The organism is Promicromonospora sp. NPDC057138 (assembly GCF_042670845.1).
Classification (GTDB): domain Bacteria; phylum Actinomycetota; class Actinomycetes; order Actinomycetales; family Cellulomonadaceae; genus Promicromonospora.
In genome coordinates this window covers 1-43,593 of record NZ_JBHUUX010000046.1, presented here as the reverse complement: position 1 = coordinate 43,593, position 43,593 = coordinate 1, and the positions used below count along the sequence as shown (strand labels likewise).

Below are 43,593 nucleotides of genomic sequence, written 5' to 3'. Positions count from 1 at the left end.
GGCCAGAATCCATGCCAGATCGCGTGCTGGAAGCGGACCGCCGTCGCGGACCCGCGACGCGGGCTCGGCGAGCGTGGCTGCCTACCTGATTCCCGTCGTGCTCACCCGGATCGACAGCAGCATGTTCGTTGCCGTCACGAACAGCACGTTGCGCTTGGCCCCACCGAACGTCAGGTTCGAGCACACCTCCGGCAGCAGCAGCTTGCCGAGCAGCGTGCCGTCCGGGTCGAAGCAGTGCAGGCCGTCGTGGGCGGCGGCCCAGAGCCGGCCGGCGTCGTCGACCCGCACGCCGTCGAAACTGCCGCCGTGGCAGGTGGCGAACACCTCGCCGCCCGAGAGGGTCCGGTCGGGCCCGACGTCGAAGCGGCGCAGGTGCCGGAGCTCGCTGTCGACGATGTAGAGCGTGCGCTCGTCCGCGGAGAAGGCCAGGCCGTTGGGGCGGTCGAAGTCGTAGGCGACCCGGGTGACCGACCCGTCCGGGTCCCGCCGGTAGACGTGGCAGCCGTCGATCTCCGGGGTGGCGTGGTGGCCCTCGTAGTCGCTGTCGATGCCGTACGCCGGATCGGTGAACCACACGCTGCCGTCGCTGTGTTCGACCAGGTCGTTGGGGCTGTTGAACCGCTTGCCCTGCCAGCGGTCGGCCAGGACCGTCACGGTGCCGTCGGGCTCGGTGCGCGTCACCGACCGGGTGCCGTGCTCGCACTGCAGCATGCGGCCCGCGCGGTCGATGGTGCGGCCGTTCGCATAGCCGCCCGAGCTGCGCCAGACGCCGACGGCGCCGGTCGCCTCGTCCCACGCGAGGACGCGGTCGTTCGGGATGTCGCTGAACAGCACGGTGCGCCAGGCCGGCGAATAGGCCGGGCCTTCGAGCCAGCTGCCCTCGTCGTAGAGCACCTCGGCGAACCTGTCCCCGCGGACGGGGGAGAACCGCTCGTCGCGGCGCTCCCACTGGGCGCGGATCCTGGTCGCTGTCACGTCTGACTCCTTTGTCCGGCTTCTGGCCCACTGCGGTGGCCAGTACATCATCGCCGGTGCGGTCAGCCGGTCATCCCGACGTTTCGAGCACCTCGGCGGCCGTCGTGACCTCGATCAGCGGCGCGTACAGCCGCATGATGTCCAGGGCGCGCTCGTGGTTCTCCGCCGTCGAGCCCGCGCAGGCGTCTGCGACGACGAGCACCCGGCGGCCGGCGTCGGCGGCGGCGAGCGCCGTCGAGATCACGCAGCAGTCGGTGGCGACGCCCGCGAGCACGAGCTCGCCGGCGCCGCGGGTGGCGGCCTCCAGCTCGGGGCCCCACTTCCCGAAGGTGGTGCGGGTGACGACGGGCGCCCCGGCGTCGACGACGTCGGCCAGGTCGGCGATCTCATACAGCGGGTCGTCCTCGGGCACGAGCGCGAACGGCCACTGGTCGAAGTAGGCGCGCCAGGCGCCGTCGGGCACGGTGGGGGCGACGTACCTGGTGAGGACCGTGCGTCCTGCGAAGGCGGGGAGCAAGCGGCGCGTGCCGGCGAGTGCGCTCGGGTAGTCGGGCGCGGCCCAGGGGCTCGGCGGGCGGGCGAAGACGTCCTGCATGTCGATCACGACCAGGGCGGCGTCCGCCATCCTCAACGCTCCTCCTGGCGGCGGACCGCTCCGGCCGTCAGCAGGAGCGTCCCCGCGAAGCAGATGGCCAAGGCGACGAGCACGCCCAGGTTGGCGCCACCCCAGGTGCCGTCGGCGCCGCCGAGCGGCCCCAGCAGGTAGCCCTGCCACGCCAGCCACGGGGCGTAGGTGTTGGTCACCAGCCCCCAGCCGACGGCGGTGCCGCCCAGCACCAGGATCACCGCCGACCAGTTCACGGCCCCGTACCGGCCGGCGGGGTCGTAGAGGTCGGCGTCGGTGTAGTCGCGGCGGCGCAGCAGGATGTCGGCGAGCAGCACGCCGCACCAGGCGGCGACCGGCACGCCGAGCGTGATGAGGAAGCCCTGGAACGGCCCGATGAACGAGTCGGCCACGAACACGACGTAGATCGCGCCGATGATCATGAGCCCGCCGTCGATGGCGGCCGCCACCCAGCGCGGCGCGGGCAGGCCGAGCGAGAGCAGGGCCAGGCCGGACGAGTAGATGTCGAGCGCTGCGCCGCCGATCAGCCCGGCCAGGGCCACCACGGCGAACGGGATGAGAAACCAGGTGGGCAGGATCGTGGACAGGGCGCCGATCGGGTCGGCGCCGATGGCCGCGTTCAGGGCGGGGTCCGAGCCGGCGAGCAGCAGACCGAACACGAGCAGGACCACGGGGGCCAGCGAGGCGCCCAGGGTGGTCCAGCCGACGATCCGCGGCCCGGAGGCGGAGCGCGGCAGGTAGCGCGAGTAGTCGGCGGCCATGTTGACCCAGCCCAGGCCGAACCCCGTCATCATGAACACGAGCCCGCCGATCACCTGCGGCGAGCCGCCCGCGGGGATCGCGGCGACGGTGGCCCAGTCGATGTGGTCGGCCACCAGGATGATGTAGACGACGGTGAGGACCGCCGTCAGCACCGTGATGATCACCTGCAGCCGCATCACCAGGTCGAACCCGAAGATGCCCGCGGTGACCACGACGGCCGCCACGACCACGAGGGCCACGACCTTGGTGACCGTGCCGCCGCCCCAGCCCAGGGCGCCGAGCACCGTCGACGTCGCGAGCGTGGCCAGGGCCACCAGCACCGTCTCCCAGCCCACGGTGAGGACCCACGACAGCAGCGACGGGAGCTTGTTGCCCTGCACGCCGAACGCCGCCCGGGACAGCACCATGGTGGGCGCCGAACCGCGCTTGCCGGCAAGCGAGATGAACCCGCAGAACAAGAACGACACGATGATGCCGATCGCGCCGACCACCACCGCCTGCCAGAACGAGACGCCGAACCCGAGCAGGTAGGAGCCGTAGCCGAGCCCGAGCACGGACACGTTGGCCGCGAACCACGGCCAGAACAGGTCGCGCGGCGAGCCGCGCCGCTCGGTCTCGTCGATGGTGTTGAGGGCGTTGGTCTCGACCGCCGTGGGGACGCTCATGGCCGCGATCATGCCACCAGCCGCTGACACGCACGAGGGCCCGCACCGTGCTGGTGCGGGCCCTCGTAGTGCGGCGTGGCCGAGCGGGGTCGGCCGTGGCCGGCCGGTGAGCGTCAGCCGACGAGCGTCAGCCGACGAGTGTCAGCCGACGAGTGTCAGCCGACGCGGATGAAGGTCGGGCTGGACTGCCAGATCTCGTCGTAGCGCACGGTCTCGCCGGGGACCGGGGCCTCGACCTGCATGCCGTCGCCCGCGTAGATGGCGACGTGGCCGGGGCTCCAGATGAGGTCGCCGGGCTGTGCCTCGGCCGCCGAGACGACGGTGCCGGAGTAGCGCTGCTCCGCCGAGGAGTGCGGCAGGGTGATGCCGACCTGCGCGTACACGTAGGACGTGAACCCGGAGCAGTCGAACCCGGCGGGCGTCGCGCCGGCCCAGACGTAGGGCACGCCCAGGTACTGCATGGCGATGGAGACGATGTCGGAACCCGCGGCAGCGGCCGGGGCGGCCTCTTCGACTGCCTCCTCAGCGGGCTCCTCGGCGACGGCCTGCTCCACGACCGGCTCGGGCTCGACGACGGGCTCCGGCTCGGGCGCCGGAGTCACCTTGATCGTCCCCGTCTCCAGCCTGAACTTGCTGTCGGCGGCGACCTTCACCGGGGGTGCGGTCGTCACCTCTTGCGTAGCCGCGACCCGCTCGACGGAGGCCTGCGACGTCTTTGTGATGATCTCGAGCTCGGCCGTTGCCGTGCCCTGGTCGCTCACGGGTGCGGCGTCCGCGGGGACGCTGAGCAGGGTGACGACCAGGCCCGAACCGGCTGCCACGATCGCGCCGCGGCGAGCGGCGCCGGAGATGCCCCGCGCCGCGGCGCGGGAGATGGGGGTCAGCGGGGTGATGGGTTTGCGGGCAGCACGATGGCGCCCAGGCGTGCGAGTAGTCACGATCGGTTCTCCGGACGCCTACGAGGTGAGCTGTCGGATTCGGATCGGAGAATGACCCGGCCGCGTCCTGCTGGTGCGGCTTCACCCCAAGGGCACCGGATGGTGCCCGACTTCGTGGTTCCCCCGTCCCTGTCATCTGGTCGGTGCAGTCCCGGAGGCGCTGACAGGGCTCGGCGTCCGCCTCGGGAGCCCACGGATTTACCGTGAGCGGGATCGACCGTAACCCCGGACCGCTGGAAAGTCACAATCGCGTTACGGTCGACGGATAGCCATATGTCCGGCTTGACCTGGTTATCCAACGTGGGCTACGTCACGGCGCGCGATGCGGGCGCCGTCCCCGGCAGGGACGGCGCCCGCGTTCGCGCCGGTCACACCGGTCGCGCCGGCCCTGCCTACTCCGGCCGGACGTTGTGGTTGTGTGCGAACAGGTTGCTCGGGTCGTACTGCCGCTTGACCGCAGCCAGCCGCTCGTACGTCCCCGCCGGGTAGACGGCGGCGATGTCCTGGTCGGTGGCCGACGTCAGGAAGTTCGCGTACGCGCCGTTGATGTGCGGGTCGAGCTTCTCCCAGATCGCGTCCAGGCGGCCGCGGGCGGCCTCGACGACGGCTGCCGGGCCGCCCGCGACGGTCGCGACCATCAGCTCCGCCCCGCGGTGCGCGTAGGCCGTGGCGTCGGCCGGCACCCGGGACACCGCGCCGCCCACGCTCCGGACGGCGATCGACGGCGACCCCGGCGACGTCCCGACCTCGGCCAGGATCTGCAGCACCTCGGGCACCGACTCTCGGTCGACGAAGCCGTCGTGGGCCAGCACCTCGATGCCGGGCGGCGGCGAGCCGCCCTCCACGAGGATGTCCGCGTAGGCGTGCGGGGCGACGTCGTCGTCGAGGACTGTCCCGAGCCCGCGGATCGGGTCGAGCGCCCGGGCGGCGAGCTGAGGGTCGTCGCCGTCGAACGCGACGTGGATCTCGACCGGCGCCGCCGGGCCGCCCGCGAGCGGGTTGGCGAGGTTCGCGATGGACGTGAGCTCCTCCGGCGCCGCACGGAGGTAGTCCGCCCAGCCCTGGAGCACCTCGACCGCCTCGGCCTGCGGGAACGTGATCTTGCCGAAGAAGACCTCGGTGGTCGGGTGCGCCACGAACTCGAAGGCCGTCACGACGCCGAGGTTGCCGCCACCACCGCGGATCGCCCAGAACAGCTCGGGGTTCTCGTCGGCGCTCGCGGCCACGATCTCGCCGTCGGCGGTGACCACGTCGGCGGCGACCACGCTGTCGAGGGCCAGGCCGTACTTCCGGGCCTTCCAGCCGATGCCGCCGCTGAGCGTCAGCCCGCCGACGCCGACGCTCTTCGTGTCGCCCGAGGAGATGGCCAGGCCGTGCGGGGTCAGTGCCGCCGCGACCTCGCCCCAGGTGGCGCCGCCGCCGATCCGCACGAGGTGACGCTCGTCGTCGACGACCTCGATGCTCGCGAGCCTGCTCAGATCGATCACGACGCCGCCGTCGTTCGTGCCGAAGCCCGCGAAGCTGTGCCCGCCGCCCCGCACCGACAGCGTGAGCCCGGAGCCCGCGGCGAAGCGGACCGCCGCCTGTACGTCGCCGGCGGTCGCGGGGCGCAGGACGTAGGCAGGGCTGCCCGCGGCCAGCTTCGAGCGACCGACCGCCTCGTACTCGGCGTCGCCCGGTTCGATGAGGTCGCCGCCGAAGTCGCGGCGAAGGGTGTCAAGGGCTGAAGTCATGGCATTCCTTCCACAGGAGCCGGGCTGCGTGTCGCACCCGGATGAAGAGGAGACTCCGCAGCCGCGACAGGTGTGACAGCGCGGCCGTGTGGCCTGGGTCACGCGGCGGTCCCTGCCGCTAGAGCTCGCCCATGAGGTCGAAGTCGAAGCCCTCGGCACGCGCGAGGTAGAGGCGCTGTTCGGCGTGGTTGCCCTGGAACCGCATCGAGCCCCGCGGGCCCTCGTACACGACGCCGTCGACCGAGCGGTCGGTGGCCGCCACCGCCGCGCTCCCGGCCCGCTCGACGATGGTGCGCAGCGCGAAGATGCCCTCGTAGCAGGCCTCCGCCGCGGCGCCGACGGCGGGGGCGTGCACGCCGTGATGGGCGGTGTAGCGGCCGATGAGGTCGAGCGCCTCGCCCGTCGCCAGGCTCCGGAACCAGCCACCGGTCGAGTAGAGGTTCGCTGTGCCGCCCACGCCGCTGCCCATGAGCATGTTCTCCTCCATGAGCGTGCTCAGGCGGACCATCCGCTCGTCCAGGCCCTGCCGGGCGAACGCCCTGTTGAACCGGACCCCGTTCTGCCCGACCATCAGCATCAGGACGCCGTCGGCCCGCGACGCCTCGATGTCGTTCACGACGCCGCCGAGCTCCGCCCGGCTCGCTCCCTGCTCGGCGAGGAACCGGGCGCCGGCGAACTCCACTCCGAGGGACGCGACCTGGGTGGACAGCACCTGGAACGTGCGCTTCGGCCAGGCGTAGTCGTCCCCGACGACGTACCAGCTCCGCACCCCGAGCTCGGCCCGCAGCCGGGCGATGGCGGGGAAGAGCTGAGCCGACGGGACCTCCCCGGTGACGTAGAGGCCGGGCCGCGTCTCGGCACCCTCGTACGCGGCCGGGTAGACGTAGGGCACGCGGCGCTGCACCAGCGGCACGACGGCGTTGCGCACCGCGGAGGTGTGCCAGCCGGTCAGCGCGTGGATGCTGCCGGCGGTGAGCGCTCGGGCCACCTGACGACGGAGGATCGGGAGGGGCTGGCCGGCGTCGAGGAACTCGGCGCGGACGGGGCGGCTGAGGATCCCGCCCGTCGCGTTCATCTCGGCCACGGCCAGCTCCGTCACGGCTTGGCACGACGGGCCGTAGATGCCCCCGGGCCCCTGGAAGTGCAGGAGCGCGCCGACGACGAAGTCCGACATGACGCCCCGTCCCGTGATGGGCCCTGAGAGGTTCCTCTTACTGGGCTCGGCCTGTGTTGGCGGGTAGTGTACGAGCACACAGGAAGGGCACGCGATCATGCGGACTGGTCATGAGACGGTCACGGCTACGCCCCACGACGACGTGGACGACACGATGGTGCGTGACGCGATGGCCGCGACCCTGCTGCGCGAGTCCGTCCTGGCTGCCCGGCGCGCGGCCCGGAACGCCGCTGAGGTGCTCGGCCCGGAGGGCTACACGCTCGACGAGTGGCTGATCCTGGAGGTCCTGGGCTCGGGCGACGGCCTGACGATGTCCCAGCTGCGCGAGGCGGTGCTCGCCGACAAGGCGACGCTCGGACGGCGGGTCGACGACCTGCTGACCAAGGCCCTCGTCTACCGGGAGGTCGACAGCTTCGACCGTCGGGTGATCCGCGTCTACCTCTCGTCCCGCGGCCGCGACGTGCTCTCCCGCCTGACGGCGAGGCTGGCGCAGGCCTAGCTGCCGACGGCGGTCGCCGTCACCGGATGTCGTGGTCGGGGTGAGTCCGGTCGTACTGGTGCCGTGCCTCGGCGATGACGGCGCGGTGGGCGAGTGACCAGCCGGCGAGGGCTTCGACGAGGTGGGTCAGGCTGGCCCCGGTCTCGGTCAGCCGGTAGTCGACCTGGGCCGGGACGGTCGCGTACACGGTGCGGATGACGAGTCCGTCGCGTTCCAGCCTGCGCACGGTGAGGGTGAGCATGCGCTGCGAGATGCCGTCGATCGCGCGTTGCAGCTCCCGGAAGCGGCGTGGCCCTCTGGCGAGCTCGACGACCACGAGTACCGACCACTTGTCGCCGATGCGGTCCAGCACCTCGCGGATCCCGCAGTCCGGGTGACCCTCGTAGCCGCAGGGGTCGAGGTCGGCGGGTGCGGCGGTTACCTCGGTGTGCGCGAGTGACATCGAACTGCCTCCTTGTGGCTGCCACGACGGCAGATAAGGATCGAGTGTAGTTACCGAAGAGAACCACGACGGGGAGACTGTGACTGACATGATCTTGGTGACCGGAGCGAACGGAAACCTCGGCTCGGCCACTCTGGCGGCGCTGCGTGCCCACGGTGCGATCGCGGCAGGGGGCAGCCGCACCCCCGGCGACGGGATGCGGCGGCTCGACTTCGACGACCCGGCCGGTCTGGACCTCGCCGGTGTCTCGACCCTGGTACTGGTCTCCGCCGGCTACGCCGAGGACGACCAGGTCGTCGAGCGGCACGCGGCAGTCCTGGAGGCTGCCGCCCGCGACGGCGTCCGGCACGTCATCTACACGAGCCTGACCGGCGCCGGCGACCACCTCGGTTTCGCGCTGGCGCACCGTGCCACCGAACGGCTCGTGCGCGCCTGCGGCTTGCCGTGGACCATCCTGCGCAACGGCTTGTATGCCGAGCTCTTCGGCGGTCTGCTGATGTGGACCGGCGACGGGATGGAGTCCGCATTCGGGGACGGGGCCGTGGCCGCGGTGGCTCGTGCGGACCTCGCCGAGGCCGCGGCGGTCGTCGCGGTGGATCCGGCACGCCACAGCGGGCACACCTACGAGCTGACCGGCACGCCGATCACGACGTCGGACGTCGCCGACCGGCTCGGAGTCCCGCACCGGACCGTCGGACTGGGCGAGTACCGGCGCAGGCTCCTCGACGACGTGCCCGGGTTGCTGCCGTTCCAGCCGCCCATGCTCGTCTCGATCGCGACCGCCGCCCGGCACGGCTTCCTGGACGGCGTCGGCCCCGACCTCGCCGCGCTCCTCGGCCGTCCTGTCTCCGACCCGCTGGCCACGGCTGTCGCGGCCGCCGCTGCGATGAGGCCTGGGCCCAGCCTTCAGCGGCGCGCCCGGACGCCCGCGATCGAGCCGGCACCCCAGATCGCCAGCAGCACCACGGTGAGCACGACGCCGTAGGGCTCGAGGCCCACGGCGGCTCCCGGCATCCAGCCGAGCCAGGGGGCGTGCTCGACGGCGACCTGCACCAGCGTCACCGAGCCGATCCCCAACGCGGCCAGCGCCGACACCCCGGTGACGACCACGTCGTAGCGCACCAACGTGCTTGCGGGGTCGGCGCCGGCCGAGCGTGTGCCGCCGGTCCCGGCCCGCGCATAGACGCGCCGGGCGACGGCGCCCTGGGCCGAGTCCAGCAGCGACATGCCCGCGGCGAACAGGACCGCGAGCGGCAGGGCCGAGTACCACGCGACCTGGCCCAGGGCGGCGGACGTCGTGATCGCCAGCAGGCCGATCTCCGTCGCGGTGTCGAACCCGAGCCCGAACAGCAGCCCGACGACGTACATCCGCGCCGGCTTGTCCGTGGACCACTCGAACCGGCGCAGCACCCAGGTGACGGGCCCGCCTGGGTGCTGGTGGGTGTGCCCGCGCACCGCGCGGCGCAGCATGACGATATTGACCACGGCGATCGCCAGCAGGAACGTCCCCGAGACGAGCGGCCCCCAGATGCCGGTGGCCGTACGGAGCGGCGACGACTCGTCGTCGAGCATCGGCGCCAGAGCGTGCACGCCCAGGGCCAGGAGCAGGGCCGCGCCGAGGACCACCGTCGAGTGCCCCAGCGAGAACCAGAGCCCGACGCCGCGCGCGTCCCGGTCCGCCCTGACGAGCCTGCGCGTCGTGTTGTCGATGGTCGCGATGTGGTCGGCGTCGAACGCGTGCCGCAGGCCAAGCGCATAGGCTGCCGGCCCCATGGCCAGGGTGATCGCCCCGGCTCCGCCGTCGACGAGCAGGGCCGCGGCCAGGCCGCCGATCCCGACGACGTGCAGTGCCACGACGACGGGCATCGTCGCACCCCGGCGCTCGCGGCGGGCCGGGCGGCCGGGTAACTGGTCGGCGGCCGTGCTGCTAGTCATGTGTCCTCCGATGCGTTCGTCGGGCCGGGGCTCCTGACCCCGGTTCAGCAGGCTCAGCAGAGCCGTAATCCCGGGTTTTCCGGTCCTCACGCGCCTGCTGAATCGGGGTCAGGAGCCAGAGCCGGGGGTTCGAGGGGACTGAGGTGGGTGGCGGCGCCGAGCCAGCGGGTGAGGGTCCCGGCACGCTCCAGCTGGAGCGTCACCGCGTCGCCGACGCCGGGTGCATCTTCCGGAACTGCTGCGGGGCCACGGTTACCGGGGCCAGGGCCGATTCGAGGGAGAGAGCCGGGGCCGGGGCGTTCGTCGGGCGGTACTTCGGTGCTTCCCCGCACGGCGGTCACGGTGTCGAGAACGGTGTGGGCACCCAGGACGCCGGGGACCGGGCGGTCGCCGGCGGCGGTGAGCTCCTCGACGAGGATCGGGCCGACGTCGTCCGTGAGGTCCGTGCGCAGCACGATGCGGCCGCCGCGCTCGCCGGACCGGCCGAGCACCACGGTCTCCCGCAGGGTGAGGCGGGCGTCGGCGGCGAGGCGCGCCGTCGTGGTCCGGCGCACGTCGGCGCCGCGGGCCACGACGAACGGGAGCCCCGCCCAGGCCAGGGCGGCACCGGGGCCGAGGCGGATGTCGGCGTCCCACCGGCACTCCCGGCCGGCGCCGTCGTACGCGACGGTGCCGCCGACGTCGGTCAGCGTGAGTGCGCACCCCTGGTCCACCTGGACGCTGACGACCACGTGGTCACCGCCGAGCAGCATCGCTCCGCGCGCGACGAGCGCGACCTCCGCGCGGGCGCCGTCGCGGGAGACGAGCCGTGCGGCCAGGAGGCCGTCCGAGGTGCGGACGCGCACCGGCGCGCCGAACCCCGTCGGGCGCTCGACCGCGACGCGGGTCACCCGCGGAACCGACGGAACGGATCCGGCTCGCCCCACCAGCACTTCCGGCCCGGCCGACCCTGGCGGCGAGATCACTGCGGGCGGATCCGCCGATTCCACGCCAGGGGTCGGCGCAGCGGACGGATCCGGCCTCCCGGCCGGTGCCGGGTCCCCGGCCGGAGCCGCCTTCTCGCCCGCAGCTGCGCGCAGCATCGGCCCGTCAGTGCGCGTGGGCGTGGTCGTGTGCCTGGCCATCGTCGTCGTGGCTGTGCACGTAGCCGCCGTCCTCGTCGGCGTGGAAGTGGGGCGCCATGGGGCCCGGGTCCTGGGCGACGTGCGCGCCCGCGCGGAAGCTGTCCAGCACGCCGAGCACCCAGGCGCGCAGCTCGGCGACCGAGGCGTCGTCGCTGCGGGAGAGCGCGACGACCGCCCGGTTCTCGCGCGCCGCCGACGCGTCGGCGACCATCCGGTCGACGTCCACGCCCACGTACGGGGCGAGGTCGGTCTTGTTCACGACGAGCAGGTCGGCGCGGCCGATCCCGGGGCCGCCCTTGCGGGCGACGTCACCGCCGCCGGCGACGTCGAGCACGAAGATCTGGGCGTCGACGAGCGCGGGGGAGAAGGTCGCCGTGAGGTTGTCGCCGCCGGACTCGATGATGACGAGGTCCAGCGGGTCGAAGTCGCGCTCCAGGTCCTCGGTGGCCAGGAGATTCGCGGTGACGTCGTCGCGGATCGCGGTGTGCGGGCACGCGCCCGTCTCGACCGCGCGGATGCGCTCCGGTTCGAGCACGCCAGCCGAGCGCAGGAACCGCGCATCCTCGTCGGTGTAGATGTCATTGGTGATGACGCCGATGCGGAGCTCGGCGCCGAGCGCGCGGCAGATGGTCGCGATCAGCGACGACTTGCCGACGCCGACCGGGCCGGCGACCCCCAGGCGGAGGGCACGGTGAGCAGCCGACGTGTCAGACGCATGGGTCACCTGAGTGACCTGTGCGTCTGACACGTCGGGGGCGGGGGCGTCAAGGGAGGCGGGGGCGGGGCCAAGGATGGAATCAGGCACGGAACAACCTTTGGCTCAGGAGGGCGTGGGCCTGCGCCCAGCCCTCGGTCTGCGGGGAACCGGAGGCTGGGATGTCCTCCGGGGTGGTACACGCCGCGACGCGCAGCACGTGCTGCTCCGCCGCGGCGCAGGCTTCGAGGACCCAGCGCGCGGGCGTGACCGGGTCGAGGGGTTCGAGCTTGAGCAGGGCCGACGCCGCCGTCTGGGCGTCGTCGTACACGGTGAGGCGCACGGTGTCCGGGGCGGGCAGGCCGGTCGCCGCGGCGACCGCGCCCAGGACGACCGCGCGGGGGAGCGGGCCGTGGGCGGCGTCGTGCGCGGCGAGGGCGCGCACGGCCGGGGCGTCCGCCCACAGGGTGCGCGCGAGCCGCAGATAGCCGCGGCCGAGCAGGCGGGCGGCATCGCGTAGGGCGGGGGCGGGCGTCCGGGCCGCCCACGCGCGGACGACGTCGGCGAGGCCGAAGCCGTCAGCCGGTCGGACGGCGTCGGGCGACCCAGCCGGCCGGACGCCCTCCGATGCGCCGGCGCCCGCGACGCCGCCGTCCGCCCCCGCGAACAGCCGCGCCGTCACCACGGCGGTGCCCGCCTCGACCAGGCTCACGGTCGTCGCCCGCCCGACCAGCCACGCGGGCACGTCGCCCGTGGGCATGCCGCCCAGCAGCGCGGGCTCGAGGCTCGCCGAGTGCGCGTGCCCGCCGCTGGGCAGGCGCGCGTCGGCTAGCAGCATCGCCACCGAGAGGGCGTGGGGTGAGGTCATGGGCGGCCGTCAGAACATCGAGTAGAGCTGGGCGAGCGGCAGGCGGACGGCGGGCGCGGGCTCGACGAGGTCGCCGTCCACCCGGATCTCGAACGTGTCGGGCCGGATGTCGATCCGGGGCAGGACGTCGTTGTTGCGCATGTCCGCCTTCCCGACGTCGCGCGTCGGGGCGACGGCGGCCAGCTTCCGGCGCAGCCCGAGCCGGTCCGCCAGCCCGTCCTCGATCGCGGCCGGGGCCACGAACGCGAGCGAGAGGTCGCCCGCTATCGCGTCGCCGAACGCCGGGCGCTGCAGCACCGGCTGCGGCGTCGGGATGGACGCGTTGGGGTCGCCGAGCGCGGCCCAGGCGATCACGCCGCCCTTGAGCACGACGTCGGGCCGGACGCCGAAGAACCGCGGGTCCCACAGCACGAGGTCCGCGAGCTTGCCGGGCTCCACCGAGCCCACGTGGGCGTCGATGCCGTGGCCGATCGCCGGGTTGATCGTGTACTTGGCGACGTACCGGCGGGCGCGCTCGTTGTCGGCGGGCTCCGAGCTGCCGAGTGGGCCGCGGCGATGCTTCATCACGTGCGCCACCTGCCACGTGCGCGTGATGACCTCGCCGATGCGGCCCATCGCCTGCGCGTCGGAGGAGGTGACCGACAGCGCGCCCATGTCGTGCAGCACGTCCTCGGCCGCGATGGTCGTGGCGCGGATGCGGGACTCGGCGAACGCCAGGTCCTCCGGGACCGCGGGGCTCAGGTGGTGGCAGACCATGAGCATGTCGAGGTGCTCCGCCACGGTGTTGACCGTGTGGGGGAGCGTCGGGTTCGTCGAGCCCGGGATGACGTGCGGCAGGCCGGCGATCGTCAGGATGTCGGGCGCGTGCCCGCCGCCCGCGCCCTCGACGTGGAAGGCGTGGATCGAGCGGCCGTCGATGGCGCTGATCGTCGACTGCACGAACCCCGCCTCGTTCAGCGAGTCCGAGTGCAGCGCGACCTGCAGCCCCCACTCCTCGGCGCCGCGCAGCGCGGCGTCCAGCGCGGCCGGGGTGGCGCCCCAGTCCTCGTGGATCTTGTAGCCGCCCGCACCGGCCAGCGCCTGCTCCGCCAGGGCGTCGGCGCTGACGGTGTTGCCCTTGCCGAGCAGCAGCACGTTGACCGGCACCGGGTCGAGGGCACGCAGGATGTGGCGCAGGTGCCCCGCGCCCGTGACCGTCGTCGCCTTCGACCCTTCGGACGGGCCGGTCCCGCCGCCCGCGACCGTCGTGATCCCCGTGGCGAGCGCCTCGTGGAGCTGCGACGGCGACAGCAGGTGCACGTGCGCGTCGAACGCGCCGGCCGTGAGGATCCGGCCCTCGCCGGAGATGACGTCGGTCGACGGCCCGATGACCAGGTCGGGGTGGACGCCGTCCGCGACGTCCGGGTTGCCGGACCGGCCTAGGGCGACGATGCGCCCGTCGCGCAGCCCGACGTCGGCCCGGACCACGCCCCACCAGTCCAGGACGATCGCGTTGGTGATCACGGTGTCCAGCGCGCCCTGCGCTCGGGTGCGGGTCGACTGCGCCATCGACTCCCGGATCGACTTGCCGCCGCCGAAGACCGCCTCCTCGCCGCCGGCCGTGCGGTCCTCGGTGATCTCGATCCACAGGTCGGTGTCGCCGAGGCGTACCTGGTCGCCGACCGTCGGGCCGTACAGCGCGGCGTAGCGCTCGCGGTCCACCCACGCCATCAGCGTTCCTCCTGCTCGGTGTCGGACGGCGGAGCGGCGACCGGACCCAGCGCGCCGCCGTCGTCCTTGCCCCGCTGGATGCCCGGGACCCGCCGCGCCCCGCGGATCGTGACGGCGTCGACCTGGCGGCTCGCGCCGGGCTCGAAGCGCTGTGACGTCCCGGAGGGCACGTCGAGTCGGAACCCGTGCGCGGCCTCACGGTCGAACTCCAGCGCGCTGTTGGCGTCGGGCAGGTGCAGGTGGGAGCCGATCTGGACGGGCCGGTCGCCGGTGTTCAGGACGACGAGGCGTAGGCGCTCGCGCGGCGCGCGGTCGGCGTTGATCTCGATGCGGCCGGGCGCGACCCGGACGGCGCCCGGCCCGGTGGACGGGTGAGCTGACATGGGGCCTCCTACTGGACCGGGTGGTGCAGGGTGACGAGCTTGCGGCCGTCGGGGAACGTGGCCTCGACCTGGACGTCGACGAGCATCTCGGGGACGCCGTCCATGACCTGCTCGCGGACGAGGACCTCGCGGCCGGTGTCCATGAGCGTGGCGACGTCGGCGCCCTCGCGCGCCCGCTCGATCACCCAGCAGGACAGCAGGGCCACGGACTCGGGGTAGTTGAGCCGCACGCCGCGCGACAGACGGTCGCGCGCGACCATCCCGGCGGTAGCCAGCAGCAACTTCTCGACATCACCGGGCGTCAACCGCACAACCCCTCCAGGCCTTGGTTGTGGGCGCGATCGTTGCGCCTATAACGGACAGGTAGGCGCAACGATCGCGCCCACAGCCAACGGGCCGTCATAGCGTGAGCGCCTTGCGGGCTTGGGCGGCGGCCGTTGCGACGCCGCCCTGGCCGCGGTGCGCGACGCGGCCCGAGGTCAGCACGGCGAACTCGGCCGCGTGCTCGACGGCGTAGCCGATGTGCTGCTCGACCAGCAGCACGGACAGGCTTCCGGCGCCGGTGAGCGTCGAGATCGCGTCGTAGATCTCGGTCACGACGTTGGGCTGGATCCCCTCGACCGGCTCGTCCAGGACGAGCAGCGTCGGCCCGGTGACCAGCGCCCGGGCGATCGCGAGCTGCTGGCGCTGCCCGCCGGACAGCAGCCCGGCCTGCCGCCCGAGCAGCTCGCGCAGCGCGGGGAAGAGGTCGAGCGCCTCGTCCGTCCGACGTCGGCCCGCCCGCCCGTGCGCGTCCGCGACCACCTGCAGGTTCTCCCGGGCGCTGAGCTGCCCGAAGGACTGCTGGCCCTGCGGTACGTACGCGATGCCGCGCCGCACGCGCTTGTGCGGCGCGAGCCCCGTGACGTCCTCGCCGGCCAGCCGCACCGACCCGGCGCGCAGGGGCAGGAGCCCCAGCACGGCCCGCAGCAGCGTCGTCTTGCCCGCGCCGTTGTGGCCCAGGACCGCGGTCAGCGCGCCGTCGGGGACCGTCAGGTCGACGCCGTGCACCACCGTCGTCCGCCCGTAGCCCGTGGTCACGCCGCTCAGCTCCAGCTTCACGGGAGGTCTCCTTTCATGGGGACGTCCGCCGGGGCGGCGTCCGACGCAACGGCCGGGGCGCCGAGGTACACCTCGACGACGGCGGGGTCGTTCTGTACCTCGTGCACGGTGCCCTCCGCCAGCACCCGGCCCTGGTGCATCACAGTCACGGAATCGGCGAAGGAGCGGAGGAACTCCATGTCATGCTCGACGACGACCACCACCCGCTGCGACCCGATGCGGCGCAGCAGCGCCCCCGTCTCCTCGCGCTCGGCCTGGGTCATGCCCGCCACCGGCTCGTCGAGCAGCAGCAGGTGGGCGTCCTGGACGAGCAGCATCCCGATCTCCAGCCACTGCTTCTGGCCGTGCGCGAGCACGCCGGCGGGCACGTCGCGCAGCGCCGTCAGGCCCACGGTCTCCAGCGCGTGCTCGACGGCCTCCGGCGGGCCCGGCCGGCGCCGCAGCAGCGTCGTCGGCCGACGCCGGGCGCCCGCCGCGATGTCGAGGTTCTGCAGCACGGTCAGCTCCTCGAACACGCTCGCGGTCTGGAACGTGCGCCCGACGCCGGCGCGGGCGATCCGGTGGGTGGCGCGCCCGAGCAGCTCCGTCCGGCCGAAGCTGACGGAGCCGGTCGCCCGGACGAGCCCGGTCACCGCGTCGATGAGCGTCGTCTTGCCCGCGCCGTTCGGCCCGATGAGGAACCGCAGGTCGCCCTGCGCGACCGTGAGGTCGACGTCGCGCACGGCGACGAACCCGTCGAACTCGACGCGCAGCCCGCGCACCTCCAGGTAGTCGTGCCGGAACCGGGCGGTGTCCGTCCCGAGCAGCGCCTCGGCCGCGGCCAGGTCGATCTCGGTCTCCGGCTCCTGCGCGATGGGTGGCAGGTCGGTCATGCGGGGCTCCTTTCAGGGACACGACGCCGCAGCTTCCCCGCGACCGACGCGAGGCCGCCGGGCAGGAACGCGATGACCAGGACGAACAGCGCCCCCTGGAAGTAGATCCAGCCCGACGGGAACTGCTCGGAGATCGACGTCTGCGCCCAGCTCACCGCTATCGACCCGAGCACCGGGCCGAGCAGGGTCGCGCGCCCGCCGATCGCCACCCCGATGAGGAAGCCGATCGAGGGCACGACGCCGACGTCGGCCGGCGAGACGATCCCGGCGATCGGCACGAACAGTGCCCCGCCGACCGCGGCCATCACCGCGGCCACGACGTAGGCGACGACCTTCACGGCGGCGGGGTCGTAGCCGAGGAACCGGACGCGGTCCTCCTGGTCGCGCACGGCCACGAGCAGCTCCCCGAACCGGGAGACCGTGAGCTGCCGCACGACGGCGACCATCGCGAGCAGCACGCCCGCGGCGATCAGGTAGAGCATCTGCTTGTTGACCGGGTCGGCCAGGTCGTAGCCGAAGAACGCGCGGAACCCGTTGAGCCCGTTCGTCCCGCCGGTGGTCTGCTGCTGGCCGATGAGCAGGATGGCGAAGGCCGCCGCCAGCGCCTGGGACAGGATCGCGAAGTACGCGCCCCGCACCCGGCGGGTGAACACCGCCCAGCCGAGGAGCGCGGCGAGGCCCGCCGGCACGATCAGGATCAGCAGGATCGCCGAGACCGGTGACCGCAGCGGCTCCCACCAGGTAGGCACCTGCCCCGTGCCGTACAGGAGCATGAAGTCGGGGACGCCGCCCGGTCCGGCGTCGGCCAGCTTGAGGTGCATGGCCATCAGGTACGCGCCGAGGCCGAAGTAGACCCCCTGGCCCAGGGTGAGCAGCCCGCCGCGGCCCCACGCCAGGCCGATCCCCACGGCGACCATCGCCAGGCAGAGGAACTTCGCGAGCAGGTCGAGACGGAACGGGCTGAGCACGACGGGCGCGAGCAGCAGGAGGGCGGCGGCGAGGCCGAACGCCGCGAGGGTCCGGGCGCGCCCGGGCCGCAGCAGGGCGGTGCGGACTGTCATGCGAGGCTCCTCGTCCGGACCGAGACCAGCCCTTGGGGTCGTAGCTGCAGGAAGGCGACGATCGCGACGAACACGAGCACCTTGGCGACCGAGGCCGTCGTCGAGTACTCGAAGAACGACTGCATCAGGCCGAGGGCGGTCGCCGCGATCACCGTGCCCTTGATCTGGCCGATGCCGCCCGCCACGACGACGAGGAACGCGTCGACGATGTAGCTGGTCCCGAGCGTCGGCCCGATCGAGCCGAGCAGCGTGAGCGCGACGCCCGCGATGCCGGCCAGCCCGGACCCGATGAAGAACGTGACCCGGTCGGTGGCCCGCGACGAGATGCCCGACGCCTCGGCCAGGTCCCGGTTCTGCACGACGGCGCGGATGCGCCGGCCGAGCGGGGTGGCGCGCAGGGCCAGCGCCAGGGCGACGACGCACACGATGGCGAGCGCCAGGATGAACAGGCGCGTCCGGGGCAGGGCGAGCCCGCCGACCTGGACCGCGCCCGACAGCCAGGCCGGCGCCGCGACGTCGACGTTGGGTGCGCCGAACACGTCGCGCGCGACCTGCTGGAGGACGAGCGCGACGCCCCACGTGACCAGCAGCGTGTCCAGCGGCCGCCGGTACATGCGGTGGATGAGCGTCGCCTCCAGCAGCAGCCCGAGCAGGCCGCCCACGAGGAACCCCAGCGGGAGCGCGAGGAGCAGGCTGACGCCGGCGTCACCGACCAGGCCCTGCACGACGAACGCGGTGTAGGCGCCCGCCATCATGAACTCGCCGTGGGCCATGTTGATGACGCCCATCTGGCCGAACGTCAGGGACAGCCCGAGGGCGGCGAGGAGGAGGACGGAGCCGAGGCTCAGTCCGGCGAAGAGCTGGGCGATGATGTCCATCGAGGTCCGTTCCGGTCTGTCTCGTGTCGGCAGGACCGGGTCAGGACAGGCCGTCGGCCCAGTCGTAGCCCTCGAGGTACGGGTCGGGCTCGATCGGCTCCTTCGAGCTCCACTCGGTGTGGATCAGGCCGTCCGCGCCGATCTTGCCGATGAGGGCGGTCTTGGCGATGTGGTGGTTGTCGCCGTTGACCACGACCTCGCCCTCGGGGGCGTCGTAGGTGACGCCGTCCGCGGCGGCGGTCACGTCGTCGGTGGCGAACGACTTGGCCTTCTCGACCATCGCCTTCCAGAGGTAGAGCGAGGTGTACGCGGCCTCCATCGGGTCGGACGTCGGGCGGTCCTCGCCGTACTCCGCCTTGAACGCCTTGACGAACGCGGTGTTCGCGGGGCTGTCCACGGTCTGGTAGTAGTTCCACGCGGTGAGCTGGCCCTCGACGTTGTCGACGCCGATGCCGCCGACCTCCTCCTCGGCGATGGACACCGAGACGACGGGCATGTCGTCGGCGGACATCCCGGCGTTGTTGTACTCCTTGAAGAACGCCACGTTGGAGTCGCCGTTGAGGGTGTTGAACACGGCGTCGGCGTCGGCGGACTTGACCTTGTTGACGATCGTGGAGAAGTCGGTGTGGCCGAGCGGCGCGTACTCCTCGCCGACGATCTCGATGTCGTGGGCCTCGGCGTAGGCGTTGATGATCTTGTTCGCGGTGCGCGGGAAGACGTAGTCCGAGCCGACCAGGAACAGCGACTTGGTGCCCTGCTCGACGAGGTAGTCGAGGGCGGGCACGATCTGCTGGTTGGTCGTGGCGCCGGTGTAGAAGATGTTCGGCGAGGACTCCAGGCCCTCGTACTGCACGGGGTAGAACAGCAGGGAGTCCTGGGACTCGAAGACCGGCAGCATCGCCTTGCGCGACGCCGACGTCCAGCCGCCGAACACCGCGGCGACGCAGTCGCTGGTGATGAGCTTGCCGGCCTTCTCGGCGAACACCGTGGGCTCGGACTGGCCGTCCTCCGAGACGACCTCGAGCTGCTTGCCGAGCACGCCGCCGTCGGCGTTGATCTCCTTCGCGGCGAGCTGGAGGGAGTCGTGGACGGTCTGCTCCGAGATCGCCATCGTGCCCGACAGCGAGTTGAGGAAGCCGATCTTGACCGTGTCGCCCGACGTGTCGACGCAGCTCTCGGCGGCGGCCGACGAGGTGCCGCCGGCGTCGACCCGCGCCCCGCAGGCGCTGAGGGCGATGACGCAGAGGGCGGCGAGCGTGACGGTGCTCAGACGCGTCGCGCGGTGGTGCGACGTGGACCGAAGACGCATGGGGGATGCTCCGTTTCATGGCCGACGGCCCCGGGGTGGGCCGACCGGTTAGGTTCAAATGAACCTAAGTGGACGCAGATGTCGGGCCCGTTCGTCCGTTGTAACTTTCGTGTTTCTCGTGCGCCGCTCCGCGGGAGGGCCGCGGACGGCTGCGCGCCGGGCCGTCCGTAGCATGGCGCCATGGCATACCTGGAGACCGTCCCGACCTGGCCGCACGAGTACTTCGAGGGCGAGGCCGCACGGTGAGCGACCCCGTCGTCGTCCAGGCGGCCCGGGCTGCCGACGCCGTCGCCCGCGCGGCCGGCGTCACGATCGGGGAGGTGTCGGACCTGGGGGAGCTGGCCGCCGTCGGCGACCTGTTCACGGCGGTCTGGGGCCAGCCGGAGGTCACCACCGAGCTGCTGCGCGCGCTCAGCAAGACGGGGAGCTACGTGGGCGGTGCCTTCCGCGGCGGCGCGCTCGTGGGCGCGTGCGTGGCGTTCCACGCCGCACCGCAGCACCGCTCGCTGCACAGCCACGTCGCGGCCGTGACGCCCGGGACCGGCGGGCGCGGGGTCGGCTTCGCGCTCAAGGTGCACCAGCGCGCGTGGGCGCTCGCGCTGGGCATCGACGAGATCGCCTGGACCTACGACCCGCTGATAGCGCGCAACGCGCACTTCAACATCACCAAGCTCGCGGCTCGGCCCGTCGAGTACCTGCCGAACTTCTACGGGCGTGTGTCCGACGCCATCAACGGCGGCGAGGACAGCGACCGGGTCCTGGTCCGCTGGGACCTGCGTGCGCCGGAGGTCGCTGCCGCGTGCGCCCCCGGTCGAGCTGGAGGTTCCGGTCGAGCCGGGGGTTCCGGCCGAGCGAGCGCAGCGGACGCCGGCGCTGCGGACGCCGTCGGCCCGACCGCCGTCGACCCGACCGCCGTCGTGCCCGTACCGCCTGACATCGAAGGGCTGCGCGCCACCGATCCCGCTGCCGCCCACGACTGGCGGCTGAGCCTGCGCGAGAGCCTGGCGCCGCACCTCGCGGCCGGCGCCCGCGTCGGCTACGACCGCGAGCGCGGCTACCTCATCCATGCCCCGATCGAAGGAGAGCGCCCGTGAAGCTGCAGGGAGTCGAGCTGCGCAGGATCACCATGCCGCTCGTCGCACCGTTCCGGACGTCGTTCGGCACGGAGCACGAGCGCGACGTCCTCCTGCTGCGCGCCGTGACCGACGGCGCAGAGGGCTGGGGCGAGTGCGTGGCCATGGCCGAGCCGCTGTACTCCTCGGAGTACGCGGACGCCGCAGCCGACGTGCTGCGCCGGTTCCTGCTGCCCGTCCTCGCGCGGTACCAGGAGTCCGCGCAGCGGCCCGGCGGCGCGAGCGGCATCGCCGCGTCCGACGTCGGCCGGGCGCTCGCACCCGTCAAGGGGCACCGCATGTCGAAGGCGGCCCTGGAGATGGCGGTGCTCGACGCCGAGCTGCGCACCCTGGGCCGGTCGTTCGCCGGCGAGCTGGGCGCCGTCGTCGACCGGGTGCCGAGCGGCGTGTCCGTGGGCATCCACGACTCGATCCCCGCGCTGCTCGACGCCGTGGACGGCTACCTCGCCGAGGGCTACGTGCGGATCAAGCTGAAGATCGAGCCCGGCTGGGACGTCGAGCCCGTGCGGGCCGTCCGGGAGCGGTTCGGCGACGACGTGCTGCTGCAGGTCGACGCCAACACCGCCTACACGCTCGGCGACGCGCGGCACCTCGCGCGGCTCGACGCGTTCGACCTGCTGCTGATCGAGCAGCCGCTCGAGGAGGAGGACGTGCTGGGCCACGCCGAGCTCGCCCGCCGCATCCAGACCCCCGTGTGCCTGGACGAGTCCATAGTCTCCGCGCAGACCGCCGCCGCCGCGATCACGCTCGGCGCCTGCTCGATCATCAACATCAAGCCCGGCCGCGTCGGCGGGTACCTGGAGGCGCGGCGCATCCACGACCTCGCCGTCGCGCACGGCGTGGCCGTGTGGTGCGGCGGCATGCTGGAGACCGGGCTCGGGCGGGCGGCCAACGCGGCGCTCGCGGCCCTGCCGGGATTCACGCTGCCGGGCGACATCTCGGGGTCCGGCCGCTTCTACCGCACCGACATCACCGAGCCGTTCGTGCTCGACGCCGGCCACATCGCGGTGCCCACCGGCCCCGGCCTGGGCGTGACGCCGCTCCCGGACCTGCTCGACGAGCTCACGACGTCGACGGAGTGGGTGCCGCTGGGACCAACCGGTTGAACCAGACAGGTCGAACCGGTCAGGTGGTGAGCGTGAACGGCGTCAAGCGGGTCGTGGATCACCAGGCCACGTCGACCACCGCGCCTGCGCTGCCGGAACTGCTGTGGTTCCGGCAGCGCCGCCCGGGGTGGAAGAGCCGGGTGTCAGCAGCTGTTGGAGCCGTACGCGGCGTACCGGTGGGCGCTCTGGCCCTCGTGCCACCAGAAGTGGCGGCCCTGGGTGTTGCGGTAGACCGTGAAGTTGGAGGCCGTGCCGTCGTAGACGGCCCGCGCGCTGCCGTCGGTGTACTCCACCACCTGCGTGAACTTGTCGTCCGCCTTGCCCCAGGTGTTCGGGCCGGCCTTGCCGTCGCCCGCGAGGTCGTGGTACCGCTTCTGGAAGTTCTCTGTCGCCGTCTTCGTGGTGGGGCCGAAGTGTCCGTCGACGCCGGCGCCGCTGAGCAGCCCCTCCGCGCGCAGCACCTGCTGCCACAGGCAGGTCGCGGTGGAGGACGAGTAGGAGGTGGTCGAGACGGTGCCCTCGTCTCCCCAGTCGTCGCTCATGCTGCCGGCACCGCTGACCCAGCCGTCGTTCGTGTTGGCCGACGCCGGCGCGGCGGTCGCCAGCATTCCGCCGGCCAGGACGAGGCCGGTGAGGGCGGCGATGGTTCGGGTCGCCGTCGTTCTGATGCGCACTGGGTGCTCCCGTCGTCGTGTGGGCCACGTCTGTGACCGAGCACCACTCAACTCCGGAATGATCTCGTCGAGAACGATTTGCACCTCAGCGCAAACATGCGCCCGCGAGCACTGCCTCGGCCACCACTGCCTTCGTCCGGCCTCGACGGGCTGCAAGGTCCCTGCAGGTTTCCTGCAAGGCGCCTTTCCTACGTTGGGTGTCGGCGCCGCCGGCGCCGCATGAAGCAGGGAGAGGGAGTCACATGATTCGCAAACACGTCAGGCTTGCCGCGTTGACGGCCATCGCCGCACTGGGGCTGGCTCTCGGAGCTGCCTCGCCGGCCCAGGCAGCCGACTTCGAAAGCGACTACAGCGAGCCGAGGGCCTACTCCTCGCACCCGAAGGACTGCGTGTCCGTCGACCGCTACGGGGCATGCGTCCAGCCCTACGGCGACCTCATCTGGATCAAGGACGGCATCAAGGACGGCCATTCACCGGTCGTGTACTGGTGGGACCTGGACGGAGACCGCTTGGGTATGTGCACCGACCAGCAGGGGGTCGACGCTGGATGGACCGCCTGCAACAAGAACTTCCCCGAAGGACACGAGATCGAATGGAGGTTCCACTGGCGAAACTTCGACGGCACCTGGGAGCGCTCCGCTTTGCAATACACCACCGTCTAGCTCAGCCGGCGCCCGCGAGCACCGCCTCTGCCACGACCAGGTCCTCCCACGACATGCCGGTGGATTTGAAGACCAGCGGCCGCGCGGGGTCGGGGCGGACTGCGCCCGTGACGACGTCGCGCATCGGCACCAGGTCCGCCGCGGTCAGGGCGCCGTCCGCGATCGCCAGGACGACGTCGCCCGCCTCCCGCAGGGCGGCGCCGGGATCCTCGACCACTACCGTGCCGCGCGCGAACAGCTCGGCGGGCAGCTCGCGGGCGTCCGGCTCGTGCGAGCCCACTGCGATCACGATCGCCGTGTCCGCGATCAGGGCGGCGTCGAACAGCGGCTCGCGCGCCGACGTCGCGCAGACGACGACGTCGGCGGCGCGCAGGGCGGCGTCGGACTCCGGGGTGCCGAGGCGGACGAGGTGCGCGCCGTCGATCGGCGTCGACCGGCCCGGGTCCCGGACGAGCTGGGTCACCGCGGCGAGCGTGTGCCGTCCGGCCAGGGCGCCCGCGAGGGTGGCGACGTGGCTGTGCGCCTGCGGCCCTGAGCCGAACACGGCCACGCGCAGCGGCGTCGCCCCGGTCAGGAGCCGCTCGAGGACCGCAGCCACCGACACCGCTGGCGTGCGGAGCGTGGTCAGCGCTGTGCCGTCGAGCATCGCGACGACGCCCAGCGTGGCGGCGTCGAGCAGCAGGTACGAGCCCTGGACGCGGGGGAGACCCCGGTCCGGGTTGGCGGGGGCGACCGTGACGAGCTTGACCCCGACGTGCGCCAGCTCGCCGCCGCCGTCCGACGGCATGAGCAGGAGCTGGCCGGCGTCCAGCGGGACGGCCTGGCGGGGGAGGTCTGCCGCGGGATCGAGCCCGCCGCGCAGGGCGGCTCGGACGGCGGCGACGGCGTCGGCGGGCGGGCACGCGGCGGCGACGGCCGCGGCGTCCAGGACGAGAGGCGCGCTCATCGGAGCACGAACCCGGGGGCGACGGTCTGCGTGATCACACCGGTTCGTCCCGGGCGCCGCTCCTGGCCTCGTCCCTGGCCTTCTTCGCCGCCTCCCGCCTGGCCTTGTTGGCCTCCCGCTTGGCCTTGTTCTCCTTGTCCTTCTCCTCGTCCTTGTACAGGTCGGTCAGCCCGCCGACCGTCACGAAGAACGTGGTGAAGAGGGTCACGAGGATGGCGATGACCCAGAGCGTCCACTGCAGGACGGGCAAGGCGTGCGCCAGCGAACCGAGGAACCAGATGCCCCAGGCCACGCCTCCGCCCACCAGGACGAAGAAGATGGCGAAGCCGACCTTGCCCCCGTCCAGCTGCTTGCGCTCGCGCTTCCGCTCCGCGCTGGGCGCGACCACCCGGCGCGCGGTCCGGACGGCCAGCTCGTTCACCGCCTCCTCCAGCGCCGCCTTGCCCTCGCCCACCGGCATCTCGTTGTGGATGCTGACGAGGCGGTGCAGCCGACGCTCGGTGCCAGGCAGGATGCCGAGAAACGAGACGATCGCCGACACCAGAGCGCCGAGCGCGGGCAGGCCCACTGACAGTATCGACACCATCTCCGACGTGATCACGGCGTGAGCCTAGCCATCCGGGCAACTGTCCTCCACCAAAGGTCGTAGATCGAGTGCATGCTCGCGGGCGATGTGTCGTGGCGGGCATCCCGACAGGCTGGGGAAGTCCGGAAGAAAGCCTCCGGACCAGCCCGAACACCTGCCGAGCGCGAGGAGCGCGACCATGTTCTCGTCCCACGACCACACCCCCGTCAAGCGGCCCGACGGCGGCCCGCCGGACCGCCCTGACCGCCCCGCCCGCCCCGCCCTTCGGGGCCGGCGCACCGCCGCGGCGCTCGCGGCCCTGGGGATCCTTGTCGTCACCGTCGCGGCCGGTGCACCGGCGTCCGCCGCGGTGCCGACCGTCGCCTCCGCCGCGGTCTCGACCGCCGACGAACCCGCGCCGCCCCCGCCGATCGCCGCCCCGGCCGGCGAGCACGCCCTGGAGCAGTCCGACGTCGACGCGTGGCTCGACGGCTTGCTGCCGGCCGCGCTGGAGAGCGCCGGCATCGCCGGCGCCGTCGTCTCCGTGGTGGACGAGGGCGAGATCGTCACCACCCGCGGCTACGGCCATGCCGACACGGGCACGACGGGCGGCGAGGCCGTGCCGGTCGACGCCGAGAGCACGCTGTTCCGCCCGGGCTCCGTGTCGAAGCTGTTCACCGCGACCGCCGTCATGCAGCTCGTGGAGAGCGGCGACCTCGACCTGGACACCGACGTCGCCGAGTACCTCGACTTCGACATCCCGCGCAGGTTCGACGAGCCGATCACGCTGCGGAACCTGCTCACCCACACCGCCGGGTTCGAGGAGGTGGTCGACGGCCTCATCGGGTTCGGGGACCAGGCGCCCGTACTCCGCGATGCCTTGGCCGAGGCGCCGCCGGAGCAGATCTACGAGCCGGGCACCGTCCCCGCGTACTCGAACTACGGCAACGCGCTGGCCGGCTACATCGTGCAGCGGGTCAGCGGCGTGCCGTTCGACGAGTACGTCCAGCGCAACATCCTGGAGCCCGCCGGGATGACGTCGTCGACCTTCGAGCAGCCGCTGCCGGACGAGCTGAGCGAAAGGATGTCGAAGGGGTACCCCTCGTCGTCCGCGGCTCCCGGCCCGTTCGAGATCGTCGGGGCGCCGCCTGCCGGGGCGCTCACCGCGTCCGCCCCCGACATGGCCCGCTTCATGCTGGCCCAGCTCGGCGAGCCCGGCACCGGGTCGTTGCTCGCACCCGAGACGCTCGACCTCATGCACGCCCCCGCGCTCGACGAGAGCACGCTGGGCAACCTCGCCGCGGGCCCGCGGATGACGCTCGGGTTCTTCGACGAGAGCCGCAACGGCCACTGGATCATCGGCCACGGCGGCGACACGCAGTACTTCCACTCCCACCTGCAGATCTACCCGGACGAGCGGGCGGGGATCTTCGTCTCGCTCAACAGCACCGGCAACACCGGCTACGCCACGCTCGCCGTGCGCGAGGCAGTGCTGCAGGGCTTCGCCGACCGGTACTTCCCCGCGGACACGGCCGGCGACGCGGCGGAGGGTTCGGCGGACGACGCCGCGGCGTCGGGCACCGTCGAGGCGACGGCCAAGGAGCACGCGGCGATCGCCGAAGGCACCTACGTGGCCTCCCGCGGGATGCAGAGCACGTTCCTGGCGGCGCTCGACGTCTTCAGCACCACCCAGGTCACGGCCCGCGAGGACGGCCGCCTGCTGATCACGCCCGGCCCCGGCTCCATGTCGCCGGCCCTGTACGAGGAGGTCGCGCCCTGGGTCTGGCGTGAGGTCGACGGCCAGCGCACCATCGCGATGCGGGTCGCCGACGACCGGGTCGAGGCCATCGGGTGGGAGGGCGCGTTCGCGCTGCTGCCGACCGAGCCGCAGCGCGCCCCGGGCCTGGTGTTCCCGATGCTCGGCGCGTCCGTCCTGATCCTGCTGGTGACCGCCGTCGCGTGGCCGGTCGGCGCGATCCGTCGCCGGATCCGCAAGCAGTCCCTGCCGGACGGCGCCGGGCGCGTGCGTCCGGAGGGTGCCGGGCGGGTGACCCGCATCCTGACGAAGATCGCGGCGGTCTGCACCGTGCTCGCCCTCGTCGGCTGGACCATCACGATCACGACCGTCATGAACCTGCAGGACGTCCCGGAGGCATCCCTGCGCCAGCTCCAGGTGCTGCAGGGGATCGGCGTGCTCGGCCTGGTCCCGGCCGTCCTGCAGGTGGTCGGCGCCGTCCGGCACCGGCACGGCTGGCGCCGGATCACCGGCACCGTGCTCGTGGTGCTCGCCCTGGCCGTCGTCGGGTGGCTGGCCTTCGACCTCCGCCTGCTGGCGCCGTCGGTATCGTACTGACGATGCCCACGACGGACGGCCCCACGGTGTTCGACGACGGACCCATCCCGCAGCAGGTCAGCAGGGTCGACGCGCTGCTCGCCCGGCTCGGCCTGACCGGCGTCCTGGCGCGCGACGGGCTCCTGGCGGGACTCGTCCTGCTCGTGACGGCGGGTCTGCTGGTGCTGCTGTTCGGGTTCGTGCTCGAGGCCGAGGGCTTCACGATGGGTCCGGTGCAGAGCGTGGTGCTCTCGGCCGCCGTGTGCGTCCAGGCGCTGCCGCTCGTCCTGCGCCGGGTCCGCCCGACGCTCTGCCTGTGGCTCGTCGTGACGTGCCAGGTCGTCATCATCGCGGCCTCCCCGCCCGACCTGTCGGTCGGCGGCATACCGCAGGTCATCACCGGCTACACGATCGGCACGCTGCTGCCCACCCGCCGTGCGCTGACGGTCACGGGCACGGCGGTGCCGGCCGGGGTGCTCGCGACCGCGGTGGTCGCTCTCGTCACGGGTAGCGACCTGCTGGTCCCGGCGGCCAACCACCTCCTGTCGGGCGTCGGGACCTACATGGTCAGCGCCCTGGTGGGCGGGGCGGTGGCGACTCGGCGCCGCTACATCGAGCTGCTCCGCCTCCGGGCGGCGGAGCTGCTCCGCACCCAGCACGCGACGACCCAGGCCGCGATCTTCGCCGAGCGGTCGCGCATGGCCCGCGAGCTGCACGACGTCGCCGCGCACCACCTGTCCGGCCTGGTCGTGCAGGCGGCCGCCGTCGAGCGGCAGATCGACAGCGACCCGCAGGCCGCGAAGGCCGGCACCGCCTGGATCCGGGGACAGGGCAAGGAGACGCTCGACAGCCTGCGCCTGATCGTCGGGATGCTCCGGGAGCGCCCGGACGCCGACGGACCGGGCGACGACGGGTACGACGCGCCGCAGCCCGGGCTCGGCGCGCTCGACGGGCTCGTCCGGACCGCGCGCACCCTCGGAGACACCGTGGACCTGGTCCAGGAGGGTACGCCGCGGGCGCTGGCCCCCATCGCGGACGCCGCGTTCTACCGCGTGGCGCAGGAGGCGCTGTCCAACGCCCGCCAGCACGCGCCCGGCGCGGCGGTGCGGATGACCGTGCGGTCCGGGGAGCGGGAGGTCTCGCTCGAGGTGGTCAACGCACCGCCCGACCCGGCGCGCGCCGACGGCGCCCCGACGAGCTCGACCCGGCGGGTCCCCGCACCGCAGGGTCCGGCCCTGCAGGTCCCGGCCCGGCAGGGTATGGGCCTGATCGGGATGGGGGAGCGGGCGCACCTGGTGGGTGCGACGCTCACGACCGGTGCCACGCCGTCCGGCGGATGGCGCGTGCGGCTGACGCTCCCGCTGCACCACGAGCCCGCGGGTGGCGCGCCCGCGGTGTCGGGAAACGCGGTGCCGGCGAACGCGGCGTCGGGGAACGCGGTGTCGGAGAACGCGGTGTCGGGGACGCCCGCCGGAGGGGGACAGCGATGATCAGGGTCATGCTCGTCGACGACCAGGCGGTGGTCCGGGCCGGGTTCCGGTTCCTGCTGGAGCAGGCCGACGACATCGAGGTGGTCGCCGAGGCCTCGAACGGTCCGACGGCGGTCGAGCTCGCCCGCCGGCACCGCCCCGACGTCGTCTGCATGGACGTGCGGATGCCGGGTGGCGACGGCCTCGCCGCGACCCGCGAGATCGTCGCGGACGGACCGGGCGCGCCGGGCGGTCTCGGCCCGGGCGGCGGGACGACGCCCGCCGTGCTCGTCGTGACCACCTTCGACCTGGACGAGTACGTGTTCGGCGCCCTGGAGGCCGGCGCCTCCGGGTTCATCCTCAAGGACTGCGAGCCGGAGGAGCTGATCGACGCCGTCCGCCGGCTCGCCGACGGGCACGGCCTCATCGACCAGGCGGTGACCCACCGCGTGATCACCGAGTTCGCGCGGCGCAAGGCTCCGCCCGCACCGGCGTCCGACCTCGCGGCGCAGCTCACGGCCCGCGAGGCCGAGATCGTGCGGCACCTCGCCCGCGGGCTGTCGAACGCGGAGATCGCGAGGGAGCTGGTCGTGGAGACGAGCACCGTGAAGTCCCACCTGGGCCGCGCGATGGCCAAGGTCGGCACGCGCGACCGGCTGCAGACGGTGGTCTGGGCCTACCAGAACGGCCTGGTCCCGGGCTGACCGGCCGCTGTCACGTCCTCCGGGGCGAACGGGGCCGGGTCGAAGACACCGAACCGCTCGCGGTACTCCGCCGCCCGGCCGGGCCACAGGAGTGTGAGGCGCCCCGAGCGCTCGTCCACGTACCAGCTCCGGCAGCCGCCGCGCAGCCACACCGTCCCCGCGGCGCGTTCGTCCACCTCGCGCGTGTACGCGGCCTCGGCCGCCGCGGACACCTCCAGCGGGACGCCGGTCGCGTCCAGGTGGTCGAGCCCGCCGAGCACGTAGCCGATCTGCGCCTCGATCACCTCCAGCGCGGAGTGGTGGCCCAGGCCCGCGTTGGGGCCGTCCAGCACGAACAGGTTCGGGAACCCGTGCACCACCGTGGAGGCGTGGCTGGTCATGCCGTCGGCCCAGTGCTCGGCGAGGGTCCGCCCGCCGCGGCCGGCCACCAGGTGCGCGAACGGCGGGCGCGTCGTCTCGAAGCCCGTGGCCAGCACCAGCACGTCCACCTCGTACCGGGCCCCTGACGCCGCGACCAGCGTCGACCCCTCGACGGCGACCGGCGCGCTCGGCTCGAGCGTGACGTGCGGCTGCTGCAGGGCCGGGTACCAGTCGTCGCTGAACAGCGCGCGCTTGCAGCCCACGGCGTAGTCGGGGGTGAGCTGTGCGCGCAGCGCCGGGTCCGGCACCTGGGCGCGCAGGTGCGCCTCCGCGCGCTCGCGCAGCGCAGCCTCCTCCGCTGACCCGGCCATCCGCGCCTCGAAGAGCCGGTCGGCCTCCTCCGCGAGCGCGGCCCGGTCGGGCCGTTCCTCCCCGGGCGCGTACGCCCGGTCTCCGCGCGGCAGCACCCAGGGCGGCGTCCGCTGCAGCACGACGACGGACGCCGCCCGGCGCGCCAGCTCCGGCACGAGCTGGACGCCGCTCGCGCCGGTCCCGACCACGCCGACCCGCAGCCCGTCCGGCAGGTCGCGGTCCCAGCGGGCGGAGTGGAACACCCGGCCGGGGAACGTGCCGAGGCCCGGGATCTCGGGCACGCGCGGCTCGCTGAGCCGGCCCACAGCCGTCACCAGCACGCGCGCGGTCAGCGGGCCGCGCGACGTCGTCAGGCGCCACGCCGCCTCGTCCTCGCTCCAGCGGGCGCCGGTGAGCTCAGTGCCGAGGCGCAGGTGCGGGGCCAGGCCCTCCGACCGCGCGACGTCCCGCACGTACTCGTGGATCTCGGCGCCCGGTGCGAACACGCGCGACCAGGCGGGCTGGGGCCGGAACGAGTACGAGTACAGGGCGCTCGGGATGTCGCACGCGACGCCCGGATAGACGTTGTCGCGCCAGGTCCCGCCGACGTCGTCGGCCCGCTCCAGGAGCGCGAAGCCCGTGCGGCCGGCGCGCCGCAGGCGGGCGCCGAGGCCGACCCCGGCGAGCCCCGCGCCCACCACCGCGACGTCGACGTGCTCGGCGTCCGCGGGCGGGCCCGTGCGCCTCGCAGCGTGTGCGGCCGTCGTCCCACCTGCCCGCACGTCGGCGGACGTCGGTCTCGTCCCACCTGCCCGTATGTCGGCAGACGTCGGTCTCACCCCACCGGCTCGTACGTGGTCGTGCGCTGCCGGACGGGGCGGCCCAGCTCGGCGGCGAGCCGCGTCACGTCCGCGACCGTCAGCTCGCGCCCCTGCTCGGGCCCAGCGTCCGGGTCCAGGACGCCGTCGAGCAGCACGCCGCCCAGGTCGTCGGCGCCGCCCGCGAGCACGCGCTGCGCCCCGCGCATCCCGAGCTTGGTCCACGCCGCCTGGACGTGGTCGATCCGCCCGGCGAGCATCAGCCGGGCCACGGCGTGCAGGGCGCGGCTCTCGCGCAGGGTCGCCACGCGCGCGCCGGGCACCGGCACCGGCGACTCGGACGGCAGCCACGGCATCGGGATGAGCTCGGTGAACCCGCCGGTCGCGTCCTGCACGCGGGCCAGCGTCCGCAGGTGCTGCACCTGGTCGCCGGCTGACTCCACGTGCCCGTACACGATCGTCGCCGTCGACCGCAGGCCCGCGGTGTGGGCTGCGGTGACGAGCTCGACCCAGCGTTCGGCGGGGATGTCCGTCTTGCCGGTGAGCAGGTCGCGGACGCGGTCGTCGAGGATGCGCGCGCCCGTGCCCGGCACCGTGTCGACGCCGGCCTCGCGCAGCTCGGCCAGCCAGTCCGCCAGAGGCAGTCCGGCGCGGGCTGCGCCGTCGGCCAGCTCGGCCGGGCGGAACGCGTGCAGGTGCAGGCCCGGCCCGCCCTGCTTCACCGCGCGGGCCAGGGCGAGGTAGCCCTCCGGCCCCGACGCCGCCGGCGGCACCCCCTGCGCGCACACCTCAGTGGCGGCGAGGGACACGGCCTCCGCCGCCAGCTCGGTTACCTGCTCGGGCGCAAGACCCAGCGACGCGTCGATGTTCCGGTTCACCGCGTAGGTCACGGCGTCGCCGGTCCGCTCGCGGCGCACCTGGTCCGCGAGCGCGGCGAGCTCCTCGAGGTCGCCGCCGTCGGCCCCGAGCAGCTCCACCCACGCGGCATCGTCGACCCCGCCTGGATCGCCGGCAACATCCCCGATCAGTCGCGCCAGCCTCCCCGCTCCGTTGAGTGCTGGATATTTGCGCGGTTCCGGCCCTGAAGAGCGCAAATAGCCAGCACTCAACGAAGCCGGGGAGGACGGGAAGGCGCCCAGCAGGGCGTCGTGGCGGGCCAGGCCGTAGTCGTCTGCCAGGGCCAGGACGCGGTCCCGGAGGCGGTCGTCGAGCCACTCCGCACCGTCCCGCGCCTCGCGCAGGTAGTGCGGGTGGGCGGTGAGGCGCTCGCGCAGCGTGTACCCGCCCTCGGCGGTGAGCCGCGCCAGGTCCTCGATGTGCGGCCAGGGCCGCTCGGGGTTCACGTGGTCCGGCGTGAGCGGGCTGACGCCGCCCCAGTCGTCGATCCCGGCGCGCACCAGGAGCTGGAGCTCGGCGGCGTCGGTCAGGTTGGGCGGCGCCTGCAGGCGCATCCCCGGGCCGAGCAGCACGCGCGTGACGGCGACGGCGGCCGCATACTCCTGGGTCTCCAGGTCCTCGGCGCCCATCATGGCCGTGGCGGACTTCGCGCGGAAGTTCTGCACGATCACCTCCTGCACGTGGCCGTGCTTGGCGTGCGCGTCGCGCAGCGCCAGGATCGAGTCCACGCGCTCGGCGTAGTTCTCGCCGATGCCGAGCAGGACACCGGTGGTGAACGGGATGCGCGACCGTCCGGCGTCGTCGATCACGCGCAGCCGCAGGGCCGGGTCCTTGTCGGGGGAGCCGAAGTGCGCCTCGCCCTTCTCGGTCCATAGCCGGGACGACGTCGTCTCCAGCATCATGCCCATGGACGGGCCGACGGGCTTGAGCCGCTGCAGCTCCGCCCACGACATGACGCCAGGGTTGAGGTGGGGAAGCAGCCCCGTCTCGTCGAGGATCAGGCGGGCCATGTCGCCCACGTAGTCCAGGGTCGAGGCGTACCCGTGGTCGTCGAGCCACTGCCGGGCCACGGGCCAGCGGTTCTCCGGCCGGTCGCCGAGCGTGAGCAGGGCTTCCTTGCAGCCCAGCGCGGCGCCCTGCCGGGCGACCTCCAGCACCTCCTCGGCCGACATGTACGGCGAGATTCCCGCCTTGGCGAGCTTGCCCGGCGTCTGGACGAAGATGCAGTAGTGGCACCGGTCCTGGCACAGGTGCGTCAGCGGGACGAACACCTTGCGCGAGTACGTGATGACGCCGGGCCTCCCGGCGTCCGCCAGACCGGCGTCACGCACTGTGCCCGCGACGGCGAGGAGGAAGTCCAGGTCGGCGCCGCGGGCGTGCAGCAGCACCTCGGCGTCGGCCCGGTCGGGGGCTGTGCCGCCGCTGTCCTCCAGACGGTCGAGGGCCGCGTCCAGGACCGGACGGTCCGGGGCAGGCTGATCGGCGCTCTGAGAAGGCATGCGCAGGGTCAGGGGAACACTCATGGGCCCACCTCGGGTGCAGGAACCGGATCGGGATGGTCCGGAGGGGACTGGCCGACACTATGTCATCGGGCGATGGGGTCTTTGCGTCGTCCGACGACGGGACATTTCGGGTCACTCGTCAACGGGTTCGACCCCACGCTGCACCAACTATGCACATTGCCCGGATCATCCCGGCGGCACGCTGGGGGAGCATCCGGCCACGACGCTCCAGGTCTTCGCCGTGCTCGCTGGCGACGGCGTGGTCACTTCGGCGGGGGTTCGGGGAAGACTGCGATAATCGACCTACCCGAGCGCACCCGCGCCCGTGGCGGGCGAGGGCGCCGGAGTCGGGATGATCAGAGAGCCGCGAAGCGCGTTCGTCGGTCGCCGTCGCGAGTTGCAGACCCTCCAGTCGATCCTCGACGCATCGTCGCTCGTGACGCTTACGGGCGTCGGCGGTGCGGGCAAGACCCGGCTCGCGATGCGCGCGGCGACCGGGTACGCGGAACACGAGGGCATCGACTGCTGGTTCGTCCCGCTCGAGTCCGTGCAGGACCCGCAACGAGTGCCGAGCGCGGTGGTGCGCGCCCTTCCGCTCGCAGACCAGTCGGCGCGCGACCCGCTCGAAGCCGTCGTCGCCGCGCTTCTCGACACGCCCGCGATCCTGGTCCTGGACAATTGCGAGCAGATCATCGATGCCGCCGCCTCGTTCACCGACGAACTGCTGCTCGCGCTCCCGCAGCTCACGGTGCTCGCGACGAGCCGTCGTCCGCTCGAGCTCGACGGCGAGCTCGTCTACGCGGTGCCCCCGCTGTCGACGGAGGCCGCGTCGGGCAGCCCGTCCGAGGCGGTGTCACTCCTCGTGGCCCGTGCGCGCGCCGCCGACGCCGCCTTCGAGCTCGGTCCGACCGAGGCGGAGGCCGCCGTGGAGCTGTGTCGATCCCTCGACGGACTGCCGCTCGCGATCGAGCTCGCGGCGACGCGGCTGCGGACTCTCTCGATCCCGGAGCTCGCGTCCGGTCTCTCCTCCCGGTTCACCCTTCTTCGCGGCGGCTCCCGCAGCGCAGTCGGGCGTCAGCGCACGCTGCGGGCGGTGGTCGACTGGAGCTACGAGCTGTGCTCACCCGAGCAGCGGGAACTCTGGTGCGCGCTCGCTGTGTTTTCCGGCCCGTTCGACCTCGAGGCCGCTGCAGCGGTCGGCGGCTACACGATCGACGACATCGTCGATCCTCTCGACGAGCTCGTGGCGCAGTCCGTCGTCGAGGCGGATCATGAGACCCGTCGATTCCGGATGCTCGAGACGATCCGCGGCTACGGCCGGGAGCGCGCCGAAGAGGAGGGGCGCTCGCCGTTGCTGACCCGACGCCACCTCGACCATTTCGCGGCCGTCGCGGCGAGTTCGCGCGTGGACTGGTACGGCCCGGGGCAGACCGCGGTCCTCGCGCGAGTGCGCGCCGACCGCGCCGAACTGCAGTCCGCACTCACCGTGGCCACGGCGATCGACACCGACAGCGCCCTCGCCCTGTTCTCCGATCTGCGCTATCACTGGGCGGTGGGCGGGTTCCTCCCCGAGGGACGCGGTTGGGCGACGCGGGTGCTCGCCCTGCCGGGCGCCTCCACCACCCACCGCATTCCGGCGCTCCTCAACGCCGCCTGGCTTTGCCTGCTGCAGGGTGACCTCGACGAAGCGGCGGCGCGACTCGACGAGGCGGACGGCCAGATGCCGGGCAGCTCGCTCTCAGCGGACGGGGCGGCCATGATCGGGGTCGAGATCCACCGCTGGCGCGGCACGCATGCGATGTTCTCCGGCCGGCCGCGGGATGCCGTCGGCGAGTTCGAAGCGTCGATCCGCGCTGCTCAGGAGTGTGGCCATCCCGAGGAGGCCCTCCTCGCGCAATTCCAGCTCACCACGGCGCTGAGCCATCTCCGCGAGCCCGAGGCGGCCCGTGCCGCGAGGGACGCACTCTCCTACGCCGAGTCCGTGCACGAGAACTGGATGCGCTCGCACGCCCTGTGGTCGCTCGGCCTCGCCGCGTTCGTCGAAAGAGACCTGAATACCGCTGAACGGTTCGCGCGGGAGGCCATTCTTGCCGATCGCGGTTTCGACGATCCCGTCGGCGAGTGCCTCATGCTCGAGGTGCTCAGCTGGGTCGACGCCGAGCGCGGCCTGGCGGATCGGGCCGCGATCCTGCTGGGGGCGACCGACGCCCGTTGGCGGCTCATCGGGTCGGCTATCACGGTCCACGGGCCGCAGCTCGCGGCTCATCACGATCGGTGCGTCGATGAGCTCCGGCGGCGGCTCGGCCCCCAGCGGTACGACAAGCTCGTCGGTGCGGGCGGGCACCTCGTCCCCGACGAGGCGGTCGCGTTCGCCCTCGAGCCGAAGACCACGGTCGGGGGCGGGCTCAGCGCGCGGGAGCGCGAGGTGGCGATGCGCATCCGTCGCGGGATGACCAACCGTGACATCGCCGAGGAACTCGTGCTCTCGGTGCGCACCGTCGACACTCACGTGCAGCGCATCCTCGGAAAGCTCGGCTTCTCGTCGCGTGCTCAGGTCGCGGCCTGGTACGAGGCGACGTTCGTGTCCGTTTCGTCGATTACGTAGTCTCACGGATACCGCCGCCTGGCCCGCGGCGACACGCTGGGCGAACGACACCGACGTCGACCCAGCAGGTGCGCAACGTCCGGCATCGCGACAGCGAACCCGTGTGCATCTCGTCCGAAAGGCACTGATTCTTCGATGACTGCGCTAATCCGCCCCCGAATCATCCTCGTCCACGGCGCCTGGGTTGGCCCATGGGAGTTCGAACCGCTGGTGCAGATCCTGCGGGAGCGTGGCTGGGAGGTCGATGCGCTCGATCTTCCCTCGACCGGGAGCACCGAGGGCATGCTCCAGGATGCCGCGGCGATCACCGCCGCGATCGATCGCGCCGGCGGACCGGTCGTACTCGTCGGGCACTCCTACGGGGGCGTGCCCGTGACCGAGGCGGGCGATCACCCCGCGGTCGAGCGCATCGTGTATGTCGCGGCGTTCGCGCTCGACGCCGGTGAGAGCGTCATCGCCTCGATGGGCGGCTCCCTCCCCGAGATGTGGGGCACCGCCGACGGTCAGCTCACGATGGGCCGCAGCCGAGATGAGCGCGTGGACCTGATCGCCGCGGACATGCCCCCCGGAGTTCCGCGCGAGGCATCCGAGCAGCTCGCCGATCTGTTCCGACCGCAGTCGCTCGCCTCCTTCGGCGACAAGGTCTCCCGCGTCGCATGGCGAGTCAAGCCCGCGACCTTCATCCTCACCGAGAACGACGCCGTCCTTCCGCCCGCGTTCCAGGAGTCGCTCGCCGTCCGCAGCGGCGCCGAGATCGTACGCATCCCGCACGGTCACGCGCCGTTCCAGGAGGACCCCGCCGGCTTCGCGGACTTGCTCGAGCGCGTCGCGGACCTCTCGTCCGTCGCAAGCTGAACGCCCCACTCGGACAGCCGAGCACCTGAACGACGACGAAATCGAGAGATCCACGGCAAGGCGATCGCTGAGCTGTCTCGCACTTCGACGGCAGCATCGTCGCGCTCGACCGGGAGACGGTCGGGTGAGGTCAGGCGCCGTCGGCGAGGGTGCCCTCCTCGGCGGTGACCAGGGAGTCGATGGTCTCGAAGAACGCCTCGATCCCCGGCAGGTTGGCGCCCTTGACGCGCGAGGCGGCGAAGTCCTCCGACGAGCGCCACTCGACGATGTCGAGCCACTCGTCGTTGGGCAGGCGCACAAGACGCGCGTCGAGGAACCCGGCACGGTCGGCGCGGAAGTCGGCGAGCATGGCGGGCCGCGCGGCCAGCATGGCCTCGGTCTTCTCGGGCAGCACCCGGAACCGGGTCAGCTCCACGGACGTGCTCATCGTTCCTCCTGCGGCGTGCGGGTCGTGCGGGCGGGCCAACCGTAGGACACGGCCCGTACCCGCGGTGGCGGACGGCCGGATAGTGAGGTGGACCCGGCGAGCAGGTGCCAGGTCGGCTGAATTTCGTTCGGCTTGGCCTTGCCTGGTTCGCCCCAGCTGAACGGTCCAGCTGAGCCGAACTGGATGAGGCTGAGGCGAACGTAGTTCAGCCCAGCCGGCACCTACCGAAACGAGAACACGCGCCCGCCAGGTCCTTCGGGACGATCGTCCGATGCGCATCTTCAGCTCCCCGCCCGGGAGATCTCACGGTTCGGCAGTAAGGGGGAGCGGGTCGCCCGTGCAACTGCTGTCGTCATGCCCTCGCAGCGAGGGCATGACCACTACGCTCCATCCATGCCTCACACCGTGTACGTGATCGGCGCCGGACCGGCCGGCCTCGCCGCCGCGGCCGCCCTCCAGTCCAGGGGCGCGGACGTCACGGTCCTGGAGAAGTCCACGCACGTCGGCAACGCCTGGCGGCACCACTACGACCGCCTGCACCTGCACACCACGCGCGGCCTCTCGAAGCTGCCCGGCCTCCCGATCCCGCGCGAGTTCGGCCGCTGGGTCGCCCGGGACGACGTCGTCCGCTACCTCGAGGCGTATGCCGCCCACCACGACCTGCGGATCGAGCACGGCGTCGAGGTCACGCGCCTCGACCGGGCGGACGGCGCGTGGACCGTCACGACCGCCGACGGCGCCTCCAACACCCGCACCGCGAATGCCGTCGTCGTCGCGACCGGCTACAACCACACCCCGCACCTTCCGGACTGGCCCGGCCGGGACGAATTCCCCGGGGAAGTGGAGCACGCGAGCCGCTACCGCAACCCGGCCCCGTACGCCGGCAAGGCCGTGCTCGTGGTGGGCGTGGGCAACACGGGCGCTGAGATCGCGCAGGACCTCGCCGAGAACGGCGCGGCCAGCGTGCATCTCGCCGTCCGGACGCCGCCGCACATCGTGCCCCGCAACCAGGGGCCGTGGGCCGCTCAGTACACGGGCCTGCTGGTCCGCCATCTGCCGACCGCGCTGGTCGACGCGCTCTGCGTGCCCGTCCGCAAGGCGAGCTTCCCGGACCTGTCCCACCTCGGCCTGCCGATCCCCGAGGTGGGCCTGGCCACGCGCGTGGCCCAGGGCGCCATCCCCGTCCAGGACATCGGCCTGGTCGCGGCCGTCGAGTCCGGCGCCGTGCGCGTGGTCGGGGCGATCGAGCGGTTCGACGGCGGCGAGGTGGTCCTGGCCGACGGCACCCGGCTCGCCCCCGACGTCGTGCTCGCGGCCACCGGCTACCGCCGCGCGCTCGAACCCGTGGTCGGGCACCTGGGTGTGCTCGGCGACCGCGGCAAGCCCCTGGCGACCAACGGGCGCCCGGCCGCGCGCGGCCTCTACTTCACGGGCTTCACCAACCCGATCAGCGGCATGTTCCGCGAGATGGCGGCCGACGCCCGCCGCATCGCCCGCAACGTGGCCCAGGGGCGCTGAGCAGCCGGTTCAGACCAGTCCCGAGGCGGGCGCGCACGAACCGGGACACGACATTTCGCCACAGCGCAAATGCTTGACACGCCGACCCCGGAACGGCAGCGTCCGGCTCATGAACCGCAGATTCACCCTCGCAGGACTGACCACAGCAGCCGTGGCGCTGACGCTCGGGGCCTGCGCACCGTCGTCGGACAGCCCGGAGCCCGGGGCGGCCGCGGGGGAGGGATGCGACGGCGAGGCTGTCGCGCTCGACGTCTGGTCCTGGCGCACCGAGGACGTCAAGACCTACGAGCAGATCTTCGACGTGTTCGAGGCGGCCAACCCGTGCATCACGGTGAACTTCCAGGCCCACCTCAACACCGAGTACGACCAGATCCTGCGCACCGGCCTGACCGGCTCGGACGGGCCGGACATCGCCCAGGTGCGGTCGTACGGCCTGCTCCAGCCGCTGGTCGAGGGCGGCAACCTCGAGCCGCTGGAGGACCTCGTCCCCGCACTCGCCGACTTCGACGACGCGACCCTCGACGGCGCCCGCGGCCGTGAGGACGGCGCCGTCTACGGCGTGCCGCTGGCCACCCAGACGATCCAGGTCTACTACAACACCGCGATCTTCGAGGAGAACGGCCTCGAGGAGCCCGAGACCTGGGACGACTTCATCGCCCTGAACGAGACGCTGCTTCAGAAGGACGTGACGCCGCTCGCCGTCGGGGCGCGCGACGGGTGGTTCGTGCCCACCGTGCACGACGCCCTCACCGCCGCCCAGTACGGCGGCGCCGACTTCCAGCAGGCGCTGCGCGACGGCGACACCGACTTCACCGACCCGGCCTACGTCGACTCCATCCAGACCCTCAAGGACCTGCAGAAGTACATGCCCGACGACGTCACCGGCGTGCCGTACACCGACGCGCAGGTGCTGTTCACCTCCGAGCAGGCAGCGATGTTCGCCGGCGGCTCGTACGAGCAGGCGTTCTTCCAGGAGGCCAACCCGGACCTCGACCTCGGCGTCTTCCAGGTGCCCCCGCCGCCCGGCTCGGCGCAGGACCACCCGGTCAGCGCCGGGTACGCGGACGGCAACTGGGGCCTGTCGTCCGCCACCGAGCACCCCGAGGAGGCCGAGAAGCTGCTGAACTGGCTGGCCACCCCGGAGTTCGGGCAGCTCGTCGCCGACGAGCTCAAGCAGTTCTCGCCGATCCCCGGCGTCGACTTCTCCGACCCGCTCCAGCAGGAGATGTGGGACCTGTACCAGGGGAACCCCGCGCCGTACCTGCTGCTCGTGGACTTCCGCTACGGCGACCCCGTGGGCACCGACCTGATGGGCGAGGCGGGGCAGAAGCTGTTCCTCGGCGACGCCGACGCGAAGGAGGCGGCACAGGTCATCCAGGACGGCCTGTCTGCCTGGTGGACGCCGGGCGAGTGAGCGCCCGTCGCACAGCGGCACCGGGCCGCCGTCGCACAGCGGCACCGGGCCGCCGTCGTACCGTGGCGCTGCCCACACCTGTCGCACTGCTCTTCCTGCTGCCCGCGGCGGCGCTGTTCGCCGTCTTCGTGCTCTACCCGATGGCGACCGCGCTGACCTACTCGCTGTTCTCCTGGCGCGGCACCGCGCAGGAGGCCTTCGTCGGGCTGGACAACTTCGTCGCGCTCTTCTCCACCGAGCCCTACCGCAGCCAGCTTCCTCGCGCGTTCGCGCACAACGCGCTCCTGTTCGCCGGCGCGATGGTGGTGCAGAACTCGGTGGGTCTGCTGCTGGCGTACGCACTGCACAAGCGGGAGCGGCTCCGGCGCCTGTTCCAGGTGCTGTACACGATGCCGTACCTCGTCTCGCCGCTGGTCGTCGGCTACCTGTGGTCGCTGCTGCTCTCGCCCCTGTTCGGCCCGGTGAACGCGGCCCTGCGCGCCGTCGGCCTGGAGTCGGTGGCGCAGCCCTGGCTGGGCGACCCCGACACCGCCCTGTGGGTCGTGGTGCTGGTGACGGCGTGGCAGTGGGTCGGGTTCCCGCTCCTGATCTACGGCGCGGCGCTCGGGTCGCTCGACCCCACCATGGAAGAGGCCGCGATGCTCGACGGCGCGAGCTCCCGCCAGCGGTTCTGGCACGTCACCCTGCCCATGCTGCTGCCGGTGATCGGCACCGTGAGCGTGCTGACGTTCATCTTCTCGATGGAGGCGTTCCCGATCCCGTACGCGCTGGGCGGGTCCAACGGCAGCCCGGCGGGCGCCACCGACGTCATGTCGCTCCTCTTCTACCGCACGGCGTTCAACTCCGGGGCGTCCAACGCGATAGGCATCTCGTCCGCGGTGGCGATCGTGCTGTTCGTCGTGATCGTCGGGGTGTCCGTGGCGTTCACGCGGTGGTTCCGGCGCGTCGAGCGGGGGCTGACGTGAGGCGCGCCTCGGTCCACCTCGTGCTGTGGGGCTACGCAGTCGTCGCGCTGGTGCCGCTGCTGATCATGGTGTGGAACTCGTTCCGGACCGACCAGGGGCTCGTGGCCGAGCCCCTCGGGCTGCCGGTCAGCCCCTCGCTCGACGCGTACCGCGAGGCCTGGGTCGAGGCGTCGTTCTCCACCTACTTTCTCAACTCGGTGCTCGTCACGACGGCGTCGGTGGCCCTGTCGACGGCGGTGTCGCTGCTGGCGGCGTACGCATTGGCGCGGTCGCGCTCGCGGCTCATGGCCGTGATCGAGCAGGTCTTCGTGTCAGGCCTGATGATGCCCGTGTTCCTCATGATCGTGCCGATCTTCTACCTGCTCGACACGATCGGGCTCGCCTCGACCCGGACCGGCCTGATCCTGGTCTACTCGGCGGTGTCGATCCCGTTCTCGGTGTTCGTGCTGGCCACGTTCCTGCGCCAGCTCCCCGACGAGCTGGAGGACGCCGCCCGCATCGACGGAGCGGGCCCGCTCCGCACCTTCTGGTCGGTGCTGCTGCCGCTCGTGCGGCCCGCCGTCGCCACGGTGGTGGTCTTCCGGTTCGTGCCCATCTGGAACGACTTCTTCTACCCCCTCATCCTCGTGCGCGACCGCGCCCAGTACACGCTGCCCGTCGGCCTGACCACCTTCTTCGGGGAGTACCAGACGTCGTGGTCCACCCTGTTCGCCGGGCTGGTCATCGCCACGCTGCCGCTGGTGGTCCTGTTCCTGGTGGCCACCCGGCAGATCGTCGCCGGTCTGACGGCGGGGATGGGCCGCTGACGGCTGTGCTCGCGGCGAACACGGGCGGTGAGCGCCGACGGTCGTGGGAGGCTGGCGGATGTGCGGCACACCACCGGCCTGCATTCGGCGCCTGTGGTCGTGAGGCGTACTATTGACGGGTTGCCCGTGCGCCTGTCGTACGTCGCTGTCAGCGAGCAGCTGCAACTGAGCAGAGCATCCCCGCGCCACCCGGGACGCAGTACGCCGGCGTGCGCGCACCCCCGACATTCTGGAGACCATCGAAGTGAAGAGCGCCGTCGAGACCTTGGAGCCCACCAAGGTCAAGCTGACCGTCGAGGTGGACTACGACGAGCTCAAGCCGAGCATCGATCACGCCTACGAGCACATCGCGGAGCAGGTGAACATCCCCGGCTTCCGCAAGGGCAAGGTCCCCCCGCGCATCATCGACCAGCGGGTCGGCTGGGGCGCCGTGATCGAGCATGCCGTGAACGACGGCCTCTCCGGTTTCTACCGTGACGCGCTCGGCGAGACCGACCTGCGTCCGCTCGCCCAGCCCGAGATCGACGTCACCGACGTCCCGGCGAAGGCCGGCGAGGGCCAGCTGAAGTTCACCGCCGAGGTCGAGGTGCGCCCGGAGATCCAGCTCCCCGAGCTGGCCGACGTCGACCTGATCGTCGAGTCCACGCAGGTCACGGACGAGGACGTCGCGGAGCGGATGGAAGCCCTGCGCGAGCGCTTCGGCACCCTGGTGGGCGTCGACCGCCCGGCCGTCGAGGACGACTACGTGGTCCTCGACCTGAAGGCCGTCATCGGTGAAGAGGAGGTCGACTCCGTGTCGGGCGTCTCGTACCAGATCGGCTCCGGCAACATGCTCGACGGCCTGGACGAGGCCCTGACCGGCCTGTCCGCCGGCGAGACCACCACCTTCAAGGCGCCGCTCGCCGGCGGCGACCACGAGGGCGAGGAGGCGACGGTCACCGTCACCGCTACCTCGGTCAAGCAGCGCGACCTGCCCGAGGTGGACGACGACTTCGCCCAGCTCGCCTCGGAGTTCGACACGCTGGAGGAGCTGACGGACGACCTGAAGACCCAGGTCGCCGGCATCAAGACCTCCAACCAGGCGGTCACGGCTCGCGACGCCCTCATGGAGAAGCTCCTGGAGACCGTCGAGGTCCCCGTGCCGACCGGCGTCGTCGAGGCCGAGGTGCACCGTCACCTCGAGTCCGAGAGCCGCCTGGAGGACGACGAGCACCGCGCCGAGGTCACCGAGGACGCCACCAAGGCGATCAAGAACCAGATCCTCCTGGACACCCTCGCCGAGAAGCTCGGGGTGCAGGTGAGCCAGGGCGAGCTCGTCGAGTACCTGGTGAGCGCCTCGCAGCAGTACGGGATGGAGCCGAGCGAGTTCATCCAGACGCTCGAGCAGGGCGGTCAGATCCCCGCCATGGTCGGCGAGGTCGCCCGCTCGAAGGCCCTCGCGGTCGCGCTTCGCCAGATCGAGGTCAAGGACGCCGACGGCAACGTCGTCGACCTGAGCGAGTTCATCGGCTCGGAAGAGGCCGACGAGGCCCAGGCCGCGCTGAACGACGCCATGGCCCAGGCCCAGGAGGCCGCCGAGGCCGAGGCGCCCGAGGCCGCCGACGCCGAGGCTTCCCCGGAGGCGCCGGAGCCCGCGAAGGCCTGACACCCCGCCCGGCCCGAGAGGGCACAGCATGACGTCGGACGGCGGTCCGCCTACGGTGGTCGAGCTTGTCGAGACCGGGTCTCGACAAGCT

40 protein-coding genes and 1 riboswitch are annotated in these 43,593 nt (G+C 72.6%); of the genes, 15 read left to right on the top strand and 25 right to left on the bottom strand.

The features are described 5' to 3' along the window. Positions 1 to 81: 81 nt before the first annotated feature. The 6 genes from ACFT2C_RS20955 to ACFT2C_RS20930 all read right to left on the bottom strand — a co-directional run bounded on the left by ACFT2C_RS20955 (position 82) and on the right by ACFT2C_RS20930 (position 6,872). Entirely contained in the window at positions 82 to 975 is an 894-nt protein-coding gene (locus ACFT2C_RS20955) for an SMP-30/gluconolactonase/LRE family protein (protein WP_377209014.1), read from the bottom strand. Between the two features lie 70 nt (positions 976 to 1,045). Next, entirely contained in the window at positions 1,046 to 1,600 is a 555-nt protein-coding gene (locus ACFT2C_RS20950) for a cysteine hydrolase family protein (RefSeq protein ID WP_377209013.1), read from the bottom strand. A 2-nt stretch (positions 1,601 to 1,602) separates the two neighbouring features. Next, a complete protein-coding gene (locus tag ACFT2C_RS20945; RefSeq protein WP_377209012.1) occupies positions 1,603 to 3,027 on the bottom strand; it encodes a purine-cytosine permease family protein in 1,425 nt (474 codons plus the stop codon). A gap of 155 nt (positions 3,028 to 3,182) precedes the next feature. Then, entirely contained in the window at positions 3,183 to 3,965 is a 783-nt protein-coding gene (locus ACFT2C_RS20940; RefSeq protein ID WP_377209011.1) for a C40 family peptidase, read from the bottom strand. Next, positions 3,965 to 4,121: riboswitch (cyclic di-AMP (ydaO/yuaA leader) on the bottom strand. Its footprint overlaps the gene before it by 1 nt. A 236-nt stretch (positions 4,122 to 4,357) precedes the next feature. Then, entirely contained in the window at positions 4,358 to 5,698 is a 1,341-nt protein-coding gene (locus ACFT2C_RS20935; protein WP_377209010.1) for an FAD-binding oxidoreductase, read from the bottom strand. Positions 5,699 to 5,816: 118 nt separating this feature from the next. Next, a complete protein-coding gene (locus tag ACFT2C_RS20930; protein WP_377209009.1) occupies positions 5,817 to 6,872 on the bottom strand; it encodes a substrate-binding domain-containing protein in 1,056 nt (351 codons plus the stop codon). Between the two features lie 97 nt (positions 6,873 to 6,969). Between ACFT2C_RS20930 and ACFT2C_RS20925 the strand changes: the two genes are divergently transcribed. Then, positions 6,970 to 7,371: a MarR family transcriptional regulator gene (locus ACFT2C_RS20925; protein ID WP_377209008.1), complete on the top strand. Its 402-nt coding sequence runs from the start codon at positions 6,970 to 6,972 to the stop codon at positions 7,369 to 7,371. A gap of 19 nt (positions 7,372 to 7,390) precedes the next feature. Here ACFT2C_RS20925 and ACFT2C_RS20920 read toward each other — a convergent pair whose 3' ends face one another. Beyond that, positions 7,391 to 7,813, bottom strand: a complete 423-nt coding sequence (locus ACFT2C_RS20920; RefSeq protein WP_377209007.1) for a winged helix-turn-helix transcriptional regulator — start codon at positions 7,811 to 7,813, stop codon at positions 7,391 to 7,393. Between the two features lie 88 nt (positions 7,814 to 7,901). On the opposite strand from ACFT2C_RS20920, the gene ACFT2C_RS20915 reads away from it, so the two are divergent. Continuing rightward, entirely contained in the window at positions 7,902 to 8,798 is an 897-nt protein-coding gene (locus tag ACFT2C_RS20915; RefSeq protein ID WP_377209006.1) for an NmrA family NAD(P)-binding protein, read from the top strand. On the opposite strand, the gene ACFT2C_RS20910 is transcribed toward ACFT2C_RS20915, so the two are convergent. From ACFT2C_RS20910 to urtA, 12 genes are all read right to left on the bottom strand, one after another. After that, positions 8,720 to 9,748 (bottom strand): HoxN/HupN/NixA family nickel/cobalt transporter, encoded by a 1,029-nt coding sequence (locus ACFT2C_RS20910; protein ID WP_377209005.1) that lies wholly within the window; start codon positions 9,746 to 9,748, stop codon positions 8,720 to 8,722. The two genes, ACFT2C_RS20915 and ACFT2C_RS20910, sit on opposite strands and share 79 nt — an antisense overlap. A gap of 86 nt (positions 9,749 to 9,834) precedes the next feature. Beyond that, positions 9,835 to 10,638 carry an urease accessory protein UreD gene (locus ACFT2C_RS20905; RefSeq protein ID WP_377209004.1) on the bottom strand — a complete coding sequence of 268 codons (804 nt, stop codon included), beginning with the start codon at positions 10,636 to 10,638 and terminating at the stop codon, positions 9,835 to 9,837. 199 nt (positions 10,639 to 10,837) lie between these two features. After that, positions 10,838 to 11,596: an urease accessory protein UreG gene (gene ureG, locus ACFT2C_RS20900; protein WP_377209003.1), complete on the bottom strand. Its 759-nt coding sequence runs from the start codon at positions 11,594 to 11,596 to the stop codon at positions 10,838 to 10,840. 73 nt (positions 11,597 to 11,669) lie between these two features. After that, on the bottom strand, positions 11,670 to 12,434 hold the full coding sequence (locus ACFT2C_RS20895) for an urease accessory protein UreF (RefSeq protein ID WP_377209002.1): 765 nt from the start codon (positions 12,432 to 12,434) through the stop codon (positions 11,670 to 11,672). A 9-nt stretch (positions 12,435 to 12,443) separates the two neighbouring features. Next, positions 12,444 to 14,144: an urease subunit alpha gene (locus ACFT2C_RS20890; RefSeq protein WP_377209001.1), complete on the bottom strand. Its 1,701-nt coding sequence runs from the start codon at positions 14,142 to 14,144 to the stop codon at positions 12,444 to 12,446. Further along, on the bottom strand, positions 14,144 to 14,527 hold the full coding sequence (ureB, locus tag ACFT2C_RS20885; RefSeq protein WP_377209000.1) for an urease subunit beta: 384 nt from the start codon (positions 14,525 to 14,527) through the stop codon (positions 14,144 to 14,146). The genes ACFT2C_RS20890 and ureB overlap by 1 nt, the downstream gene beginning before the upstream one ends. Before the next feature lie 8 nt (positions 14,528 to 14,535). Next, complete coding sequence (locus tag ACFT2C_RS20880) at positions 14,536 to 14,838, bottom strand: urease subunit gamma (RefSeq protein ID WP_377208999.1); 303 nt, start codon at positions 14,836 to 14,838, stop codon at positions 14,536 to 14,538. 88 nt (positions 14,839 to 14,926) lie between these two features. Further along, a complete protein-coding gene (locus ACFT2C_RS20875; protein ID WP_377208998.1) occupies positions 14,927 to 15,628 on the bottom strand; it encodes an ATP-binding cassette domain-containing protein in 702 nt (233 codons plus the stop codon). Continuing rightward, positions 15,625 to 16,500 carry an urea ABC transporter ATP-binding protein UrtD gene (urtD, locus tag ACFT2C_RS20870; RefSeq protein WP_377208997.1) on the bottom strand — a complete coding sequence of 292 codons (876 nt, stop codon included), beginning with the start codon at positions 16,498 to 16,500 and terminating at the stop codon, positions 15,625 to 15,627. Before urtD ends, ACFT2C_RS20875 begins: the two co-directional genes overlap by 4 nt. Further along, positions 16,497 to 17,561, bottom strand: coding sequence for an urea ABC transporter permease subunit UrtC (gene urtC / locus ACFT2C_RS20865; protein WP_377208996.1), 1,065 nt, complete (start codon positions 17,559 to 17,561; stop codon positions 16,497 to 16,499). Before urtC ends, urtD begins: the two co-directional genes overlap by 4 nt. After that, positions 17,558 to 18,439 carry an urea ABC transporter permease subunit UrtB gene (urtB, locus tag ACFT2C_RS20860; RefSeq protein WP_377208995.1) on the bottom strand — a complete coding sequence of 294 codons (882 nt, stop codon included), beginning with the start codon at positions 18,437 to 18,439 and terminating at the stop codon, positions 17,558 to 17,560. The genes urtC and urtB overlap by 4 nt, the downstream gene beginning before the upstream one ends. A 40-nt stretch (positions 18,440 to 18,479) precedes the next feature. Then, on the bottom strand, positions 18,480 to 19,748 hold the full coding sequence (gene urtA, locus ACFT2C_RS20855) for an urea ABC transporter substrate-binding protein (RefSeq protein ID WP_377208994.1): 1,269 nt from the start codon (positions 19,746 to 19,748) through the stop codon (positions 18,480 to 18,482). Between the two features lie 242 nt (positions 19,749 to 19,990). Here urtA and ACFT2C_RS20850 point away from each other — a divergent pair, with 242 nt between their 5' ends. Together ACFT2C_RS20850 and menC are read left to right on the top strand one after the other, a co-directional pair. Continuing rightward, positions 19,991 to 20,842 (top strand): GNAT family N-acetyltransferase, encoded by an 852-nt coding sequence (locus ACFT2C_RS20850; protein ID WP_377208993.1) that lies wholly within the window; start codon positions 19,991 to 19,993, stop codon positions 20,840 to 20,842. Continuing rightward, the gene (gene menC / locus ACFT2C_RS20845) at positions 20,839 to 21,987 is read left to right on the top strand and encodes an o-succinylbenzoate synthase (RefSeq protein WP_377208992.1); all 1,149 of its coding nucleotides are present in this window, start codon (positions 20,839 to 20,841) and stop codon (positions 21,985 to 21,987) included. Before ACFT2C_RS20850 ends, menC begins: the two co-directional genes overlap by 4 nt. 143 nt (positions 21,988 to 22,130) lie before the next feature. On the opposite strand, the gene ACFT2C_RS20840 is transcribed toward menC, so the two are convergent. Next, complete coding sequence (locus ACFT2C_RS20840) at positions 22,131 to 22,661, bottom strand: peptidoglycan-binding protein (RefSeq protein ID WP_377208991.1); 531 nt, start codon at positions 22,659 to 22,661, stop codon at positions 22,131 to 22,133. A 242-nt stretch (positions 22,662 to 22,903) separates the two neighbouring features. Between ACFT2C_RS20840 and ACFT2C_RS20835 the strand changes: the two genes are divergently transcribed. Continuing rightward, positions 22,904 to 23,323 (top strand): hypothetical protein, encoded by a 420-nt coding sequence (locus ACFT2C_RS20835; RefSeq protein WP_377208990.1) that lies wholly within the window; start codon positions 22,904 to 22,906, stop codon positions 23,321 to 23,323. Position 23,324: 1 nt separating this feature from the next. Here the strand turns inward: ACFT2C_RS20835 and ACFT2C_RS20830 are convergent, their stop codons facing one another. Both ACFT2C_RS20830 and ACFT2C_RS20825 read right to left on the bottom strand, forming a co-directional pair. Continuing rightward, positions 23,325 to 24,269 (bottom strand): ornithine cyclodeaminase family protein, encoded by a 945-nt coding sequence (locus ACFT2C_RS20830; protein WP_377208989.1) that lies wholly within the window; start codon positions 24,267 to 24,269, stop codon positions 23,325 to 23,327. A gap of 34 nt (positions 24,270 to 24,303) precedes the next feature. Beyond that, positions 24,304 to 24,870: a hypothetical protein gene (locus ACFT2C_RS20825; protein ID WP_377208988.1), complete on the bottom strand. Its 567-nt coding sequence runs from the start codon at positions 24,868 to 24,870 to the stop codon at positions 24,304 to 24,306. A 163-nt stretch (positions 24,871 to 25,033) separates the two neighbouring features. Between ACFT2C_RS20825 and ACFT2C_RS20820 the strand changes: the two genes are divergently transcribed. From ACFT2C_RS20820 to ACFT2C_RS20810, 3 genes are read left to right on the top strand one after another with little or no spacing between them, the layout of a single operon-like run. Beyond that, positions 25,034 to 27,187 (top strand): serine hydrolase domain-containing protein, encoded by a 2,154-nt coding sequence (locus ACFT2C_RS20820; RefSeq protein ID WP_377208987.1) that lies wholly within the window; start codon positions 25,034 to 25,036, stop codon positions 27,185 to 27,187. Positions 27,188 to 27,189: 2 nt separating this feature from the next. Then, positions 27,190 to 28,656 (top strand): sensor histidine kinase, encoded by a 1,467-nt coding sequence (locus ACFT2C_RS20815; RefSeq protein WP_377208986.1) that lies wholly within the window; start codon positions 27,190 to 27,192, stop codon positions 28,654 to 28,656. Continuing rightward, positions 28,653 to 29,339 carry a response regulator gene (locus ACFT2C_RS20810; RefSeq protein ID WP_377208985.1) on the top strand — a complete coding sequence of 229 codons (687 nt, stop codon included), beginning with the start codon at positions 28,653 to 28,655 and terminating at the stop codon, positions 29,337 to 29,339. The genes ACFT2C_RS20815 and ACFT2C_RS20810 overlap by 4 nt, the downstream gene beginning before the upstream one ends. On the opposite strand, the gene ACFT2C_RS20805 is transcribed toward ACFT2C_RS20810, so the two are convergent. Both ACFT2C_RS20805 and cofG read right to left on the bottom strand, forming a co-directional pair. After that, a complete protein-coding gene (locus tag ACFT2C_RS20805; RefSeq protein ID WP_377208984.1) occupies positions 29,312 to 30,832 on the bottom strand; it encodes a flavin-containing monooxygenase in 1,521 nt (506 codons plus the stop codon). The genes ACFT2C_RS20810 and ACFT2C_RS20805 overlap by 28 nt on opposite strands. A gap of 53 nt (positions 30,833 to 30,885) precedes the next feature. Beyond that, on the bottom strand, positions 30,886 to 33,288 hold the full coding sequence (cofG, locus tag ACFT2C_RS20800; protein WP_377208983.1) for a 7,8-didemethyl-8-hydroxy-5-deazariboflavin synthase CofG: 2,403 nt from the start codon (positions 33,286 to 33,288) through the stop codon (positions 30,886 to 30,888). Between the two features lie 331 nt (positions 33,289 to 33,619). Here cofG and ACFT2C_RS20795 point away from each other — a divergent pair, with 331 nt between their 5' ends. Both ACFT2C_RS20795 and ACFT2C_RS20790 read left to right on the top strand, forming a co-directional pair. After that, positions 33,620 to 35,872, top strand: coding sequence for an ATP-binding protein (locus tag ACFT2C_RS20795; RefSeq protein WP_377208982.1), 2,253 nt, complete (start codon positions 33,620 to 33,622; stop codon positions 35,870 to 35,872). 135 nt (positions 35,873 to 36,007) lie between these two features. Next, positions 36,008 to 36,727, top strand: a complete 720-nt coding sequence (locus ACFT2C_RS20790) for an alpha/beta hydrolase (protein ID WP_377208981.1) — start codon at positions 36,008 to 36,010, stop codon at positions 36,725 to 36,727. A 130-nt stretch (positions 36,728 to 36,857) separates the two neighbouring features. On the opposite strand, the gene ACFT2C_RS20785 is transcribed toward ACFT2C_RS20790, so the two are convergent. Beyond that, positions 36,858 to 37,154: an antibiotic biosynthesis monooxygenase gene (locus ACFT2C_RS20785; protein WP_377208980.1), complete on the bottom strand. Its 297-nt coding sequence runs from the start codon at positions 37,152 to 37,154 to the stop codon at positions 36,858 to 36,860. 393 nt (positions 37,155 to 37,547) lie between these two features. Here ACFT2C_RS20785 and ACFT2C_RS20780 point away from each other — a divergent pair, with 393 nt between their 5' ends. The 5 genes from ACFT2C_RS20780 (at position 37,548) to tig (ending at position 43,502) form a co-directional block, all read left to right on the top strand. Then, complete coding sequence (locus ACFT2C_RS20780; RefSeq protein ID WP_377208979.1) at positions 37,548 to 38,672, top strand: flavin-containing monooxygenase; 1,125 nt, start codon at positions 37,548 to 37,550, stop codon at positions 38,670 to 38,672. A gap of 109 nt (positions 38,673 to 38,781) precedes the next feature. Beyond that, positions 38,782 to 40,086: an ABC transporter substrate-binding protein gene (locus ACFT2C_RS20775; RefSeq protein ID WP_377208978.1), complete on the top strand. Its 1,305-nt coding sequence runs from the start codon at positions 38,782 to 38,784 to the stop codon at positions 40,084 to 40,086. Between the two features lie 62 nt (positions 40,087 to 40,148). Further along, positions 40,149 to 41,051 carry a carbohydrate ABC transporter permease gene (locus ACFT2C_RS20770; RefSeq protein ID WP_377208977.1) on the top strand — a complete coding sequence of 301 codons (903 nt, stop codon included), beginning with the start codon at positions 40,149 to 40,151 and terminating at the stop codon, positions 41,049 to 41,051. Further along, positions 41,048 to 41,857, top strand: coding sequence for a carbohydrate ABC transporter permease (locus ACFT2C_RS20765; protein ID WP_377208976.1), 810 nt, complete (start codon positions 41,048 to 41,050; stop codon positions 41,855 to 41,857). The genes ACFT2C_RS20770 and ACFT2C_RS20765 overlap by 4 nt, the downstream gene beginning before the upstream one ends. Before the next feature lie 244 nt (positions 41,858 to 42,101). Then, positions 42,102 to 43,502 carry a trigger factor gene (gene tig / locus ACFT2C_RS20760; protein ID WP_377208975.1) on the top strand — a complete coding sequence of 467 codons (1,401 nt, stop codon included), beginning with the start codon at positions 42,102 to 42,104 and terminating at the stop codon, positions 43,500 to 43,502. Positions 43,503 to 43,593: the final 91 nt, after the last annotated feature.

What these genes read in the sequence shown, in the direction of transcription:
- cofG (WP_377208983.1), bottom strand. Translation starts at nt 33,288, where the DNA reads ATGAGTGTTCCCCTGACCCTGCGCATGCCTTCTCAGAGCGCCGATCAG.
- ACFT2C_RS20820 (WP_377208987.1), top strand. Translation starts at nt 25,034, where the DNA reads ATGTTCTCGTCCCACGACCACACCCCCGTCAAGCGGCCCGACGGCGGC.
- ACFT2C_RS20775 (WP_377208978.1), top strand. Translation starts at nt 38,782, where the DNA reads ATGAACCGCAGATTCACCCTCGCAGGACTGACCACAGCAGCCGTGGCG.
- ACFT2C_RS20835 (WP_377208990.1), top strand. Translation starts at nt 22,904, where the DNA reads ATGATTCGCAAACACGTCAGGCTTGCCGCGTTGACGGCCATCGCCGCA.
- ACFT2C_RS20795 (WP_377208982.1), top strand. Translation starts at nt 33,620, where the DNA reads ATGATCAGAGAGCCGCGAAGCGCGTTCGTCGGTCGCCGTCGCGAGTTG.
- ACFT2C_RS20925 (WP_377209008.1), top strand. Translation starts at nt 6,970, where the DNA reads ATGCGGACTGGTCATGAGACGGTCACGGCTACGCCCCACGACGACGTG.
- ACFT2C_RS20830 (WP_377208989.1), bottom strand. Translation starts at nt 24,269, where the DNA reads ATGAGCGCGCCTCTCGTCCTGGACGCCGCGGCCGTCGCCGCCGCGTGC.
- ACFT2C_RS20810 (WP_377208985.1), top strand. Translation starts at nt 28,653, where the DNA reads ATGATCAGGGTCATGCTCGTCGACGACCAGGCGGTGGTCCGGGCCGGG.
- ACFT2C_RS20890 (WP_377209001.1), bottom strand. Translation starts at nt 14,144, where the DNA reads ATGGCGTGGGTGGACCGCGAGCGCTACGCCGCGCTGTACGGCCCGACG.
- ACFT2C_RS20790 (WP_377208981.1), top strand. Translation starts at nt 36,008, where the DNA reads ATGACTGCGCTAATCCGCCCCCGAATCATCCTCGTCCACGGCGCCTGG.
- ACFT2C_RS20895 (WP_377209002.1), bottom strand. Translation starts at nt 12,434, where the DNA reads ATGACCTCACCCCACGCCCTCTCGGTGGCGATGCTGCTAGCCGACGCG.
- urtC (WP_377208996.1), bottom strand. Translation starts at nt 17,561, where the DNA reads ATGACAGTCCGCACCGCCCTGCTGCGGCCCGGGCGCGCCCGGACCCTC.
- ACFT2C_RS20935 (WP_377209010.1), bottom strand. Translation starts at nt 5,698, where the DNA reads ATGACTTCAGCCCTTGACACCCTTCGCCGCGACTTCGGCGGCGACCTC.
- ACFT2C_RS20950 (WP_377209013.1), bottom strand. Translation starts at nt 1,600, where the DNA reads ATGGCGGACGCCGCCCTGGTCGTGATCGACATGCAGGACGTCTTCGCC.
- ACFT2C_RS20945 (WP_377209012.1), bottom strand. Translation starts at nt 3,027, where the DNA reads ATGAGCGTCCCCACGGCGGTCGAGACCAACGCCCTCAACACCATCGAC.
- urtD (WP_377208997.1), bottom strand. Translation starts at nt 16,500, where the DNA reads ATGACCGACCTGCCACCCATCGCGCAGGAGCCGGAGACCGAGATCGAC.
- ACFT2C_RS20785 (WP_377208980.1), bottom strand. Translation starts at nt 37,154, where the DNA reads ATGAGCACGTCCGTGGAGCTGACCCGGTTCCGGGTGCTGCCCGAGAAG.
- ACFT2C_RS20915 (WP_377209006.1), top strand. Translation starts at nt 7,902, where the DNA reads ATGATCTTGGTGACCGGAGCGAACGGAAACCTCGGCTCGGCCACTCTG.
- ACFT2C_RS20910 (WP_377209005.1), bottom strand. Translation starts at nt 9,748, where the DNA reads ATGACTAGCAGCACGGCCGCCGACCAGTTACCCGGCCGCCCGGCCCGC.
- urtA (WP_377208994.1), bottom strand. Translation starts at nt 19,748, where the DNA reads ATGCGTCTTCGGTCCACGTCGCACCACCGCGCGACGCGTCTGAGCACC.
- ACFT2C_RS20815 (WP_377208986.1), top strand. Translation starts at nt 27,190, where the DNA reads ATGCCCACGACGGACGGCCCCACGGTGTTCGACGACGGACCCATCCCG.
- ACFT2C_RS20920 (WP_377209007.1), bottom strand. Translation starts at nt 7,813, where the DNA reads ATGTCACTCGCGCACACCGAGGTAACCGCCGCACCCGCCGACCTCGAC.
- ACFT2C_RS20930 (WP_377209009.1), bottom strand. Translation starts at nt 6,872, where the DNA reads ATGTCGGACTTCGTCGTCGGCGCGCTCCTGCACTTCCAGGGGCCCGGG.
- urtB (WP_377208995.1), bottom strand. Translation starts at nt 18,439, where the DNA reads ATGGACATCATCGCCCAGCTCTTCGCCGGACTGAGCCTCGGCTCCGTC.
- ureB (WP_377209000.1), bottom strand. Translation starts at nt 14,527, where the DNA reads ATGTCAGCTCACCCGTCCACCGGGCCGGGCGCCGTCCGGGTCGCGCCC.
- ACFT2C_RS20780 (WP_377208979.1), top strand. Translation starts at nt 37,548, where the DNA reads ATGCCTCACACCGTGTACGTGATCGGCGCCGGACCGGCCGGCCTCGCC.